The organism is Pseudolactococcus piscium, from assembly GCF_002441695.1.
Lineage (GTDB): Bacteria > Bacillota > Bacilli > Lactobacillales > Streptococcaceae > Pseudolactococcus > Pseudolactococcus piscium.
The window spans coordinates 115,344-173,014 of record NZ_JXJW01000002.1 but is presented as its reverse complement, the minus strand read 5'-3'; the positions used below and the strand labels follow the sequence as shown (position 1 = coordinate 173,014).

Here is a 57,671-nt window from a genome sequence, read left to right as displayed (position 1 = left end):
ACTTTCATGCCTAGCGAAGGTCCAGATGATTTGCGCGCCAAAATCGACGCTGCAATCGCTACATTTGACGCTGATGATGAGATTTTGGTCCTTGCTGATTTATGGAGTGGCTCTCCATTTAACCAAGCAAGCGCTGTTTTAGGAGAAAATCCTGACAGAAACATCGCCATTATCACTGGTTTGAATTTACCTATGTTAATTCAAGCCTACACAGAACGGATGATGGATGCTGAAGCCGGCTTAGAAAAAGTCGTTGCAAACATCCTGAAAGAAGCAAAAGACGGCATTAGAATCTTGCCAGAAACGCTTCAACCAGAAGAACTAGCACCAGTAGCATCAGCAGCACCTGCTGCAGTTGCTGCTATCCCTGAAGGCACTGTTATCGGTGACGGCAAACTTAAAATTAATCTTGTCCGCATCGATACACGCTTACTTCATGGTCAAGTTGCAACAGCTTGGACACCTGACTCTAAAGCAGATCGCATCATCGTTGTATCTGATGCAGTTGCTAAAGATGAGATGCGTAAACAACTGATCGGTCAAGCTGCACCAAATGGTGTCAAAGCAAACGTTATTCCAATCGCTAAAATGATTGAAATTGCAAAAGACCCACGTTTTGGTAATACCCATGCATTTTTATTATTTGAAAATCCACAAGACGTGCTTGCCGTTGTTGAAGCTGGTGTCCCATTAGACACAGTTAACGTTGGTTCTATGGCGCACTCTACTGGTAAAGTAATGGTTAATAAAGTTTTATCTATGGATGAAAAAGATGTCGAAACTTTTGAAAAGCTTCGTGATCTTGGCGTTAAATTTGACGTCCGTAAAGTACCAAATGACTCAAAAGCTAATTTGTTCGATTTGATCAAAAAAGCTAACATTAAATAAATAGCAGTCGCTTTTCTATTTTATAGGTAAGCGGATTAGCTAAATATCCTATCGAAAGGAACTATATATGTCAATTATATCTATTATTTTGGTTCTCATCATTGCTTTCTTTGCAGGTCTTGAAGGCATCTTGGACCAATTCCAATTTCACCAACCTATTATTTCTTGTACATTGATTGGTCTTGTGACTGGTCATTTGACAGCTGGTATTATTCTTGGTGGTACAATTCAAATGATGGCACTTGGTTGGGCAAACATCGGAGCTGCTGTTGCGCCTGATGCTGCACTTGCTGGTGTTGCTGCTGCTATTATTATGGTTCAGTCTGGTAACTTTGATACAAAAGGCATTACTGTTGCATTTTCAACAGCGATCCCACTTTCAGTTGCTGGTCTCTTCCTTACAATGATCGTTCGTACAATCTCTGTTGGTCTCGTTCATGGTGCCGATGCTGAAGCTGCTAAAGGTAACTTCGCTGGTCTTGAACGCTTCCACTTCATCGCCTTGTTCCTACAAGGTATTCGTATTGTCGTGCCTGCATTGGCTTTGATTTTAGTACCAACACAATCAGTACAAGATGCGCTTAACGCAATGCCTGCCTGGTTAACAGATGGTATGGCTATCGGTGGTGGTATGGTTGTTGCCGTAGGGTATGCCCTCGTTATCAACATGATGGCATCACGTGAAGTTTGGCCTTTCTTTGCTATTGGTTTCGCACTTGCTGCAGTGACTAACTTGACACTTATCGCACTTGGTGCAGTTGGACTTGCCCTTGCCCTCATTTACCTCAATCTTTCAAAAATGGGCGGTAATGGAAACGGATCTGGCGGAAATTCTGGCAGTACCGATCCTATCGGCGACATCTTAAACGAATACTAGAAAGGACGACAAGATTATTATGAGTGAAAAAATTAAACTTTCAAAAAATGACCGTTTAGCCGTTGCTTGGCGTTCTACTTTCCTTCAAGGTTCTTGGAACTACGAACGTATGCAAAACTTAGGTTGGGCATTCTCGTTAATCCCAGCAATTAAAAAACTTTATACTACAAAAGAAGACCGTGCTGCTGCGTTGACACGTCACATGGAATTCTTTAATACCCATCCTTACGTAGCAAGCCCGATTATCGGTGTAACACTTGCTCTTGAAGAAGAACGCGCTAATGGTGCTGCTATCGATGACGTTGCAATTCAAGGCGTTAAAGTTGGTATGATGGGACCTCTTGCTGGTATCGGTGATCCAGTATTCTGGTTTACAGTTCGTCCTATCCTTGGTGCTATCGGGGCTTCACTTGCCTTGACTGGTAACATCGTAGGTCCAATCTTATTCTTTGTTCTTTGGAACGTGATTCGTTGGGCATTCATCTGGTATACACAAGAATTTGGTTACAAAGCTGGTTCTTCTATCACAGCTGACTTATCTGGTGGTGTCCTACAAGATATTACTAAAGGTGCTTCTATCCTTGGTATGTTTATCCTAGCCGTTCTTGTTGAACGTTGGGTATCTATTAAGTTTGTCGTTGAAGTGTCTAAAGTAAAATTATCTCAAGGTGCTTACATCGAGTGGGATAAACTTGCTAGTGGTTCTAAAGGTATCAAAGAAGCCTTTGCACAAGTAGGTTCAGGCCTTTCTCAAACACCTGAAAAAGTAACAACACTACAAAACAACTTAGATAGTTTGATTCCAGGTCTTTCTGGCTTGCTCTTAACTTTCCTTTGCATGTGGTTACTTAAGAAAAAAGTTTCTCCAATCATTATCATCCTTGGATTATTTATCTTTGGTGTTGTGATGCACGTCTTACACATTATGTAAGCCTTGCTATTCTAGAAAAGCTTGTCGTTTTGACAGGCTTTTTTAATGGAAAATTGGTATAATAAAGTCATGGTACAATCACTTAATACAAAAACGTCTACACCTTTTGCTGCCATTGCCTATGTTGGGCTTGGTAGTGTTTATGGTAAACTGCTGATCGGTGACAAAGCATTTGAGTTTTTTAATGATGCAAATGTTGAGGATGCGATTCAAATTCCGTGGGACACCATCTATCATGTGGAGGGTGTCGTTTCGAGAAGCAACAAAATCGGGCGTCAGATTGTCGTCGTTCTAAACCGCCAAGGTAATAGTAAGCGTCAAAATCATCTGCGTTTCTCTTCCAAAGAATCTGGTAAAATTCTGAAATTGGTTCGTGAACAACTTGGCAACGATAAGGTTGTCAAGGCACCAACCATCATCAGGACACTCATTAATAAATTTACCCGCAGAAAAGGTTGATTATTCTTGCTAGGCTTGCTATAATTAAGCTATCGGATAAGTAAAACGACTCACTGTTTAGAGAGATTGCGGGTATTGCAAGCAATTCTTTGAGTCGTTCGAAATTCTACCGTGTTTAAAATTCGTAAAATAAATGAGATACCGTCAGGTAAAGTAGGTGGAACCGTGCGTCATGCGCCCTACTACTACTTTGACGGTATTTTTTGGAGGAAAAATATGTTAGATATCAAACAAATTCGCAATCACTTTGACACCATTGAAGCTAAGCTCAAGACACGTGGTGTGGCCCCTGAAAAACTGTATGAGCTACGTGATTTTGATGCCAAAAGACGCGAGTTAATTATCGAGACTGAAGCGCTTAAAAAACAACGTAACGAGGCTTCTGAGGCGATTGGGTTAGCTAAGCGACAAAAAGAAGATGCGACGACTGCTATTGCAAACATGCAAGCAGTTTCTAGTCAAATTAAAGCGCTTGATTCTGAACTTGCTGTCTTTGATGAGAAAGTCACTGCCATCATTGAACTGTTACCAAATATCCCCGCTGATGGTGTGCCTGTAGGTACTGATGAAGCTGATAATGTCGAAGTCAAACGTGTAGGTGATGTACCAACCTTTGATTTTGAGCCACAAGCGCACTGGGATTTAGGCGAAAAGCTAGGCATCTTAGATTGGGAGCGTGGCGCTAAGGTCACTGGCTCAAGATTTTTGTTCTATAAAGGCTTAGGCGCACGCTTAGAACGTGCCCTCTATAACTTTATGCTCGATGAACATGCTAAAGAAGGCTACACTGAAATGATTACCCCTTATATGGTCAATCATGAGTCTATGTACGGAACTGGTCAGTATCCAAAATTCAAAGAAGATACCTTTGAGTTAGCTGATAGTGATTTCGTCTTGATTCCAACAGCTGAAGTGCCACTGACTAACTACTACCGTGATGAAATTATCGATGGCAAGGACTTGCCCATTTACTTCACAGCCATGAGTCCGTCTTTCCGTTCAGAAGCTGGTTCTGCTGGGCGTGATACGCGTGGTCTCATCCGCCTTCATCAATTCCATAAGGTAGAGATGGTTAAATTTACTAAACCAGAAGACTCATACCAAGAACTGGATAAGATGGTGGCAGATGCTGGTAATATTCTTGAAAAACTAGGCTTAGCTTATCGTGTATTGGCGCTATCAACTGGTGACATGGGCTTCTCAGCAGCTAAGACCTTTGATTTGGAAGTTTGGATTCCAGCTCAAAACACCTATCGTGAAATTTCTAGTTGTTCAAATACGGAAGACTTCCAAGCACGTCGTGCGCAAATCCGTTACCGTGATGCATCAGGTAAAACACAACTGCTTCATACTTTAAATGGGTCTGGACTAGCTGTTGGCCGTACAGTTGCTGCTATTCTTGAAAACTACCAAAATGCTGATGGCTCTGTTACAGTTCCTGAAGTGCTTCGCCCTTATCTCGGTGGTATCAGTGTGATCAAATAATGACTAATCCTTTTGAATATAATAGACTCACTTTAACTTTTCCTGATCAGTTAGGCCGGCTAGTCATTAGCGACTTGCTTGATATCCCCGATGATAGCAGCACAGTTGCCCACCTTTACTGTCAAGGTGCTTGCTTGGTAAGGTCCAAAAGTGAGGCTGACCGACGCTTATCTTTTATCTTACCTGATGATATTGATCCAGCTTATTTCACAGCATATCTGCTTGGTGAAACCTTACCTGCTAATCAAGGTAAAATTATCAAAGCTTACCTTGATCAGATTAGCCCCTTTCTTGATAGATTAGGCTATACCTTAACCAGTCTATCTGATAGCACCCAAAAACCGAGTAAACCAAAGGCAGCTGCCAAAGCACAGCATCGCTTTTCAAAAACACTAGTAGATAGTCCCTTTTATGTCGATTATGATGGGGCAAAAGCTGAGGTTTATTGGGTAAAACGCCAGGAATTGGTTATCAAAAAAGGTGCATCTCTCAAGCAAGAAACACCACTAAATAAAGATGGATCCGTCGGATTTTCTCAAAAATTTGCCTTAACCTTACGTCAAGAACATGCAGATGCGATAGGACCTGATTTTAAGACGACTGCTGATATTCAACTCAAATCAGTTAATGAAGTTGGTCATCTCTTGTTTTTTGCGGGTACGAATTCATGGCTTGTTTTAAAGGACAGTACTGGCAGAACCTTAGATAGTCATACCATCGTTAAATGATAAAAGCCACAATTCAGATGAATTGTGGCTTTATTTTTTCAAACCTTAGACGACAGCTGTTTTTCCATCCGATAATCGGTTAGCATGAAATCACCAAAAGGGGTATCAATTTCTGCTGTACTCTCAAATCCCATATGCTTATAAACAGAGATTGCACGTGCATTAAATCGATTCACATTCAGCATGAGTTTATCTTTATGGTTAGCAAGCGCTGTATTTTCTAACCAAGCCAACATACTTCGCGATAGGCCTTTTCCCCGCACGCTATTTAGCAAATAGAGTTTACTGATATACATATGATCTGCTTTTAGGTCATAGGCTAAATAACCGACGATTTCTTCTTCAGCTTCAACGAAATAATAGACTACTCCAGCATCTATCTCTGATTTTATTTTCTCAGGAGACTGATAGTTGTCTAGCATATAGGCAACATGTGCTTCACCAAGTAGTGTCGTAAATACTTCTGGCCAGATGATTTTGATCAGTTCATATAAGTGATCAATTTCTTCACTCGTTTTAATTGGGTTAACTGTTATTGCTGTCACAAATACTCCTTTATTTTCTGTTATGACTAGCTAGTCCGGTCAAGCTAGCTGATGTGATAAAAAAATAACTCGAAGTATTGATCATTATCAATAGTTTGAGTATATTTTTAAAGTTATGAAGATTTCTTTGTGTTATGCTTATACTTTTAGGAAACGTCGCATCGAAATAATCGATCCGATAGAACCAATGACCATACCAACCAGCACCATTAGGATGATAAGTTGTGGCACAAAGGTATTAGGATTTAGCAAGTATAAATCTTGTTGTGCAAGTGATTTCTGTAAGCCAACATAACCGATTCGATAAACAAATCCGATAAGTATACTTGGCAAAATCGCACCAAGTATACCTACCCATGCGCCTTCAAGAAAGAAAGGCCAACGAATATAACCATTTTTAGCACCAACAAGTCGCATGATTTGAATTTCTCGTTGACGAGACAAAATAGTCATCCGAATCGTGTTTGAAATCAAGAAGATGGCAACAAATAGTAACAGTGCAGCAGCAGCAAGACCCCAAGTTCTGATTACTTTAGATAAGCCAAAAATCTTTTTAGTATTAGTTCCACCGTAATCTGCACGGTCAACACCCGCAACTTTGCTAATATTTTCAGCAACTTTTGTCACATTTTCAGGTTTATTTGCTTCCACGATATACACATCATGGAGTGGATTACTATCTCCTTTAAACATATTCCAAGTCTTACCAAGTGATTTAGTTAATTTTTCTAGTTCATTTTCTTTACTAGAATAGGTCACTTTTGACACATTTGGTACTGCCTTAATAGCTTGTTCTATCTTATGGTAGTCAGGATTTGTTACTTTTTTTGATTGATCGTTTGCATCCACAATTTCTTTGCTGTCGTCATGTACACCGAGCTTCAAAAAGGTTGAGACACGGACATTGTTTTCTAAGTCAGATGCTAATTTTGTTGTATTTAAAATAACTGCTAAGAAAACCCCTACTAATACGAGGGTAATGGTAACAGATGAAACGGCAGCAACGGTCATCCAGCCATTTCTTCGGAGGTTCTTTATTGATTGCCACAGGTGTTTAAAGAATGTTCTAATCATCGTAGCCGTATTCTCCTTCTATTTGATCTCGGACAATACGACCATTTTCAATCGCAATGACACGATGGCGTAATGTATTCACAATCTGTGAGTTATGTGTGGCCATTAAGATGGTTGTCCCCTGGATATTTATTTTTTCTAGTAAATTCATGATTTCCCATGAATTTTCTGGATCCAAGTTCCCTGTTGGTTCATCGGCAATCAGCACTTTGGGCGAATTTGCTATCGAGCGAGCAATAGCAACACGCTGTTGCTCACCACCAGAAAGTTCATTTGGGAAAGATCTGACTTTATGCTTTAAGCCGACTAAGTCTAATACTTCCATCACGCGCTTTTTAATTTCACGTGGGCGTTTGCCAATTACTTCCATGGCATAGGCAATATTTTCATAGACTGTCTTATGCTGTAATAATTTATAATCTTGGAAAACAACGCCAATCGACCGACGTAGCATGGGCACATCGCGCTTTCTGATTTTACCGAGGTTATAACCTGCAACTACACCGTCACCTTTATCCAATTTTGCTTCTCGATAAAGCAAGCGGATAAAGGTTGATTTACCTGCGCCAGACGGTCCTACAACATAGGCAAACTCCCCAGCTTCAATATCGACAGATATATTACGTAGGGCAGTCGTGCCATTATTATATTTTTTTGTTGCATTACTTAGTTTAATAATACTACTCATATTTATATTCTTTCTGTTTTTTTTATTATTAATATCATTATAACAAAAAAATAACTCGTTTTTTATTACAGGCTTACAACATCTTCCATTTCAAATAAGCATCAATGAACCCATCCAGGTCACCATCCATAACATTATCGATTTGGCTAGTCTCATAATTTGAGCGTGTATCCTTGACTAATTGATAAGGCATAAAGACATATGAGCGGATTTGTGACCCCCAGGAAATATCTGCTTGATCTCCTTTGAGCTCATTTACTTCTGCTTGTTTTTTATCAACCTCTAACTGATATAGTTTTGATTTTAGCATCTTCATCGCTAAATCTTTATTACCATATTGGGTTCTATCCATAGTAGATGAGACAACAATCCCTGTCGGTGTATGCGTTAATCTGACACCTGTCGATACCTTATTGACATTCTGTCCACCAGCGCCGCCAGAGCGGAAGGTGTCCATTTTTACGTCAGCATCCTTGACATCTACTTCAATCGAATCATCTAGTTCAGGCATCACATCCACTGATGTAAACGAGGTATGTCTGCGGTTTTGAGAGTCAAAAGGAGAGACACGTACTAGGCGATGCACCCCTTTTTCAGACCGTAAAAAGCCATAGGCGTTATTACCCGTAAATTTGAGTGTTGCAGACTTAAGACCAGCGACATCACCATCTTGGTAATCCACGACTTCCACTTTAAAGTTATGGGCGTTGCCCCAACGCTCATACATCCGCATTAGCATGCTACCCCAGTCTTGCGACTCAGTACCACCTGAACCCGGATGAATCTCTAAAAGGGCATTAAAATGGTCATAAGGCTGATTAAGGAGCATCTCAAGTTCATAAGCTTGCATCTTAGCACTTAGTTTGCCAAGTTCCTGACTCAATTCCTCACGCATGTCAAGATCATCTTCTTCTTCGATCATTTCAAGCATGACTTCTTGGTCATCTAACATAGCTTGCATGTCCATGAACGTTTCATATTTGGCCTTTAGTTGATTGGATTGCTCAACTATTTTTTGGGCAGCGATATTATCATCCCAAAAACTAGGTGCAGACATATCATTATCAAGCAGGGCAATTTCTTCTTCTAGGCGATCCAGATCCAGATTATCACGAAATGATGCCATTTTTTCTGTATTTTGCGCAATTTGATTGCGAATTTCACTAATTTCCATATTACTTAATTTTACCACGTTCTACGTTTTTTTTCAAAGGGCGATTATGTTTACTTGTCCGCTTGAGCTTGTCAAGTGCCCATTGGGCAGCCTCTTGATGTACTGCATTTTGGGGATTTGCTGCAATCTCTTCCAATAAGGGAATCGCTGTCTTATCATTAAGATTAGCCAATACAAAGATGGCATTGCGCTGTAAGACATTTTTACCGCGCCATGAGCCTGCAATCTCACCAAATTTTTCTTTAAATTCTTTATTTGTCAGCTTGATAAAGGGCTGTAATTCTGGATAAGAAAGCTCAGGGTCGATAGGGGTCTGTGGTTCACTATTTATCCCTTTGTTATAGGGGCAAACAATCTGACAGATATCACAGCCATAAAGAACAGACTTGGTTTTAATCCGAAATTCTTCATCGATATACCCTGTTTTTTGCGTCTGAAAGCTTAGACAACGTTTGGCATTCATGGTCGTATCGCCATTTAAGGCATCTGTCGGACAAAACGTGACACACCGCTCGCAATCACCACACCCATAGTCAACTGGACTATCTGGTTCGATATCAAGATTTGTAATCAGCTCACCTAAAAACATATAGGAGCCAAATTCTTTAGAAATCACTAAGCCACTTTTACCGATAAAGCCGATACCTGCACGCCTTGCGACAGCCGTATCTACCAAAGCACCTGTATCAACCATAGCTTTATGGTCAAATTCATCTGTTAATTCTGAAATACGTTCGGCAAGTAGGGACATTTTCCCTGCTAGGATGTCATGATAATCTATTCCCCAACTGGATGGTGAAAACTTCCCCCGCTTGTAAGCCGATTTTTCTGGCATTTGAGGTAATTTATTTGGGTAGGCGACCGCGATTGCGATAATCGTTTTGGCATTAGCAAGTAATAGCTTGGGATCAACACGCTCCGCAATATTCTTATGTTCAAAGCCTGAGTTTGTCCCGGCTTCTTGTGCACGCGTCAGTGTTTTTTTTAAGTAATCAAAGTTATCAGCTGTCGTGAAGCCAATTTTAGAGATCCCTATTTCTTTTGCTATCGCAATAATTTGTTGTTTTAAGTCAGTCATCTTATTCTGTTCTCTTTATGATTGTTTAGTGCTATTCTTTTTTGCCAAGTCCTTCATACGATCCCCAAAAATCAAGTATCATTTTGACGACTTGTCTCCTGTTTATATTATACCTTATTTTGCTCTTTTGTTTTGCACTTATCATATGTTTAAGTTACTCGTTAAAAATAGAGGTACATGCAAACAAAAGTGTTGACAGTGTAAACACTTTGGTATAAAATAGCAACAAAGGAGAGAAATATGAAAAAAGACTTAGGCAAAAAAATAACCTATCTTAATGATTTGTTGATTGCTGATCAACATAAATGGGGACAAACGATTGGGATTAGTAGTAAAGACTACAATATTTTCTTAACGATAGCGGAAAATCCTGGGTGTACACAACTTTTTTTAGCAAAAAAAAGACGTGTTGAGCGAAGCTTATTGACTAGAATTATCAATAAATATAGCAAAATGGGATATATCGTAAGACAGGAAAATGAGCACAATAAAAGTGCCTACTCACTCTATCTAACAGATCAAGGTCAACTGATCGCGCAAAAAATTAGACAACGCATCACTGAGTTAAATCACGATCTATTTGAAGCCTATACTGAAACCCAATACAAAACACTACTTGACTTGTTAGATATTGCGATTAAGCAGGTGGAGGACTAACATGAAAAAAATATCGATTTTATGGCTATCATTTTTCCCATTACTAGCTGGGGCAGCACTTTCCCCTTCACTATCAGAGATCTCACAGACTTTTCCTACCGTATCAAACCTATGGCTTAAATCTCTTATCACAATACCATCAATCTGTGTCGTTTTAGGGCAACTTGTTCAGCCCAAACTATCTCGAAAGGTAACAACAAAAACACAAGTACTAGGTGGCCTATTTTTATATGCTTTAGGGGCCTTGCCTTATATTTGGCCAACCTTTCCTATCATTATTTTATCAAGAATTCTTTTAGGTATCGGCTTGAGTTTACTTGTCCCCCACACCATCGGCCTAATTCAAGCAAACTTTGAAGGAAAAATACAGAAAAAATTATTGGGTTATGCCAGTGCATTAAATAATTTTGGTACAGTCGTTGCCGTTATTTATGCTGGACTTGTTTCAAATAAGGACTGGAAACTTGTTTTCTTAATTTATCTCTTAGCAATCATTAGTCTTGTGACAATCTATTTATTTTTACCAAATGACCAACATGAAGTCAACTCACCTAAACAGACGACTAAAGAAAAGGTGTCTTACAATGTGGTGCGTATTTGGCTTAAAATGTTCTTATTAACCGTCATTTATTTTACCATTCCAACTAATTTAGCTTTTTATATGCATGATCACTTCCAACAACAAGGGACTCTGATAATCGGTATTTTGATGGCGATCACGTCATTATTCGGCGTGATCTCGGGTATGATTTTCTCTTACTTTCCTGGCAGAAAAAATAGTCAAATACAAGAACTTATTTTAATTGGGCTTTTTCTCATATCTATGTGTTTACTCAGCTTGACACAAACCTTACCTTTATTTATTCTTGGCCTACTGTTTAGCGGCTGGGGATTGGGCTGGGGGCTTCCTTGCTTTAACCACCAACTCATCTCCACACTAACGCATCCATCTTCTTCTACTTTAGGTATCGGACAAGCGATGATTTTTCTAGGCCAATTCGTCTCGCCATTTTTGATTGCATTTATGAGCAGCTTATCCCATCAAGATAATCCCTTTCTCATGTCAATCATCTTATTAGGTATTTTACTAGGTATTGCCATGCTTGATTTCTCAAAAAAAACAGCCAGCAACGGATAGATAGTAGCTAATTCATACTACTTTTACAAAACCTCTAGCATCAGGCTAAACGATAAATTATGCTATACTTATGTCATGAAAAAACTAGCCATACTGTCTGATTTACATATTGATGTCAATCAGTTTGATGCGCAATATGAGGCCATTTTAAGGCAAACTTTGCTATCTGAAAACATCACTGATATCCACCTAGCTGGTGATATTTCAAACGACTTTGATGCAATATCAAAGCCGTTTTTAGTACGTCTGGCCAAGGAATTCACAGTATCTTATAATCTGGGTAACCATGATATGTTAGCGATGTCTGAATCAGAAATAGATAGTCACGATTTTCAAATTCGGAAAATTGGCAACAAACACTTACTCAGTTTTGCTGGTTGGTATGATTATTCTTTTTGTCCTGATGTCAGCTACGAGCAAAACTTGCGTACTAAAAATACGTTTTGGTTTGACCGCAAGATAAAGCGAGAGGCAGATGATATCACAGTTACTAAGCGTGACCTATCACGGCTTGATGAGCTGCTGGGTACGTTGACCCCCAGCCAAAAAGCCAATCTCATCGTTGCCATGCACTTTGTCCCTGAACAGTCTTTTGTCATGACCCATCCCAAATTTGTCAAATTTAATGCTTTTTTAGGGGCGCAGTCCTTTCACCACTTATTTCTCAAGCATGGGATAAAGGAGGTCGTTTTCGGCCACAACCATCGCTCTTATGACAGGACAGTTGATGGTATCCATTACCAATCCCACCCATTGGGCTATAAACGTGAGTGGCTCTTAACGCATCACTATTTTTCTGATTTTCCACAATATAAACACCTGAATAGCTATAATCTGCACAAGCGCTATAATTTAGCCAAAAAAACGGCAGAATTTGATAGCTATCTACGCGAACACTTCGCTGATGAACTACGCGCCTCATTCACGATTTTCCATCTTTAAATCTGACATTTCTCAAATAAAATGGTATAATTTTTAATGAGATCTTTGAATGTTAGAAAGTTGGTAGGATGATGAAAATCCCCAAAGAAGGCGACTTTATTACGATTCAAAGCTATAAACACGACGGAAGCTTGCATCGTACTTGGCGCGATACGATGGTGCTGAAGACTAACGAAAACTCGATTATTGGCGTAAATGACCACACGCTTGTGACAGAAAGTGATGGGAGACGTTGGGTAACCCGCGAACCTGCTATTGTTTATTTTCACAAGAAATTCTGGTTTAATATTATCGCTATGATTCGCGAAAATGGTGTGAGTTACTACTGTAACCTGGCTAGTCCTTACACACTTGACAATGAAGCCCTTAAGTATATCGACTATGATCTTGATGTCAAAGTGTTTGCTGATGGTGAAAAAAAATTGTTAGATGTCGAGGAATATGAGCGACATAAACGTCAGATGAATTATCCAGACGATATTGACTTTATCTTAAAAGAAAATGTTAAGATTTTAGTAGATTGGATAAATGAAGGCAAAGGACCATTTTCTAAAGAATACGTTTCTATTTGGTACGACCGTTATCGGCAATTAAAATAGACCTCAACTATGGTGTCTATTTTTTTATTTTTGGATAATACGATAGCAATAACCCCAGTCAGAAGGCATCTTCTGACTGGGGTTATTGCGTTTAGTTAGCCTTGTCATATTCTCGCTTGGCAAGTGCAAAATTACCGACAGTTGCCGACGCATTATTGGCAATAGCAGGAACTTGCAGATACTCAGTTAAGTCAGGAACAGGGACGTAATCATTTAGTAGCGCAGCAAATTCTGTTCTAACACGCGTCATCATATGCTCTTGGGCCATGACACCACCACCAAAGATGATCTTCTCAGGTCGTAAAGTCAAGGTCGCAGATACAGCTGCTTGGGCGATATAGTAAGCCTGAATATCCCATACAGTCGAATTTAGACTAATGGCTTCACCGCGCACGCCAGTTCTCGCTTCTAAAGACGGACCAGCTGCCACCCCTTCTAAACAGTCACCATGATAAGGACAAACACCTGCAAAATCTAGATCTTCGGGATGACGTTTAACAAACATATGCCCCATCTCAGCATGAGAAATACCGCCGATAAAATCCTCACCTTGAATTGCACCAGCACCAATGCCAGTCCCAATCGTGAAGTAAACTAGGCTATTAAGAGACTGATCTAGTATCTTTTCCCCATAGGCCGATGAGTTAACGTCGGTCGTAAAGAACATCGGTAAATCCAGTTGTGCTTGCAAGAACCCAATCATGTCAAAATTTCCCCAATTCGGTTTGGGTGTCGTCGTCACAAATCCGTAAGTCTTAGACTTTTTATCGATATCAATCGGCCCAAAACTACCGACAGAAATCGCCACAAGCGTCCCTTCAAATTTTTTGAAGAAATCAATTACTTTTTGCAGTGTCTCCTCAGGTTTATCTGTGGGAAAAGTTGCACTCTCAAGAATCATCAAGGCGTCATTTCCGACTGCGCAGACAAACTTTGTGCCTCCTGCTTCGATACTACCATATAAATTGCTCATTTTTTGTCTATTGAGTTGTCGGACAACTCATCCTTTCTATTTGAAAACGGTTTCCTTTATTTTATCATATCTTGAAAAAAATAACCGCACTTACTTGTCTTTTTTTTGAGTTAACTTGTGTCACTTACGCATCTATCAAGACGACAAAAAAAGCTGTCATAAAGCTAGGCTACCTTATAAGTCATTCAACATCAGTTATGCCTATGGCACAATGACTTTGACGCAATACTTATATGTAACTGTACTTTATCATACAACCCTTTTCTTCATGATCTACATCCTAAAATTTAGATTGATTCATGATCACTTAGTCGTCTCTGTTAAGGCAATAATCTTTTGACCAACCGTAACAGTCTGCTCATCAATTGCTTCTACTTCAGCATAACTTAAGGTGTTTGTAATAATCACCATAACTGTCGTCGCGTATCCTGCAGCCTTAATTTTGTCAATATCAAAGGTACCGAGTAACTCACCTTTTTTAACAATCTGTCCTTGTTTAACAGCAGTTGTGAAGCCTTCACCATTCATTTGAACAGTATCAATACCGATATGAAGTAGCACTTCGGCACCGGCATCGGTTTGAATGCCATAGGCATGCTTAGACTCATTTGTAAAGGTTAAGACCCCTGTGACTGGTGCATAAAGTTCACCTACTGTTGGTTCGATCGCAGTCCCTTTACCCATCAATCCACTTGAGAATACCGGATCTTTGGTATCTGAAAGTTTCACTAATTGACCTTGAACTGGTGAATAAATTTCTTCATTCGCAACACCAGCTGGTGTTGGTGTTTCATTTATTTCTTGCGCAGTTGTGTTTGTTACAGGTGCATCTGCAGCAAATTCCAGTTGTTTTCGGCCATAAAAGAAGGTTGCTGTAAAGGCGATCGCAATACTGATCACTAAACCGATCATAAACATAGGGATAGATTTAGGATTAATTGCGATGAACCCAATGATACCAGCAGGTCCAAGGGATGCACTCCGAACGCCCATGAAGCCCATAAATGCGGCACCAACACCAGATGCTGCGAGTCCAATAAAGAATGGGAATTTCAATTTAAGGTTAACCCCAAACATAGCTGGTTCTGTAATCCCTAGCATAGCAGAGAAAGCTGATGAAGAAGCTAATGCTTTTTGTTTTTGGTTTTTAGTAATCAAGAAGATTGCAAAACATGCTGCACCTTGTGCCACATTTGCTGCAGACGCAATTGGGAAGATGAAACTACCACCCGTTTTTGCTATATCTGCTAATAAAGTCGTCTCGATAGCTGGAAATGATTGGTGTAAACCAGTCAATACAATGGCAGAATAGATTGCACCAAAGATACCATAACCAAACCCACCAAGTGAATTGACTAACCATACTAAACCATCTGTCATACCGTTTGATACAGCTCTTAGGGCTGGACCAACGATAGCGAATGTCACAAATCCAGTGATGATAACTGCTAACATCGGTGTGAAAGTAAAATCAACCGCATTTTTCAAATGTTTATGGAAGAATTTTTCAAGTGTTGCTAAGATATAAGCGACACCGATAACTGGCAACACTTGACCTTGATAACCTGCTTGTGCAATTTGGAAACCAAAGACATCCCAGTAAGGCATTTTATTTGTTGCCAATGCTTCTGCAACACCATAACCGTTTACTAGACTAGGCATCACTAGCATCATACCTGCTGCAGCCCCTAGATATGGGTTACCACCAAAACGTTTTGTCGCAGAGAAACCAATCAAGATTGGTAGGAAGGCAAATGGTGCTGAGGCCATTAGATTGACAATTTCAGCAAAGCCTTTGATACCTGGAAACATTTCAACAACTGATTGGGGACCAAATAATCCAGCACCAGTCAAGACATTATTCAAGGCCATTAATAGACCACCTGCTACTAAGGCAGGAATCAAGGGAACAAAAATATCTGATAAGACTTTGATCAGTTTCATGACCGGATTTGTTTCAGTATTGGCAACTTCTTTCAACTCATCTTTTGAGACTTCACCAACACCAGTAATGGCAACAAGTTCTTTGTAGACCGTGTTCACATCTCCAGGACCAACAATGATTTGATATTGACCATTGGCTTCAAAAGTGCCTTTAAGATCATCATCATCATCCAGTGCAGCTTGATTAATTTTAGACGTGTCTTTTAATACTAAACGCAGACGAGTGGCACAATGTGCTGCTGCTACCAGGTTGTCTGGACCAAGTGCTGCAGCGATTCTTTTTGCTACTTCCTTATGTTTCATGAGATCTCCTTTAAACTGTGAGTGATCACGCTTGTCTATCTATACAAAGGTTTAGTTGTACAAGCATGAGACTAGGCTGAAATAATTGCGTCTTATGAATAATTATCAAACGTTTGATACCGTTTACATTTTTAATTATAAACCGTTTTCAAAAGTATGTCAAGCGTTTGACATAAAAAACTTTTTAGCCTATAATTTGGATATGACTAATAAAACAGATTACACCCTACCTTGGACGTCTCCTGAACGCTATCGCTCGTATGCTAGCTATGATAAAGCCTATACGGATGAGATTACGGCTAGTGTCGCTGCATCTACTTATAAGACGACCTACCATATTCAACCTAAAACTGGTTTATTAAATGATCCAAATGGCTTCTCATTCTTTAATGGCAAATACCACCTCTTCTATCAAGTCTTTCCCTATGGTCCTGTACATGGCCTCAAATCTTGGGGTCTTATGACCTCGACTGACTTGATACATTGGCAAGATGAGGGGCTAAAACTCTTCCCTGATACTGTTTATGATTCACACGGGGCTTATTCTGGATCAGCACTGCCACTTTCTGATGACCAATTATTTCTTTTCTACACAGGGAATACGCGGGGCGCTGATAAATCTAGAGCAGCCTATCAAAATGGTGCCACTTATTCAGCCTCTGGTGAGATTAAGAAATTTGTTAGCCCACTATTGACCACACCAAAAGGCTACACTGATCATTTCAGAGATCCGATGATTTTTGATTATCAGGGTGACAAATATGCCATCATCGGTGCACAGACTGCTGAGCTACAAGGTGCAGTAGTTTTAGCACATGCTAATGATGCCAGCCTCACTTCTTGGGAGTATAGTAAGCAACTTGCCTTCACTAAACAGGATATGGGCTATATGATAGAATGCCCTAATCTTGTCTTCATCGAGCAAACACCTGTCCTTTTATTCTGTCCACAAGGACTTGATCAAGCAGTCTGTGCCTATGATAATATCTTTCCAAATATGTATGTCATCGCTGATGGATTTGATCCAGAAGCAAGCAGTTTGACCAACACAAGTGCGCTTCATAATCTAGATGATGGCTTTGAAGTCTATGCCACACAGGCTTTCAACGCACCTGATGGTCGTGTTTTAGCAAGTTCTTGGTTAGGCCTTCCTGATCTCGATGATCCGTCACTAGCAGATGGCTGGCAAGGTATCCTAAGTCTGGTCAAGGAACTGACCTTGAAAAATGGCAAACTCTACCAGTACCCCGTAGCTGAAACCCTCTCGTTACGCCAAAACCAAGAGCAGATTACCCTTTTGGATATGCCAATAGCTAGTCCGACAAATAGTTATGAGCTTGAGCTTGAGATAACATCAGATAATGAACTTTACCTCTTTGCTAATGCTGATAAAACAAGCTATGTTAGCTTAACAGTTGATATGCTAAATGGCACGCTCACGCTAAACAGAGAGCACCTACCAATTAATTGGGCTGAAAGTTACGGTAATACGCGTTCAACAACTTTTGATAATACGACAGGTACTGTCAAACTGAATCTATTTGCTGATACGTCATCACTTGAGATTTTTGTAAATGATGGTGAAAAAGTCATGTCTAGTCGGATTTTCACAGCACCTGAAAATACCTATCTAGCCGCTAAATCTGATATCACAGCAACTCTCTGGCAGTTGAAAAAATAAATGCACTAATTACTTAGTAAGTTAAAAATAACCCCCTCATTTTCTAGAAAAAATGAGGGGGTTATTTTTGACCGTTCAGTTTATGGCAAACTTATCTTACTAGTTTAAAAAAATCAAGTAGTCTCGATAAATCCAGTCAAGTAATAAGTCAAGTGCGACATAGGACTTATGTGTAAAATGGTGGGTTGCCACATAAAACGGAGTTAGGTAGTAATGATAAGCATATTCTGCCATTGTCGACATATAGTTTGCACTGAATGCTGTTATGGCACATATCGGCACTTTTTGGGCCTTGAGCCAAGCAAAATTTTCTCGTAAATTTTCTGTCTCACCACTCAAGGATGCAATCAGAAATAAATCTTTTTTTGTCATGGTTAACATCACATAATCCAGTTCTGCCTTGGTCGGTACAAAGACGACACGTTTACCAACTAGTGATAAGGACTTGCAGAATTCCTGAAGTTGCCGTTGTGGCGCATAACCTGTCCCAAAAAAGAAGATGGCCTCTGCTTCACCTATTTTCTGACAGATCGGTGTAAAATTAGTTACCTTAAGATATTGATAGGTACTTTCTATATCTTTTTCTTGTAACTCGATCAAGTCTGTGGTCTGCGCAACTTTGTCATCATTATCCGATTGCTTTAAAAAATACTTGAACTCTGTATACCCTGAAAAACCCAATTTCTTGGTCATTCGTAAAACAGAAGATTTGCTGACATGAACAGCCTTTGATAGGTCAATAATATTTGCATTTTGAACTTGTTTTTGATGTTTAACAACATAGGCTAAAATCTCTAAATCCATGTCGCTAAGGTTTTTTTGTGATTGTGTAATAAGGATTTCAAGATTCATAGTTCTAGTATAACACATACCGCTAAGTCATATAAGCAGTTAAAGGGATGCGTCAGTGTGACACATCCCTTTATGATATGATGACGATCTATATCGACTTAAGACAGCAAGACTTGCCTAAAGCTTAGCAATAAATGCTTCGTAAGGTTTCAATTGGCCTGAAAGATCTTGTCTGTCCGAGTTGGTCAAGATGATTTCTGAACATGCAGTAGCTAATGGAAAAGAGTGCATTTCCTCAGAAAAATTAGCGACAATTAACCAGGTCTCACCCTGCCAACTCCTTTTATAAATGAATAAATTATCATCATCAGGTAGGAGTAACTCATAAGATCCCTCTAACAATAAGTCACTTGATTTTCTGAGCTGAATGAGCTTTTGGTAATAAGCAAAAATAGACTGCTTACTTGCTAGATCCTTGGCAACATTTATCTCAGGGAAACGTAGATTAACTTTCAGCCAAGGGTGTCCGTCAGAAAAACCAGCATGTTTGTCATCCGACCACTGCATCGGTGTCCTAGCATGATCACGACTGACCTTATAGGCTGCTTGCATGAAGGCATCATGAGAAATCGTCTGCTGTTGTACCACATACTGCTCATAGTTTCCGTGAAGCTCTATATCATCATATTCCGACAACTCGTAGTCAGCATTCACCATACCGATTTCTTCACCCTGGTAAATATAAGGTGTCCCTTGCAGACCATGTAAGATCGTTGCAAAGGCAGTTGCTGAGGCATATCGATAAGTGGTATCATTTCCCCACCTCGAAATCACACGTGCCCGATCATGATTCTCAAAATACAGGGCATTCCAGCCATTATCTCTAAGCGCCAGCTGCCAATCAGATAGGATGCGCTTAAGTGAGACTAAATCTCTTTTTTGAAGCGCCCAACGCCCATTAACATCGCCTGGTTTCCGATCAATATGCATGTGCTCAAAGGTAAAAATCATATCCAGTTCCTGTCGACTAGGACTAACTAAGCTTGGTGCATCTGAGGCTTTAGCCGCAGGAGATTCTCCGACAGACATCATCTCACAAGGTGCTAGAACTTGGCGATTCATTTCATGGATAAATTCATGCATCCGTGGCCCATTCTGCTGATTTGAGGTGGTAAGATTTTTGACGTTATCAGGAAAGGATAGATCTTTTGAAATAGAGGTGATGACATCCATTCGCCACCCATCTACACCCTTTGACTTCCAAAAACGCATCATGTCGTAGATGTATTCACGAACAATCTCATTTTCCCAATTCAAATCTGGTTGTTCTGCCGCATAATAATGCAAGTAGTATTGCTGTCTCATTTCATCAAATGTCCAAGCAGATCCACCAAAGTTTGAGCCCCAATTATTGGGTTCTGACCCATCTGGTTTGGCATCTTGCCAGATATAAAAATCCGAGAAAAAATTGTTTTTACTCTTGCGTGACTCTTGAAACCAGAAAGCTTGGTCTGAGGTATGATTCGCGACAAAATCCATAATGATTTTGATACCTGCTGCATGTGCTAACTTAATCAAGTCATACATGTCCTCATTTGTCCCAAACATGGGATCAATGACCCGATAATCCGTGATATCATAGCCATTATCCACTTGTGGACTCAGGTATAAGGGGCTGATCCACAACCCATCTACACCTAATGTTTTTAGATAGGGTATTTTTTCGATGATCCCCGCAATATCACCAATCCCATCTCCATTTGTGTCATTAAAACTCTTGGGATATATTTGATAAATAACTGCATTTTTCCACCATTTTTCGGCTATTTTTTCTTGCCTTTTAGTCATACTATTCGCTTTCTTTTTGTCCTTTTCTTGCTGTCACGCGCAGTGCTATCACGACTGCCTATTTGTCAATCACCTGCATCTGTCAAGCAATCCCTAATACCGACAAAAGAATCCCTAGTCCGATAATGCTGAAGATTAAAATATTGATTGACATATTCTTTTTCTTTAGAAGCCAGAAACAGATCAAGGTGATTGATAGCGGAATTAACCCAACAAAAATTTGATTCAACATCTCTTGGGATTTCATGATTGTCTTCCCATCAAGTACCATGTTCCACTTAAGTTGCAGTGATACCATATTTGATGTCATGGCACCAACCATTGCCAGACCGACTATAGTAGCACCCTTGGTCAAGACATTGATCATACCCGATTCATATAGATCTGAAATATAACTTGCGCCCAAAGTATAGCCTAATTTTGCACCCTGCCAGCGAACAAGTTGTACTGGTAAATTAAATAAAAGGAGAAAAATAATTGGTGCCATAAAATTATTTGCTTGCGCCAGTGATACACCAATTCCTGCTGCTATCACGCGCAGTACTCCCCAAAATACGGAGTCACCGATACCTGCAAGTGGGCCAATCAGAGATGTCTTGATGGCATTAATTGATTCTGGGTTAAAGTCATCTTTTTCAGCATTTTCTTTTTCCATAGATGCCGTGATCCCCATGATAAACGGAAACATAGCGACATTGGTATTAAAATAGGACATGTGACGTACCATGGCAGCTTTTCTATCTGCTTCACGGTTTTTATAAAATCGATCAATGAAGGGTTGCATCGTATAGGATACACCAGATGCACCTTGCTTGGCAGGCGTCACTGCGCTATAGAGCGTAAATGAGCGCCAATACATTGATTTGATTAATTTTTTTTCTGCTTTTGGCAGTGATTTATATGTGATTGCCATGTGATTTCCTTTCTTAACTAAAGAATGCTTCATTTTCAAGTTCACTAGCAGTCATCCCTGAGCTATCTACAGCACCAGAACCTGATAGTTTTTTAGCAATTTCCTTTTCGAGTTTCATTTTTGAGATATCCCCTTGTGCTACAACGATTGCGATAATCACAGCCATCACTGCTACTGCAATAAGTGGTACCTTGAAATATGCGATAATCAGAAAACCAAGGAAATAATAGACAGAGACATTGTTATCCCAAAGAATTTTCATCAACATCGCCATCCCAACTGCTGGCAGTAAACCACCGGCTATAGATAGACCATGTAAGATAACATCAGGAATCATTTCTAATACTTTTTGAGTTGCCTTTGAGCCAACTAATAAGGCAAAAAATGGAATCAAGGCGTATAGGAACCATTGTAAGCCCCAAAGACCAAAGTGAAGTTTTTTGATACCAGTAGCATCTCCTGCTGCTGCGAGTCTATCAAATCTTGCAGCAAATGGTCCAACAACTAGCACATATAGAATCGTCTTGATTTGGAGACCAATAATTCCTAGCGGTACCGCCAAAGCGATGGCAACCTCAACGCGCCCACCCATTTGAATGGCGAAGGCTGTTGCAAGGGCTGCAGCAAGACCAGGCTCAGCACTTGAGGCACCACCGATGTTAACCACACCCATAAAGACTGTTTCTAGTGCAGCACCAACGAGTAAGCCCGTCGTTATATCTCCCAGTAATAACCCAATCAATGGGGCAATAACAATCGGTCTCCCTATCATGGTAAAGCCTAAAAGTTCCTGGCCACCTACAGTTAAAAATACAACTAACGCAACAATAATTGCTTGAAACATAACACGCCTCTTTTCTTATATATACTTGCTGGCAAGTTCTTTGACATCACTAGGTAAGTTTTGCAACGCCGTTTCAGGATAGACTGTGACTAATTCCTTAAGATTTGTCAGCTCATCTGTCGTCAGCATGACAAACTTAGTAAGTGTCTGTTTATCACCTTGAACTGACTTTCCAACATTACCAATATTAAGGTAGCCGATATTATCTAGTTGCTTAGCTAGAAATAAGGCATCCCCAATCGTTCTGACAAGTACGAGCAACTTCATATCGCTAGCTCGCTTGTCTTTTAATAAGCTCACCCCATCATCCAGTGTCTTAATGATTACTTTGATGCCATTTGGCACTGCCATCTTCAAGGCTTTTTGCTGTAACTCATTTTCTGCAGCCTCATCATTGGCAACAACGATACCATCTAGGTTTAGCGCACGACTCCAAACCATGGCAATCTGCCCATGAATGAGACGCTCATCTACACGTAGTGCATCAATGATACCAGTGTTTTGATTCACTTGGCTAGCTTGACCTTGCTGAACAGCTGGGACAGTTTCTTTTGGTCTTGCTTCTTGTCCAGTTTCCTCATCGATCAAATAGACTTGTTGCATAGCCGTTCGACCATTAGCAATTAAGTTATCAATCACGTCACGGCTAAAGTTATCCGGACTGAGTATAATTTCCAAAATCACTGGCAAGTTCATACCAGCTACGACAAAAATATTTGTCTTATTTTGTGCTGCAATCACAAACTTTTGATTAACCGAGCCACCAAACAAATCTGTAAAAATCACTGCTTGATCATCGTCAGATATACTAGAGATAAAGGTAGTGACCTCTTGATCTAGATCAACCTCATCGACATAGGCACTGACATAGGTGATCTGATGATCACTACCAGCAAATAAGTCAATCGTTGATTGATAACCTGTAGCAAGCCTTGCATGACTTGCAACCATAAATTTTTTCATTATTCTTACCTTTTCTTATTATTTTGTAAGCCTTTACACAGATGATTATACTAACATTTGCAAACCCTTACAATAGATTTTGGATATCTTGTTCTCCTATCCCCTTAATGAACCTAGGTCTCTGACTAAGGGAAATTTCCCACATACTTACCATAACTAAAATAACTTAGCTAATTGGGATAAGTCCTGATTAGTTGGTGCTGTCTAATCACTGGTAAAAATGGTAAAATAGGGACAAGTATAAAAGTGTCAACTTACTTAACGCATCAAGTTTTCCTGACTAGTTTATTATTAGGATGACGCTTTACTAACGCGTTATGGAATAGGCATACCAGTAAATTATGTTGCTAACAAAGGCCACTAATCATACCGTACACTAAAAATATAAGGATAAATTGTGTCATAAGATGACGCGATTAATTAACTCATGGCAAATTTAAAAGATGTTGCAAAGATTGCTGGTGTCACACCAACAACTGTTTCCCGAGTCATTAACATGCGAGGCTCCCTTTCCCAAAAAACGATAGACCGCGTTCATAGTGCAATGCGGGAACTACACTACCAACCCAATGCAATGGCTAGATCGTTACAAGGCAAAAAATCACAATTGATTGGCCTTATTTTCCCAACAATCGCGACACCTTTCTATGGTGAGATTACACATGCCATCGAATCAAAGCTATTCTCTCTAGGCTATAAGGTCATTCTCTGCGACAGTGAAAATAATCCCATCAAAGAGCGTGAGTACTTGACCATGCTCATGGCAAACCAAGTTGATGGCATCATCACTAGTTCGCACAACAAACAAGTTGAAGAATATGAGAACAGTCATCTGGCGATCGTCGCATTTGACCGTTATCTAGCTGACGGCATCCCAATCATTTCTTCTGATAATTTGACTGGTGGCAAACTTGCCGTTGCGTATCTCCACGAACAAGGCTGCCGTAAAATTGCATTAATCGCCGGTTCTTCAGATACCAAAAGTCCAACACAAAATCGTTTATTAGGCTATCAAAATAAAATGCTTGAACTCAATCTGACACCGCTGATTCACTATTTAATTAGAGAAAATGCCTTAGAAGATAAAAGAGAGAGTATTGTGCAGTTGCTTAAGTCTACAACAATCGATGGTATTTTTTGTACCGATGATCTGACAGCCATTATGGTGAAAGATGTTGCTGCTGAGCTTAACCTTTCTGAAATTAAGGTAATTGGCTATGATGGCACACAAATGATTCAAAATTATTTTCCTAGTCTGCCAACAATCGTCCAACCAATAGAAGCCTTAGCAGATTTGATTGTTGCTATTTTGATTAAAAAAATTGAGGATGATACCTTTCAACCAGATGATACCTATGTGTTACCTGTTACGCTGAAACCATAAAAAAAACGCTTGTCCAATCTTATTTGGAAAAGCGATTTTTTGTATCCGCATCTTTTCTTAAACAAAAGACTTTTGGATATGGGTAACATCGCTGGCTACTAGCTATCTTCTTACTTATTCAGATAAGCAGACAGAATTGTTCAAGACGTTTCGGTGTTAATCCAAGTAGACTTGACCACCTGCTTTATAACGCTTCATCAGTATCTCTAGTTGTTGTCGTGTAATCCGTTTTGTAGACAAGTCAGGTAACTGATCTATGGCAAAATAAGCAACCTCTGTGATTTCGGTATTAGGTTCAAATTCAGTCGCTAGGGCTGTACATAAAAAGCACAGCTTAAAGAATTGAGTCGCTTGTAATTGGTGCTTATTACTATCAAAAACAGCAAGCAACCGGTCAACTTTAGCCTCGACACCAGCCTCCTCTTTTAGTTCTTTTAAGATATTTTCTTTTACTGATATCCCAACTTCGCCAAAGCCTCCTGGTAGCGCCCAAGTCGCATCATGGCGGTCTTTAACCAGTAGTATTTCATCAGCAGAATTGACTACTAAAGCACGAGTATCTATCAAGGGCGTCGCATAATGCCCTACAGGACGTAGCAAGTCTGTCACTTCAGATCGATCTAGCAGGGCAGTTTGTTCAATCAATCCTGCTAATAAATCCCGTAATTCAGCATAGCGCGCTTTATCAAATGCGTCAGACCCAAATACAAGTCCTGTATCCGTAATCGCGAGCATGCGCTGTAAAGTCAGTACCACTTCTTCTGTCATCAGCTGCTCCTTATCTTGTCCGTATTTTAAGTATCTACCCAGTTAATAAACCCATATCCACTAGTTTCCACATCCATTGTCTCATCTTATTTTGGGATATACAAGAAAAGGATCCGTTCAGATCCTTTTCTTAGTTAGCTTATAAGCCAATGCGTGTGAATACCTCATCAACACGACTTGCATAGTAGGTCGGATCAAACAACTCATCGATTTCAGCCTCAGTCAGTACTGACATCACTTTTTCATCTGATAATAGTTGCGGTTTAAAGTCAACTTGATTATCCCAAGAATAAGCTGTTTTTGGTTGTACCAAGTCATAAGCTGCTTCTCTAGTCATCCCTTTTTCAATTAGGTTAAGCATAACACGTTGGCTGTAAATCAGGCCAAATGTGCTGTTCATATTGCGAACCATATTTTCAGGGAAGACCGTCAAGTTTTTGACGATATTACCAAAACGGTTTAACATATAATTCAGTAAAATCGTTGTATCTGGTGTGATAATGCGCTCAGCAGAACTATGTGAGATGTCACGTTCATGCCACAAGGCGATATTTTCAAATGCTGTGACAGCATGTCCACGTACCACGCGTGCCAGACCAGTCATATTTTCAGAACCGATTGGATTACGTTTATGCGGCATAGCTGAACTCCCTTTTTGCCCCTTGGCAAAAAATTCTTCAACTTCCCGTTGCTCTGACTTTTGTAAGCCACGAATTTCTGTCGCCATACGTTCGATAGACGTCGCAATAATCGCTAAAGTAGAGAAGTATTCAGCGTGTAAATCACGAGGCAGGACTTGCGTCGAAATTTCTTGTGCTGTGATACCAAGTTTTTCAGTAACATAAGCCTCAACAAATGGTGGGATATTGGCAAAGTTACCAACAGCACCAGAAATTTTCCCAGCTTCAACGCCTTTAGCAGCATGCTCAAAACGTTCAATATTACGTTTCATTTCTGAGTACCAAGTCGCAAGTTTTAACCCAAAGGTCGTCGGTTCAGCATGAACACCATGTGTACGTCCCATCATAATTGTGAATTTATGTTCACGTGCTTTATCCGCAATAATTGCTGTAAAGCGATCTAAATCTGCACGCAAAATATCATTAGCCTGTTTAAATAGATAGCCGTAAGCTGTATCTACGACATCCGTAGAGGTTAAACCATAGTGTACCCACTTACGTTCTTCTCCAAGACTCTCAGAGACAGAACGGGTAAAGGCCACAACATCATGACGCGTTTCTTTTTCAATTTCTAGAATACGTGCGACATCAAAGGTCGCATTTTCTCGAATTTTAGCAACATCTGCTTTAGGAATTTCACCAAGTTCTGCCCAAGCTTCATCGGCTAAAATCTCTACTTCTAACCAGGCTTGATATTTGTTTTCTTCAGTCCAAATAGCAGTCATTTCAGGGCGAGAATAACGTTCTAACATGTTTTATTGTTCCTTTTCTTTTTTTTTGCACACTTAGCTACTAAAAAAGTAGGCAAGTGTACCCCATATAAGTCATTTTCAGGTTTCATCTTAGGATAGGACAACTGTCATCTATTAGATGACCTAGCCAAACAAGCTGATTTCCCCTTACAAGTGAACCGTATAATCATCAGTCAATACCGTGATATGACCCATCTTACGATTTTCCTTTGCTTCAATTTTACCATATAAATGCAAGTGTGTGCTAGGATTTTCTTGTGCAAATTCCCTTGCAGCTGACATATCTTGTCCTAATACTTGTAACATGACTGCTTGTGACTGTAAGACAACTTGAGGTAATTTTAGTCCTAGAACCCCTCTGATATGCAAGTCGAACTGAGAAAAATCACAGGCTTCAATGGTTGCATGACCTGAGTTATGAGGACGGGGTGCGATTTCATTCACCAAAATATCATGTTGTGTGACAAACATCTCTACACACATGGTACCCGATAATTTTAAGGATTTGGCTATTTTCAAAGCGATTTGTCGCGCTTCTTTTTCCAAATAGGCTGATATCCTAGCTGGCATGATCGTCTTATCAAGGATATTTTGACGATGCTCATTTTCACAGACTGGAAAGACAGAAAATGACGTCCCATTACCAGAAATAATGACCGATATTTCCTTTAAATAGTCTACAAACTCCTCAGATACACAAGGCTGATGGCTAGCAAGTACCTCTGCGCGTGCCAAATCTTCAACGCCCTCGACAACAACTTGTCCATGCCCATCATAACCGCCTGTTGCTGTTTTGACAACATGTTTAAACGATAAATCAAGATTAGCTAAATCTGCTGGCGAATTAATGACAGTATAAGGCGCCACTTTTACCCCTACCTGTGTTAGAAATGCCTTTTCTAAAATTCGGTTTTGTGAGATGCGTAGTAAGTCTAATCCTTGTGGCAGTTTAGCTTCATAAGGTGCTAATGCATCTGCTGAGACATTTTCAAATTCATAGGTTAAGACATCCGAACGCTCAGCTAGTTCAGCAATCGCTGCGGCATCATCATAAGGCGCAACAATCTGTTGGGCCACCTGAGATGCTGGACAAGTGGGATCGGGATCTAAGGTGATCACTTTATAGCCCATGTAAATAGCTGATATGACCATCATCTGTCCCAACTGTCCACCGCCAATAATCCCTATTGTTTTGATTTCAGGCTTAGTCTCAGTCAAGTTGGTCACTACTTTCTATAACAGTCTGCATCTGATCTTCTCGGAACTTGGCCATACGGTTAGCTAAATCATCATCTGCGAGTGTGAGGATTTGGAGCGCATATAAGCCAGCATTTTGTGCACCAGCGTCACCTATGGACATGGTTGCAACTGGTACACCACCTGGCATCTGGACAATCGACAAAAGTGAATCTACACCATTTAAAGTACGCGATTTAACTGGCACACCAATGACAGGAAGTGTCGTTTTGGCTGCAACCATACCTGGCAAGTGCGCGGCACCGCCTGCACCAGCAATGATCACTTGAATGCCACGACCACGTGCTTTTTCAGAAAAGTCAAACATCAAGTCAGGTGTTCTGTGTGCAGAAATGACTTTTTTTTCATAAGGCATCCCAAATAAATCAAGTACATCTGCGGCCTTTTTCATCGTTTCCCAGTCGGATTTACTGCCCATTATAATAGCTACTTTAGGTTGATTAAACATGTGCCTTGTCTCCTATATCAGTTCTGTAAAATAGTCCTGTTGTATCTTGCACTGCTAATGTCTGATAAATGATATCTTGTGCACTTGCAACTGTGTCAGCTGTCGTCTCAAGTAGATAGACACGACCACCATTTGTCACAAGGGTCGACGCATCATTTTCAGCTACACCAGCATAATAAGTCGTGATCTCGCCTGTCGTCTTTTCAGGTAATGCCACACCTTTTTCATAGTCTCCTGGATAGCCTTTAGCTGCAACAACAACTCCCAGCGTTACGCCGCTAGTCAGCCAAGAAAAGCTAGGGACTTTATCAGATAACAAATCCAGCATATTAACAGCAAAGTCAGATGTCAATCTTGGTAAAATGACCTGCGCTTCTGGATCACCAAATCTTGCATTAAACTCGATGACTTTAGGCCCAGCAGCTGTGATGATTAAGCCAACATAAAGAATACCAGTATAAGATCTATCTTCTTTGACCATACCTGAAACTACTGGTCTGATAATCATCTCAATGGCCGTATCAACAACTGACTGTGCAATATGTGGTACAGGGGAATAAGCACCCATACCGCCTGTATTCGGGCCTTTATCGTTATCATAGGCACGTTTATGATCCTGGGCAGTCGGCATCATATAGAAACGATCACCTTTTACAAAAGCGAACAGTGAAAATTCTTCGCCAACAAGAAAATCTTCAACAATCACACGAGACTTGCCAAATTTATCGTTTGTCAATACATCACGCGTAAAGTCAATCGCATCAGAAACTGTTTCAGCAACAACAACACCCTTACCTAAGGCCAGTCCATCAGCTTTGATAACGATAGGTGCACCTTTTGACTCGATATATGAGACAGCAGCATCAAAATCGCTAAATGTCTTGTGGTCAGCTGTCGGGATATCATACTTGTTCATGATATATTTAGCATAGTCTTTTGACCACTCCAACTCTGCTGCAGCCTGAGTCGGTCCAAATACAGTCAAGCCAGCATGCTCAAACGCATCAACTATCCCTGCAGCCAAGGCATCATCTGGACCAACAAATGTATAGGTGATCGCATTTGATTTTGCAAAGTGAATCAGCTCATCATGCTGACTTATCGCGATTGAAACGGTGTCAATCCCATCACGCTTCATACCAGCATTCCCTGGCGCCGCATATACTGTTGTCACCTCAGGACTATCAAGTAATTTCTTAGCAATCGCATGCTCACGTCCACCCGAGCCTATTACAAGTAATTTCAATGTTGTTATCCCCTTTACCCTATTTGGTCTTATTCTATCACTATTCCCAAAAAATATGAGATAATCACAGACAAATTACTTGATTTACACGGATAACGTTCGGATTTAGATGTCTGACAAGAACTTAACGTGTGCCAATCATAACTGCAAAATCGATCAGAAAAGTCAAGATTAAATAAATTTTAGCTCATCTTCTATAAGGGGTTTAGATACATGCTACAGCAGTGAAGTAACTGAGTTTAATAGGTGTATTCGGATAAAATATCCTTACCTTGATAGACCAACTTAGCACCTTCTTGAATTAACCGATGACATCCATCTGACAAGCCATCAGAAATATTTCCAGGTATGGCAAAAACATCACGTCCTGACTCCATAGCCCTCTCACAGGTAATCAAACTGCCTGAGCGGCATTTAGCCTCGGTCACGACAACACCCCTAGAGAGACCTGCTATAATCCGATTTCTGTCTGGAAAATGATATTTTAATGCTTTCTCACCTGGCCCATACTCTGTGATAATCAGATGATTTTTGGCGATAAATGACTGAAGCTGCCAATTTTCTCTAGGATAAGAGACATCCAAACCGGTCCCAATCACTGAAATCGTCCTGCCCCCATTTTTGATAGCAGCAAGGTGACAGGCAGTATCAATTCCCCGTGCCAATCCACTGATCACAACAAACTGATTCCCCAATTCCCTAATGACTTTTCGAACACTTGTCATGCCTTGCGAACTGCAGTCACGACTACCTACAAAACCAAGTTTTTCATGTACCAATAAATTAATCTCTCCTTGATAGAAGAGTAATACTGGTGGATTATGTATCTCTCTAAGATACTCAGGATAGACCTTGTCTAAGATAGAGAATGATGGGAACCTTAAAAATTCTTGTCGTAAAGCTTTTATATCTAACTGCTTGAACCTTTCCCAAAATAACCCTTTATGTTTCATAGTAGCTTGTCGGATAAATTTTGGTAAAAGTAAAAGCATCGGATGCTGCCTATCATCTGACGCGACACTGCTGATAAAGTCTAAAAACTGATTTAGCACTAAATTACTCATCCCTGCTTTTTTTAAACGATACATATCAAAATTAGTCATAAGCCCTACCCTCTCTCTATTTTATACGAAAAAAAACTGCAATTGCTTGCAGCTTTTATATTGATTATGACAAGTTTTTAAAATGATAGGGAAGGAGGTCGCCAACCGTCGTTTTCTTGACATCACCATTTTTTGAGAATAACCAAACAGGCATGTCATCTGAGCAAAATTCGGTCAAAACTTGACGACAAGCACCACAAGGTGATATTGGCTCATCTGTTTCACCATAAATACCGATCATATCAAAATCGCAAACACCACTCGAAACAGCCTTAAAAATAGCTGTACGTTCTGCACAATTGGTCAAACCAAAACTAGCATTTTCGATATTACATCCTTGAAAAACAAGGCCGTTTTTAGCCACTAGTGCTGCACCCACTGGGAAGTTTGAGTAAGGCACATAAGCAACACTTGCTGCCTCTCTTGCCTGCTTAAATAGCTCAGTATGATCCGGCATCAGCTATGTTTCCTTTCATAATGTCTACCCCATTTGACGTCCCTAATCTTGTCGCACCAGCTGCAATCATCACTTCTGCATCAGCAATCGAGCGAACACCGCCAGAGGCTTTGACACCCATATCAGGGCCAACAGTTTGACGCATTAAGGCAATATCAGTAGCCGTTGCACCTGCTGTAGAAAAACCAGTCGATGTTTTGACAAAATCAGCACCCGCTTTAACAGCTGCTTGACACGCATTTACTTTTTCATCATCTGTTAGCAAAGCTGTCTCGATAATCACTTTAGTTGTGACAGCTTTTGAAACTGCGACAACAGCTGCAATATCCGATGTCACCAAGTCCCAGTCGCCAGCTTTAGCAGCGCCGATGTTAATCACCATATCGACTTCATCAGCACCATTTTTGATCGCTTCACTTGCTTCAAATGCCTTAACAACAGAGGTATTGGCCCCCAAAGGAAAGCCAATTACTGTACAAACTTTAACATCTGTATCTGCCAATTTTTCAGCTGCATAAGCCACCCATGTTGGATTTAAACAGACACTCATAAAGTCATATTTAATGGCTTCATCGATAATTTTTTGTACAGTTTCTTTAGTTGTATCAGCTTTTAAGACTGTATGATCAATATATTTATTTAAGTTCATTTTATAATCTCCACTATTTCTTTTATCTCAATTTTTTCATCCGCAATCACAATCGCATCCAGCATCACTTGACTTTCCAGCTCAGCATCAAAGTCGGATTTGTTATAAACGATTTCAAAAAGCGGGTCACCTGCAACAACCTGATCCCCAATCTTCTTAAAGATACGAAGACCAGCATCCATATCTAGTCGGTCTGACTTGACAGCACGACCAGCACCAGATCTCATGGCGAGATGACCAGCTACCAGCGCGTCAAAGTCCGTAATATAGCCTGATTTAGGACTCAAAACAACTTTTGAAAAAACTGTCTCATATGTTGGCGCGTTAAGTAAATCATCAAAATCACCGTTTTGTGCTTCGATCATTTGCTTAAACTTATCAAGGGCAGCACCATTTGATAGATGCGTTAGAATCTCATCGATAGATTTCGTCACACCACCCAATGACAACATGATCTGTGCTAATTCAGCGATAAAGTGTCTCAGATCAGGTCTACCACCGCCCTGTAAGACTGTCATACTTTCAGCAATCTCAAGACGATTACCAATGGTCGTCCCAAGTGGTTGTCTCATATCTGTTACGACAGCGACTGTTTTTCTGCCGACTGCATTACCTAAATCGACCATCGTTTTTGCCAGAATACGTGCATCATCTAAGTTTTTCATGAATGCACCACTACCAACCGTCACATCTAGTAAAATCGCCCCACTACCTGCAGCTATTTTTTTCGACATAATCGAGCTTGCAATCAAGGGAATGATGTCGACTGTTGCCGTCACATCTCGTAAAGCATAGAGCAGTTTATCTGCTTTTACTAAATCATCTGACTGGCCAATAACAGAAATACCGATGTCCTTGACTTGTTGGACGAAGGCCTCTTGGGTCCGCTCTACTTGGTAGCCATGAATACTTTCAAGTTTATCGATTGTGCCACCAGTATGCCCTAAGCCACGACCACTCATCTTAGCTACTGGTACACCAAAACTTGCCACCAAGGGGGCTAAGATAAGGGTAACCTTATCACCAACGCCACCTGTCGAATGCTTATCAACCTTAATACCCGGAATCGTCGACAGATCAATCTGATGACCTGTTTCTACCATTGCCATCGTTAAATCAGCAATTTCTGTCATAGCCATCCCTTGAAAGTAAACCGCCATGGCCCAAGCAGCCATCTGATAGTCTGGAATCTCGCCCTTAGCATAGTTATCTATCATCCACGTTGTTTCCGCTTTAGATACTACTTTACCATCACGTTTGTTCTGAATGATATCTACCATTCTCATTAGTTTTTCCCCCAATACGATGCGTATTAATTTTGAAATAAACGTTATTTTTTATTGCCTTTAATAGCAAGAAGCAGTGATACGCCACCTAGTCCCAGCTACTTTTGAAACACAGCTGGTAAGGCTAAAGACTTGCTATTTTTCCTCGTCGGATTACCAAACTGTTCTGTCTCTATTATAACAAAAAAAGACACAAATCATCAGATAATGTCATGGACAATATCGGCTAATCTTTGTGTCTCTCATCTTCATTATTCTGTATCAAACCCGTTCTCTATCTTCGCTTCATCGTTCTCAACAAAGCCAAAAGCGCTAATCGGGGCATACTTAAATTTCAGTTCACCTAAAATATCTTTTTGTTTAATGGCACCAAATGTTCTGCTATCTGCTTTAACATCCCTGGCATCATTTAGGATCCAGTAGGTTTTAGCAGCCAACTTATCTTGCCGAAAATCTGTGGTAAAATCGTCATCATGGGTCTTGAGATAGGTTGCTTGATTTTGCTTAATGTAAGGCTCTGTCAAGATGATTTGATTCAAATAAACCACATTATCCATAGCCACGACGCTTTGTCCTGGTGTGCCAATAATCCGACCCACATATTTTTTACCATGGTGTCGATAAGCCACCAAATCCAAATTTTCAAGTTTTGTGCGTTTCATGGCAAAAACCTGTGTTTTGTTAGGTAAGATCGGCGACATATTATTATTATGAATCCTGATTGGTTCAAATACAAAGAACCGAATGATAAGCAGGATACCGATGACAATCAAGCCAATCAAAATGTTGCGATATAAGTCTCTTTTTACCATTTGCTAAAACTTTCTAAAATAAAAGCGAACCCTGTCGCTTTATCTATACGGATATATTGTTACCAATTTCACTGATATATCAAACAATCGATAACCCCAAACTTAACCTCTTGCACTTACCAAGCTAGCTGCTTTATAAGGCAAGATTATACATTTTAATTGCTTCTTCCAAGGCCTCAGGATACGCTTTTAGTGTCTTAGTCAATTTACCATTAACAAAGACATCATAGGCATCATCAGCATTATTTTTGATTTCAGCAACTGTTTTTTTACCAACTGTTAAAACCACGCCATCTTGACTATCAGAAATTTGAATTTCCGTTTCTTTTTTCTTACTCATAGACCTATTATATCTGAAAAAAACGTTTTTTTCAAGACTAGAGATTAGATCAAAAAAAGTCTAGATGATGGTTACATCACTTAGACTTTGTCATAATCAGGCATTTAATTCTGCTAAAATACCTTTAATTTGATCTTTTGTATGGACTCCAGCAACTTGTTTCACTACTTCACCATCTTTTTTGAAGAGTAGTGTTGGGATGCTCATGACACCAAATGTTTGTGGTGTCGCAGGATTTTCATCTACGTCCATCTTGACGATTTTAAGTTCGCTTTCATCAAGTTCTTCAGAAAGTTGATCCAAAATAGGACCTTGCATTCTACAAGGGCCACACCATGTTGCCCAAAAGTCAACAAGCACGATGCCATCTTTTGTTTCTTCTTGGAAAGTTGCATCCGTTACTTCTACAGTCATATTAACCACCTCTATTTGTTTTACTAGCTCTATTCTACCTTAAAGTTTTAGGTTTGTCTCATAATTTGCACACGAAATACCACGTCCTGATTTCCACTATAAATCAGTGAGTTTTGGCAAGATTCTTTGTACCTATAAGATCAGATTATCCGCTATATTTAATCGTCTATAACAGCTTGATACCTAGACGCTAGCCTACCTTTTCAGTTGACAACTCTCATCTGTTTTGAGATAATAAAGATGTTGAAGGCATTCAATTCAACACAGCGAGTTAAAATAAGCGGAACCTTCACCTTTGGGTTTGAGGGTCAGTGCGTATCCACCTCTTTTGAGGACGTCCTGTCATCGGGACTTTTTTTTTACAAAAAAATAAGCCCATCGGCTTATGTTTTCATACAACTTTTGTTGTCCAACTTTCGCAATCAATCGTTTCAGTCACGATATCTTGATAGAACTCAGGTTCATGACTCACCATCAGGATCGTCCCTTTATAGGCCTGTAGCGCACGTTTCAATTCATCCTTAGCATCTACATCGAGGTGATTGGTCGGTTCATCCATGACTAGAATATTTGATTCATGGTTCATGATTTTACCTAGACGGAGTTTAGATTGCTCACCACCAGATAGGACATAGACACGACTTTCGATCTGTTTCGTCCCTAAGCCACATCTTGCTAATGCCGCTCTTACCTCTGCTTGGTTTAGCGTAGAGAACGTATCCCAGTATTCCTCTAAAACCGTTTTTTGACTGGGATTTTTATCTTCTTGTGCAAAATAACCGATTTCTTGGAATTCACCTTGAAGCACAGTTCCTGATAAAGGCTTCAATTCACCTAGTAAAGATTTAAGCAGGGTTGATTTACCGATACCATTTGATCCCGTAAAGGCAACTTTTTGCCCGCGTTCGACAGTCAAGTTAATCGGACTAGATAGCGGTTCAGAAGCATCATAGCCAATCACCAAATCAGTCGCTTCAAAAATCAGCTTGCTAGCTGTTCTAGCAAGTTTGAAGTCAAAACTCGGCTTAGCTTTTTCTTGAATCGTCTCGACAAACGTCATCTTGTCTAGCTTCTTCTGGCGTGCTTTTGCTTGACCAGATGTCGCGACATTTGCCTTTTTCTTAGCGATAAAGTCTTTTAATTTAGCTGCTTCCGCCTGCTGTGCTCCAGCAAGTGAGGCTAGCTGTTTTTTCTTTTCTTCAAATAAACGCTCAAAGTTATGGTAATCCCCAACATAACGATCGATTTTCTGTTGGTTAACATGATAGATAATGTTGATGACATCATTCATAAAGTCAACATCATGCGAAATCAAAACAAAGGCATTCTCATAAGCTTGTAGATAACTTCTCAACCAGTTGATATGTTCTTCATCTAAGTAGTTAGTCGGTTCATCCAAAAGTAAAATATCTGGTTTCTCTAACAACAATTTACCCAGTAAAATCTTAGTGCGTTGGCCACCTGATAAATCGGCGACATCTTTTTCCAGGAAGTCACCCAGACCTAGACCCCGCGCGATTTCATCTACCTTAGCATCTATCAAGTAAAAGTCAGAATTATCCAGTGTATCTTGTAGGCTGGCTGCTTGTTCTAGTGCGACTGTCATCTCATCATCCAGCATCTCGCCCATGCGCCCGTAGATGTCATTCATCTCAGTTTCGGCATCTAGTAGATACTGGAAAGCTTCAGATAGCGATTGGCGAGTTGTCTTGCCTTTACCTAGCGCAGCATGCTGATCCATATAGCCCACACGATGCTTGGTCGACCAAGTGATTTTACCTTCATCAGGCTGTAAAGCACCCGTGATAATATTCATGAAGGTCGATTTCCCTTCGCCATTTGCTCCCACAAAGCCTATATGTTCACCTTTAAGCAAGCGGAAATTGACATCATCAAAAATCGCACGATCGCCGAAGCCATGACTTAGTTTTTGTACTGTTAAAATACTCATTAATTATTTTTTCTCCGTTATTTTTTCATCACTTTCTATAGTTTAACAGAATTTTGGGGAATAAAAAAGGACTGATAGGCTTGGTGGGGGCTATCACTCATCTTAAATCAGCTACTATAATATGTTCAATATGGTGATTTTAATAAAAATATCTAATAGGCGCTTTCCTAACAAGTCGCTTATGTATTTGTACGCAGAAGCAAGAAGACTCGAAAATCACTCTTATACGCTATAGTGTAAAAGTCTTTTTAGTAACGATATATGACGATGCTGACAGAATCAATCCCCGCAGGTGCGGGTAAAAGAGTGGTTATATAATGAATTTGTAACCGAAATGGGGATCACCCCCGCAGGTGCGGGTAAAAGTTGCCGAAGAAAAAGAAATGTTAGGTAATATTAGGATCACCCCCGCAGGTGCGGGTAAAAGTCAATAGGAGTGGTCGCAGCAACAGGAATACTAGGATCACCCCCGCAGGTGCGGGTAAAAGTGCCATTTGCTTCAAGAATTGCAGGGGACATTAGGATCACCCCCGCAGGTGCGGGTAAAAGAAAATATCTGGTTTACATGGATAAAGCTCGCCAGGATCACCCCCGCAGGTGCGGGTAAAAGTTTAACGTCTGCAACTGCTAAAAAGACGAGATAGGATCACCCCCGCAGGTGCGGGTAAAAGTCTAATAATTTGACGATACTGTCAACCCGATTGGGATCACCCCCGCAGGTGCGGGTAAAAGGAAGACTTGATATAAGCGATTCTACATTTTTCAGGATCACCCCCGCAGGTGCGGGTAAAAGCATCTTTTTCCTCCTTACGCAAGAATGACGATAGGATCACCCCCGCAGGTGCGGGTAAAAGTTACTTATAAGTTGTTCGACATCATGCTAACTGGGATCACCCCCGCAGGTGCGGGTAAAAGTGGAACAGATGCGTGCCATGATGCGTGAAGAGAGGATCACCCCCGCAGGTGCGGGTAAAAGAGCAGGTAAATGAAACGTCATTATCTTCGTAAGGGATCACCCCCGCAGGTGCGGGTAAAAGATAAGTACGAAAAAGAGTTTAACTCACTGGGCAGGATCACCCCCGCAGGTGCGGGTAAAAGCATTTTAACTTAGTACATACTGATGACGTGGTGGGATCACCCCCGCAGGTGCGGGTAAAAGAAAGGTAATGGCGTAGATATTGGCCAACGTAGGGGATCACCCCCGCAGGTGCGGGTAAAAGTATGCCAATCAATGTAAGCACCAAAGCATTTGGGGATCACCCCCGCAGGTGCGGGTAAAAGAGCAGGTAAATGAAACGTCATTATCTTCGTAAGGGATCACCCCCGCAGGTGCGGGTAAAAGAGATTTTGAATATATACTACCGCAAGGCAATTTAGGATCACCCCCGCAGGTGCGGGTAAAAGTGGCGATGACGTTGTCAAAACTTGGGGAAGTAAGGATCACCCCCGCAGGTGCGGGTAAAAGAACTTTTGCCTTTACTATCTGTATGCGTCACTGGGATCACCCCCGCAGGTGCGGGTAAAAGCAGTTCTTTTATAAGACCAATTTATGATAGTTAGGATCACCCCCGCAGGTGCGGGTAAAAGTTAGTATTTCCGATATAGCTCTAGCCCATCCAGGGATCACCCCCGCAGGTGCGGGTAAAAGTCCGTACCGTAAATCCATCGTTTGTCTTTTTTAGGATCACCCCCGCAGGTGCGGGTAAAAGTGTCGCATACATAGCCGGATTAGACTGTAAATAGGATCACCCCCGCAGGTGCGGGTAAAAGCTAAAACAGGTAATGGTAAACAAAAGGTTGCTAGGATCACCCCCGCAGGTGCGGGTAAAAGGAAAAAAAGAAAAAAGGTGAAATAATGATTTTAGGATCACCCCCGCAGGTGCGGGTAAAAGCAAATGGCTGCAAGTTATTATGCGCATCTGCCGGGATCACCCCCGCAGGTGCGGGTAAAAGAACATTTTTCATCGCAAATATAAAAATAATTGAGGATCACCCCCGCAGGTGCGGGTAAAAGCCCTCATTAACTAAAATAATATATTTAACAAGGGGATCACCCCCGCAGGTGCGGGTAAAAGGAACCATAGATAATTTATCATACAATTCAAACAGGATCACCCCCGCAGGTGCGGGTAAAAGGATGAACACGTAAGTGAAGCATATATAAGAAATAGGATCACCCCCGCAGGTGCGGGTAAAAGGAATCCAAGAGCAGATGATTTACTAAGAGAGGAGGATCACCCCCGCAGGTGCGGGTAAAAGTTTCATTAAGACTAGAACCTTTTGTAATTTCAAGGATCACCCCCGCAGGTGCGGGTAAAAGAAAACGAAAAGCTAATATTAATGATTTGCGAGAGGATCACCCCCGCAGGTGCGGGTAAAAGCACTTGACTTAAACAGAATCAGAGCTGAACGAAGGATCACCCCCGCAGGTGCGGGTAAAAGCCTTAAAATTTTGCAAATTACAGAATTAGCAGAGGATCACCCCCGCAGGTGCGGGTAAAAGTTCAACAGTGTAAGTAGTGCAGTGAGTGGCGTGGGATCACCCCCGCAGGTGCGGGTAAAAGCGATATATTCGTGATCACTAGAAAATAAGGTGAGGATCACCCCCGCAGGTGCGGGTAAAAGACAATTTTGAAATCTTTTAGATTCAGCTTGCCAGGATCACCCCCGCAGGTGCGGGTAAAAGTGTTCCATAAATTCCTCAGGTTTCATTGCATTAGGATCACCCCCGCAGGTGCGGGTAAAAGTGGGTAATATCAGTTTTATCAGTGTCAATCTCTAGGATCACCCCCGCAGGTGCGGGTAAAAGTAATATTTTTTAATCTGTTAGGGATTTTGGTAGGGATCACCCCCGCAGGTGCGGGTAAAAGGACTTGAATTTGAAGCACATTAATTTCAGGTCGGGATCACCCCCGCAGGTGCGGGTAAAAGTTAGTCCTAAACCAATGCCAGACCCATATTCAAGGATCACCCCCGCAGGTGCGGGTAAAAGGACTTGAATTTGAAGCACATTAATTTCAGGTCGGGATCACCCCCGCAGGTGCGGGTAAAAGTTAGTCCTAAACCAATGCCAGACCCATATTCAAGGATCACCCCCGCAGGTGCGGGTAAAAGTCCTTGCGAAGTGTATCGTAAGTATTGCCAAGCGGGATCACCCCCGCAGGTGCGGGTAAAAGAAACTAGAAGGTAATGCTAAAAATAATGACCTGGGATCACCCCCGCAGGTGCGGGTAAAAGTACAATAAGTAATCTTTATGATTTAGAGTTGGAGGATCACCCCCGCAGGTGCGGGTAAAAGCTGCTATATACTACGACACCCCTCAAGGTGTTAGGATCACCCCCGCAGGTGCGGGTAAAAGTACAATAAGTAATCTTTATGATTTAGAGTTGGAGGATCACCCCCGCAGGTGCGGGTAAAAGCTGCTATATACTACGACACCCCTCAAGGTGTTAGGATCACCCCCGCAGGTGCGGGTAAAAGCTATTCCCAAGCGTTGGAAAGTCACCAAATTCAGGATCACCCCCGCAGGTGCGGGTAAAAGTATTTAACCCTAGTTGGAAAAAATATATTCAAAGGATCACCCCCGCAGGTGCGGGTAAAAGATTTCGTAATTTCCAGACACAGCGAACGCCATAGGATCACCCCCGCAGGTGCGGGTAAAAGAAGAGAGGTATGCAAGTGGCACGTAAGAATCAGGGATCACCCCCGCAGGTGCGGGTAAAAGTTAATTTAACTATTATATTAGTTAAGTTGTTTGGGATCACCCCCGCAGGTGCGGGTAAAAGGTTTAGTTGTCAAACATTAATTACTTATTTTCGGGATCACCCCCGCAGGTGCGGGTAAAAGAAATGAAAATCTCAAACTAATTTACCAAACTCAGGATCACCCCCGCAGGTGCGGGTAAAAGCATGGATATAACATCATTTATTTGATATTGATAGGATCACCCCCGCAGGTGCGGGTAAAAGCACATAACGCTAATAAATATGATAATCATTTTAGGATCACCCCCGCAGGTGCGGGTAAAAGTTGGGAAAACCGTTTCCAATCAGTTGTTTACCCAGGATCACCCCCGCAGGTGCGGGTAAAAGTTTCAGACGGAGAGTGGCAAGAAGCTATCAGAAGGATCACCCCCGCAGGTGCGGGTAAAAGCAAAATCATCGCTTACCGATTCAGATAAATTCAGGATCACCCCCGCAGGTGCGGGTAAAAGTCATCTTTTGCCTCTCTACCAAATGGATTTTCAGGATCACCCCCGCAGGTGCGGGTAAAAGGGCCTAAAGCTGTATAAGTCTTACCAGTTCCCAGGATCACCCCCGCAGGTGCGGGTAAAAGTAAAAGGGTCTTGATTGGTTGGTGAATTTGCAAGGATCACCCCCGCAGGTGCGGGTAAAAGATTGTAAAATCTGGTGGTATTCGAGGTTCAGCAGGATCACCCCCGCAGGTGCGGGTAAAAGGACAATGAACTGATGGGGTTAAATTACAAGAAAGGATCACCCCCGCAGGTGCGGGTAAAAGACCAGTCTAAACTTTGACCAGCGTTATCGTTTAGGATCACCCCCGCAGGTGCGGGTAAAAGTTTAGAACTAATGAGAGGTGATGAAGATGCCGAGGATCACCCCCGCAGGTGCGGGTAAAAGCAGGTAATGACGCTATGACCACTGCTGTATTCGGGATCACCCCCGCAGGTGCGGGTAAAAGTCAACTTTGAACGTGCCATAAGCCGTGAACTCAGGATCACCCCCGCAGGTGCGGGTAAAAGAAAGCATTCTGCGATGCTAATTATGGTTACTCAGGATCACCCCCGCAGGTGCGGGTAAAAGTGGATTTATGCCAGCAGAGGTAGCAGTTAAAGAGGATCACCCCCGCAGGTGCGGGTAAAAGGTATTGTTTGGGATGATGGTCGCGCATTTATCAGGATCACCCCCGCAGGTGCGGGTAAAAGCTAATCGCTGGACCGTCTAAGGCTGGTAAATCAGGATCACCCCCGCAGGTGCGGGTAAAAGGATTAGATAGCCACCCAGCAGTGATTGGAAATAGGATCACCCCCGCAGGTGCGGGTAAAAGGCAAGTCTAAATTTGAGGTTGGCGACTATGTAGGGATCACCCCCGCAGGTGCGGGTAAAAGTGGTAAAAAAACTATAACACATCAACAAGAATAGGATCACCCCCGCAGGTGCGGGTAAAAGTTCATTTTCACCACTTTTTCTACATCAGATGAAGGATCACCCCCGCAGGTGCGGGTAAAAGTTCCGTATTGATTCAGTATATCCGCATCATACAGGATCACCCCCGCAGGTGCGGGTAAAAGAGCGTTCAAAATATAATTTTTTGAATGTTTATAGGATCACCCCCGCAGGTGCGGGTAAAAGTCAGTTATTGATAGAATTAAATCACAATAACCAGGATCACCCCCGCAGGTGCGGGTAAAAGAACACCGCTTCCGATGATGATTGGATCTAATGGGGATCACCCCCGCAGGTGCGGGTAAAAGGCCTGACATTATCGCTTGTGACGATATTGGTAAGGATCACCCCCGCAGGTGCGGGTAAAAGGGCAAACAGGTTATAAGTATACTAGTTCAGCTGGGATCACCCCCGCAGGTGCGGGTAAAAGTTTTATAGTAATGTCCTTTTAATTTATATTTCAGGATCACCCCCGCAGGTGCGGGTAAAAGCTTATGCAATTTCAAGAAAATTTCACTTACATAGGATCACCCCCGCAGGTGCGGGTAAAAGGAACCTGGTCGAGACAAGTCATATCGACAAGGAGGATCACCCCCGCAGGTGCGGGTAAAAGGTCAAGAAAGCGCTAAAAAAATAGAGGCTTACAGGATCACCCCCGCAGGTGCGGGTAAAAGGCAGATAAGACAAGACCTTATCTTGTGATGTTGGGATCACCCCCGCAGGTGCGGGTAAAAGATAGTGTGCTTGCCATACTTTAAACTCGCCATAGGATCACCCCCGCAGGTGCGGGTAAAAGCAAGATAAAGTAGATGCTAAAAATTTGAGTTTGGGATCACCCCCGCAGGTGCGGGTAAAAGTTCAAAATTTACAAAAGCTGATGCGTACACCCAGGATCACCCCCGCAGGTGCGGGTAAAAGTACCATACAGCGATAAAAAGCCGTGTGAGGTCAGGATCACCCCCGCAGGTGCGGGTAAAAGCCTGTGAACAGAGAAACAGGAGAGTGTTTAGAAGGATCACCCCCGCAGGTGCGGGTAAAAGTTCAAAATTTACAAAAGCTGATGCGTACACCCAGGATCACCCCCGCAGGTGCGGGTAAAAGTGTGAGTTATGCGCGATATATGACTAGAGGATAGGATCACCCCCGCAGGTGCGGGTAAAAGCCTGTGAACAGAGAAACAGGAGAGTGTTTAGAAGGATCACCCCCGCAGGTGCGGGTAAAAGTTACTTCCCACTCACGGCATACAGGCTGGATCAGGATCACCCCCGCAGGTGCGGGTAAAAGCAAAAATAGTTTTTTAAGGTTGCTTTGTTAGCAGGATCACCCCCGCAGGTGCGGGTAAAAGTTTGGACTGCTGTTACTACAACTGTTCAAAGTGGGATCACCCCCGCAGGTGCGGGTAAAAGTCCGGATTTTCGTATATATTTCCGATGACTACAGGATCACCCCCGCAGGTGCGGGTAAAAGTATACTGTAGTATCATAGCTTGACATCGTGTTAGGATCACCCCCGCAGGTGCGGGTAAAAGTTTGGACTGCTGTTACTACAACTGTTCAAANTCACCCCCGCAGGTGCGGGTAAAAGTATACTGTAGTATCATAGCTTGACATCGTGTTAGGATCACCCCCGCAGGTGCGGGTAAAAGTGGACCGTTCCTAGATTCCTGTCATTTATGATAGGATCACCCCCGCAGGTGCGGGTAAAAGACACTTCTACGACATCGCCAATTTCTGCTTTGAGGATCACCCCCGCAGGTGCGGGTAAAAGTTAAATAATATCGGCGATTATGAATTTAAGATAGGATCACCCCCGCAGGTGCGGGTAAAAGTGGACCGTTCCTAGATTCCTGTCATTTATGATAGGATCACCCCCGCAGGTGCGGGTAAAAGGAATCAAAAAAAACTTTGCAAAAATCACTGTCAGGATCACCCCCGCAGGTGCGGGTAAAAGATAACACGGTTTCCCGTGTTAGTCAAGTATTTAGGATCACCCCCGCAGGTGCGGGTAAAAGGAATTTCTTGTACTTTGTTTACTAAATTTTCCAGGATCACCCCCGCAGGTGCGGGTAAAAGGAATCAAAAAAAACTTTGCAAAAATCACTGTCAGGATCACCCCCGCAGGTGCGGGTAAAAGGATGCCGTCGAAGACTGCAAGTGCAGTACTGAAGGATCACCCCCGCAGGTGCGGGTAAAAGGAATTTCTTGTACTTTGTTTACTAAATTTTCCAGGATCACCCCCGCAGGTGCGGGTAAAAGTTGTGGTCATTTTAATCCGTTGACCTTTTGTTAGGATCACCCCCGCAGGTGCGGGTAAAAGGATCCAGATAAATACTGATATAAATGACGAATAGGATCACCCCCGCAGGTGCGGGTAAAAGAATACGTAAGTTTCGCCTAGCTTACCAGCATAAGGATCACCCCCGCAGGTGCGGGTAAAAGTTGTGGTCATTTTAATCCGTTGACCTTTTGTTAGGATCACCCCCGCAGGTGCGGGTAAAAGTTGGTACATATTTATCAGTCCGTGGTTTTGTAGGGATCACCCCCGCAGGTGCGGGTAAAAGAATACGTAAGTTTCGCCTAGCTTACCAGCATAAGGATCACCCCCGCAGGTGCGGGTAAAAGGGCAAACAGGTTATAAGTATACTAGTTCAGCTGGGATCACCCCCGCAGGTGCGGGTAAAAGAGCAACGGAAAGGGTAAAAAGCCAACAATAACAGGATCACCCCCGCAGGTGCGGGTAAAAGAGACTAACAAAGTGAAGCGTGAGCAGATAAAGAGGATCACCCCCGCAGGTGCGGGTAAAAGGTAATCTTTTTCAACTTGCTTTTTATCAAATTAGGATCACCCCCGCAGGTGCGGGTAAAAGTTGCCTGTATAGCACTGCGATTTTCGATGCTGAGGATCACCCCCGCAGGTGCGGGTAAAAGAAGACGATGGACATGGATTGGGATGCGGTTAAGGGATCACCCCCGCAGGTGCGGGTAAAAGCTGCTTTTAAAACTAGCCCCAGCATTAAAAATAGGATCACCCCCGCAGGTGCGGGTAAAAGATCAATTCTTCGTATAGCGCACCTTTTTGGTCAGGATCACCCCCGCAGGTGCGGGTAAAAGACTCTTATCACTGGTCTGTCATAGTCTGGATTGGGATCACCCCCGCAGGTGCGGGTAAAAGTTGGAAATTGCAAGACAACGAGGTCTCAACCCAGGATCACCCCCGCAGGTGCGGGTAAAAGATCGAGTTTGAAAACGATAGAAAGCTATCACCTGGGATCACCCCCGCAGGTGCGGGTAAAAGGTAGCAAATGCAACAAACGGCTTTACTATGTCAGGATCACCCCCGCAGGTGCGGGTAAAAGATTTCATATAAGCAAAATTCTTTATATGTCAAAGGATCACCCCCGCAGGTGCGGGTAAAAGTTTCTTTTCCCTACCATCCACCCTATATAAATAGGATCACCCCCGCAGGTGCGGGTAAAAGAAGCGGAGTTACTAGATTCAATCTTGATTGAAAGGATCACCCCCGCAGGTGCGGGTAAAAGCAATCAACTGACCGATGCTAACACGGCACTAGGGGATCACCCCCGCAGGTGCGGGTAAAAGTATTCTTCTTGCTCACGTTGACTTGCTTCTTCAGGATCACCCCCGCAGGTGCGGGTAAAAGGCATCTAATGCTTGGAGCGGTATTACAGGTGTAGGATCACCCCCGCAGGTGCGGGTAAAAGTGGAAATTACTTGATTTGGGAAATAGGTAGACGGGATCACCCCCGCAGGTGCGGGTAAAAGTTGACAACGTACGTGAAGCTTTAGAACAACTAAGGATCACCCCCGCAGGTGCGGGTAAAAGCTTTCTGAAATGAATTTTTCTGTCTTGTATTTAGGATCACCCCCGCAGGTGCGGGTAAAAGGGTAATACCCGCTTGTCTTTAATGCCTTTGAAAGGATCACCCCCGCAGGTGCGGGTAAAAGACGGTATCTAATGTTTATTTTAACCAAAATGAAGGATCACCCCCGCAGGTGCGGGTAAAAGATTATTTAAAATAATTGGAGAAAACACTTGACAGGATCACCCCCGCAGGTGCGGGTAAAAGGTTTGTTTCTTTAGAAACCTTTATGACTGTATGGGATCACCCCCGCAGGTGCGGGTAAAAGATAGAATCTCTTTCATCTCGCAAGCTGTCTATAGGATCACCCCCGCAGGTGCGGGTAAAAGCTACAGCGTGCAAATGAGAGCCTACAGCGTGAAGGGATCACCCCCGCAGGTGCGGGTAAAAGAATAATTTAACTCATGGAAATTTTTCAATCTGGGGATCACCCCCGCAGGTGCGGGTAAAAGGTCGTAATTTAGGTTTTCAAAATCTATACGCTAGGATCACCCCCGCAGGTGCGGGTAAAAGCTAAAGCTTCACGTACGTTATCAAATTCAATCAGGATCACCCCCGCAGGTGCGGGTAAAAGTCAAGTAATTTCCAGCTTCTTCATAAGATTTTAGGATCACCCCCGCAGGTGCGGGTAAAAGTTACGACTTGAGTCGTATTTTCCGTCAAGTTCAGGATCACCCCCGCAGGTGCGGGTAAAAGGTATAGGTTTTCCGAAGGGTATACGCTTGATGAGGATCACCCCCGCAGGTGCGGGTAAAAGCTCTGGTGTACGTTTGTCGGACGTTTGTCTGGAGGATCACCCCCGCAGGTGCGGGTAAAAGATAGAACAGGCTGAGTCTGAAATAAAAAGGCTAGGATCACCCCCGCAGGTGCGGGTAAAAGCAAGTCCGATCGAGTAAATTTCTATGTCATCTAGGATCACCCCCGCAGGTGCGGGTAAAAGCCGCAGGCTTTACTTGATGCTTTCGGGCATGAAGGATCACCCCCGCAGGTGCGGGTAAAAGTAAAGTTCGGATGACCGAATAGAAAGGAAACGAGGATCACCCCCGCAGGTGCGGGTAAAAGATGTGGTTCAATACGGTGAAAACTTAAGTGGCAGGATCACCCCCGCAGGTGCGGGTAAAAGCACGATAGCCGTCTGGCTTTTCAAGTGGATAAGGGATCACCCCCGCAGGTGCGGGTAAAAGGCTCAATGTATGCTTGCTTATCGAAGTCAGCGAGGATCACCCCCGCAGGTGCGGGTAAAAGGCTCAATGTATGCTTGCTTATCGAAGTCAGCGAGGATCACCCCCGCAGGTGCGGGTAAAAGAAAACAGCCGATGAGCGAGTTAATGAAGCGGTAGGATCACCCCCGCAGGTGCGGGTAAAAGGTATCCTGACTATAATGTCACGCCAGTTCCGAAGGATCACCCCCGCAGGTGCGGGTAAAAGTTTGGGGGTTGAATTGGCAGACGATAAAAAGTAGGATCACCCCCGCAGGTGCGGGTAAAAGTGATGATCAAATACTTCTTGCCGATATCGGTTAGGATCACCCCCGCAGGTGCGGGTAAAAGTTGATAATTTTCGTAAGCAGTTTTAATTAACTAGGATCACCCCCGCAGGTGCGGGTAAAAGCTGAAATTGTAAAGTTTTCTGGATTGCTGAATAGGATCACCCCCGCAGGTGCGGGTAAAAGTCATGAGGCGGAAGAATGAATAAAAGTAAAACAGGATCACCCCCGCAGGTGCGGGTAAAAGTTTAGTTCAATCACTAAAATTGATAGAAACACCGGATCACCCCCGCAGGTGCGGGTAAAAGGAAAAGCCAGACGGCTATCGTGATGTTTGGGGGGGATCACCCCCGCAGGTGCGGGTAAAAGCAATTATCCAAGTTTGAAAAATACATGTAGCCAGGATCACCCCCGCAGGTGCGGGTAAAAGTCTCTTCCGTTTTAAGGAGATAATTCATGGATAGGATCACCCCCGCAGGTGCGGGTAAAAGGATAAAAATAAAGCAGTTTTGCAGTAGGAGACAGGATCACCCCCGCAGGTGCGGGTAAAAGGTTCACGTTTACGGTGTGTTCTTTTGATATCAAGGATCACCCCCGCAGGTGCGGGTAAAAGAACTTACCTTCCATGGAAATGAAGTCCTGTATAGGATCACCCCCGCAGGTGCGGGTAAAAGTCGCCAATGGATTTGAATGATGATTCTCTTCCGGGATCACCCCCGCAGGTGCGGGTAAAAGTGTGAGTTATGCGCGATATATGACTAGAGGGTAGGATCACCCCCGCAGGTGCGGGTAAAAGCATCAGACTGTAACACTTTAGACCCGTCAAGAAGGATCACCCCCGCAGGTGCGGGTAAAAGCTACTGATAAGAAGATTATCAGTGGCTATTTTAGGATCACCCCCGCAGGTGCGGGTAAAAGAAAATCAACCTCTGTGAATGTTGGGTTTGCTAAGGATCACCCCCGCAGGTGCGGGTAAAAGTTAGTAGCGACTGTGATCTGCATACCATAGCGAGGATCACCCCCGCAGGTGCGGGTAAAAGGCGACTCCGTTTTTGAAGAATATCGCATCTGTAGGATCACCCCCGCAGGTGCGGGTAAAAGATAAAACGATTCCTAAAATTGTGATTTTTTTCAGGATCACCCCCGCAGGTGCGGGTAAAAGGTATCGGAATTGCAATTGGTGCGATTATCTTAAGGATCACCCCCGCAGGTGCGGGTAAAAGGCCCCATTGTAATAGCCAATCGGGTCTATTCCAGGATCACCCCCGCAGGTGCGGGTAAAAGGCAAACGCAGACAGCGAGAGAGGTTAGCTCCTGGGATCACCCCCGCAGGTGCGGGTAAAAGTTTTATTCTCGATATCTAAACCTATTGAATATAGGATCACCCCCGCAGGTGCGGGTAAAAGCATAAAGTTCGATAGCAAAGCAGAAGCGCTTTAGGATCACCCCCGCAGGTGCGGGTAAAAGCAAACTGGGTTAAAAAGGGTGCTTTGATTGGTAGGATCACCCCCGCAGGTGCGGGTAAAAGTGAGGTAAGTTAAACACAATTGCGCTGTATTCGGGATCACCCCCGCAGGTGCGGGTAAAAGTTATCTAAGTTGCATGATTTAACGGCCGCTGCAGGATCACCCCCGCAGGTGCGGGTAAAAGTGGTGTTTGGGGGTGTAAATGGCCGATAAACGGGGATCACCCCCGCAGGTGCGGGTAAAAGTAGAGAAACTAGAAGCTTTTGAAAAATGGCTGAGGATCACCCCCGCAGGTGCGGGTAAAAGATAGTTACTCTTATCATAGCAGTTGTTTCAGCAGGATCACCCCCGCAGGTGCGGGTAAAAGGTATGGTTATATTGTGACAAGCGGGTAATGCCGGGATCACCCCCGCAGGTGCGGGTAAAAGGTCAACAAAAGTTTCTTAAATTATCTAAGGCTAGGATCACCCCCGCAGGTGCGGGTAAAAGGTTTGATGCGACTATTGCAGAACAAAAGATTTAGGATCACCCCCGCAGGTGCGGGTAAAAGCTTCAATTATTTCAATTGCTTCTTCAAATGTCAGGATCACCCCCGCAGGTGCGGGTAAAAGTCTGAAACTTCTTCCAGTTTTTTCGTTAAGATAGGATCACCCCCGCAGGTGCGGGTAAAAGACTTGACGTATCAACCCTTGAAACACCTTGCGAGGATCACCCCCGCAGGTGCGGGTAAAAGATACCTGTGCTAGTGTCTGCTATATCTTCAAAGGGATCACCCCCGCAGGTGCGGGTAAAAGTGATATTGTTCTGCGTGTAGACGCTGTCACGATTAGGATCACCCCCGCAGGTGCGGGTAAAAGTAAAGAATTCAACGGAACACCAGCTGAGACTTAGGATCACCCCCGCAGGTGCGGGTAAAAGTCACGATAACAGATTTAGGGAATCGACACCTGAGGATCACCCCCGCAGGTGCGGGTAAAAGCATTTTTATACCGCCCTTTCAATTTTTCCTCAAGGATCACCCCCGCAGGTGCGGGTAAAAGTGAGCTTGTTCCAGTTGAGGATAACGAGTGAAAGGATCACCCCCGCAGGTGCGGGTAAAAGAGCGATTAGGTAGTAAAGCTTGTAAAAAGTGTGGGATCACCCCCGCAGGTGCGGGTAAAAGATGTCAGTGTTTATCTGAATGAAATCCGCTTCAGGATCACCCCCGCAGGTGCGGGTAAAAGGGAATATGTCAAATGGGAGAGAGTAAATAGCTAGGATCACCCCCGCAGGTGCGGGTAAAAGGTAATGAGTCTGAACTAGCTAGAACGGGAGTTGGGATCACCCCCGCAGGTGCGGGTAAAAGTACGTACCAGTTAACTAAGTCCCAGCATTTATAGGATCACCCCCGCAGGTGCGGGTAAAAGTACCTCTACAGAACTTACCTCCCACTTGATAGGGGATCACCCCCGCAGGTGCGGGTAAAAGCATTTTCATATTCCCCATTTATAGCGTTGGAAAGGATCACCCCCGCAGGTGCGGGTAAAAGTAATATCGTACCGTTGCGAACTCGCCAACTTCAGGATCACCCCCGCAGGTGCGGGTAAAAGATCTGTGGAGAAATAGCTGTTGAGCTGTTGATAGGATCACCCCCGCAGGTGCGGGTAAAAGGAAAACTTAGCAAATTGGGTTAAAAAAGGTCAGGGATCACCCCCGCAGGTGCGGGTAAAAGCTAAGACTGCTACTGATTTTTTGAGTTTTTTCAGGATCACCCCCGCAGGTGCGGGTAAAAGTGTAAAAAATTAGCGCTGACATTCGAAAAACTGGGATCACCCCCGCAGGTGCGGGTAAAAGTGTAGGCGGTCAATCAGTAGCTACATCAGGCTAGGATCACCCCCGCAGGTGCGGGTAAAAGTAATGACCTTGAGTAAGCGAACAGGAACTGATGGGATCACCCCCGCAGGTGCGGGTAAAAGCTTCTGGCGAGTAGTCGCCTAAATTGTCCACTAGGATCACCCCCGCAGGTGCGGGTAAAAGTCAACTTTACTTGTGTAATCGCCATCCATTTTAGGATCACCCCCGCAGGTGCGGGTAAAAGGTTTGTTGTTGGGGTATTTGTTCGTCAACAACGGGATCACCCCCGCAGGTGCGGGTAAAAGACTTTTTACATCATCATAAAATTTAGTATCTAGGGATCACCCCCGCAGGTGCGGGTAAAAGCCAACAATCGTTGGCCCTCATCGTCTTTTTCTGGGATCACCCCCGCAGGTGCGGGTAAAAGTGGAAACACGAGAAACTGTTAAACAGATTGAAAGGATCACCCCCGCAGGTGCGGGTAAAAGTTAATAAAACGGATAAACGGAGAACTATGTGTGGGATCACCCCCGCAGGTGCGGGTAAAAGCTGAGAATAGTCCGTATCATCAAGATACTTATGGGATCACCCCCGCAGGTGCGGGTAAAAGGAAAGATTGCATTAGTCCTTTGAAGTCATTGAAGGATCACCCCCGCAGGTGCGGGTAAAAGTAGGTACATGGTTTAGCGAATTATGGACAGGAAGGATCACCCCCGCAGGTGCGGGTAAAAGAAGAATTTTGCTTGTATGAAATTAGAAATTTAAGGATCACCCCCGCAGGTGCGGGTAAAAGCTTCAATAATATCGATTGCTTCTTCAAACGTCAGGATCACCCCCGCAGGTGCGGGTAAAAGTATACAATCATCATAGTACTATTTTACCGCTTAGGATCACCCCCGCAGGTGCGGGTAAAAGGCCGAGAGGTTGCGCATGATAGTTTGGGCGCTAGGATCACCCCCGCAGGTGCGGGTAAAAGCTAAAGTTACTATTGATTGCCCAGATTGGTTCAGGATCACCCCCGCAGGTGCGGGTAAAAGTTTGGACTGCTGTTACTACAACTGTTCAAAGTGGGATCACCCCCGCAGGTGCGGGTAAAAGACTTAAAAATCCCAAGTATTTCAGCATTAGTTTGATATGCTTTCTAAAAATCCATTCACTTTTGTAGCTAACTCAGCCGTTAATTTCGAATCTTCCAAAGCTCTATGTGGTACTAAATCTAATATACCATAAGCTTTTAAAACTGTTTGTAATTTATAATTTACTAAAAACATTTTTTCTTTTTTGACAAATCTCATCAAATCTATAAATTTATTTTCAAACGGAGAGATACCTACTTCCTTAGCCATATTCTGAATAAAATTTCTATCAAAATCAACGTTATAGCCAACCAAAGAGCTATCCTTTACAAAGTTCATAAACTCTTCAATAGCAGTCTTTGCTTCTTGACCATTTTCTAATAGAAGTCTATCAGTTATACCTGTCAGATTTATAATAGACGCAGGCAAAGTTTTATCAATTTTTATAAGTATCTGAAACTCCGATACCTTATCCCCATTAACTTTCACAGCACCAATTTCAATTATTTTATCCATTTTCAGGTCAAGACCTGTTGTTTCAATATCAAATACGACATACGTTTTTGCTTCTGCTACATCCATATTCTTATTTTGAGAGAATTTTTTTATCTTGTGAAACTTCGAAGCATCACTAAAACCATTTTTCAAGTGCTGGTTATCATCAATAATTTTAGGAAGTAAAACAAGTGGTATACCATCATAATCAATACTTCTACGGCTTGTATACAATGTTTCAAAGTCATACCCAATCTCATTTCGGCTCGAATAACTCATTGTTGCCTGACCATTTCCAATACAATCTGACACTCTATCCCACAATTTTTCTCTGATACGTGAATTAAAATTACCCACATAGACACCCGTAGCTATTTCCTGCATCCATTTTGTTAGATCACCTCGTAACTTCGCAGGTGCTTTGGTTATCGTAATAACTGTCATTGGCATAGTCTATTGTTCCTCACTGTAATTAATACCGTATTTTACATGTTCTGCTTTATCATCCCAGAGATTAATGACATCAGCATCAAACGTCTCTGATTCTGGAATATCTAGTAAATACTGTAAATCTTTGACAATTTGTTGTATTAATTTACCATCTACAAATGCATCTCTCACACGTCGTCTTGTGATTGCACCAATGTCGTCTTCGCTATTGAACTCTTGAGCAACCTCAAATGCGATTGGAATAGTTGTTTGCACCTTATACAAATCGGCAACATCATAAATAAAGGACAAATCATGACCAACATGGACAAAACCAAGACCTGGAGAAATACCCAATGCAGCTACTACACTAAAGCATAAGCCATATAACGCAACATGACCCGCACTAAGTGCTTGATTAATAACTGTGCCATCTTTAAAATTTTCTGGATCATAGTCCCGACCAGACCAGGCTACATGATATTTTTTAGAATTTTCTCGATAAACACTTCTTATACGGGCACCTTCTCTACCACGTAACTGTTGCAACGTTAAGCTAGAAACTTCTTCATTTGGAAAACGCATTTGGTACATTTTTTTAGCGACTTTTAGCTTAGTCCGAGTATTGCTAACTAATTTCGCTTGTTTCTCTAAGAAACGGCTTGAATGAGATAAAGCTCGACCATGTGCATACTGACGAACCCCACGTTCACCTACCCAAACGACACTTGTACCCGTATCTCCGATTAATTCCATCGCACGGTGTGTAATATCCGTTCCAGGTCCGAATAATAACACACTAGTCATTGCAGCTGGTATTCTGACGACACCTCTCGAATCTAAAACAGTTATGGCAGAATCTTGCTTATTTACCTTAGCATGCTCAATATATATAAAACTAACGCGGTCTCTGACACGTGGTAATTCCTGTAAGACTGTTTTCTTTGCACCAATCTGTTTTTCCATTTATTCTCCAATCGGAATAACTGTCATCATACCAAAGCCATACGCTTTTTTCTTACCCATTCCGCCAACTAGTAATGCTTTAAACTTTTTACTATCAGTAATTGTTAGATTGCCTTCATAAGTTGTCTTACTGAGTCTAGGCATTTTACCACTTTTATGTTTGAAAGTGACATATTCATGTTCTGTGATTGCAAAATCATCTGAATTAAGTTTAAAGCCATGCTTCTCTGAGCGATCCAGTAAAAATTTCTCTTGCCATGCCATTGTGACATGGGGCATCACTTGTCCACGTCCACCTGAAACTTTTTTCGAAATGACTGGATTTGCGACTAATTTAAATCGAACATAATCCCCTGACTTTAAGCTATCAATATACGGTTGATAATCTTTTATTTGACCTGTATCTTGGACGCCATACTTTTCCAGTTTCTTTATGTCAGGTTTTTCTTCACTAATTAAAAGTAAATATTTATTTTGATTCAGTTTATCAATTCGCCAGAGTTTACGGGGAAAGAGGCCTTGTGAATCGCGTACTTGATTAGGAAAACTATTCTCAACCCACCCATGATAGGCCCCTACATGTGTTAAATCTTTCATTTTTTGACGATTTTTAGTATCAATTACTACTCGAGATAAATACATCACGATCTCCCTTCTATAGCAGAAAATATATCGTGTGATAGCAACAAATCTTCTTTTCTCACTGTAATACTAGTGTGTTTAACAGGCCGAAATCCATATTGTCTCTTCTGTTGTGAAAATGACACAACATGCTCTCTAGTCATTAAACTACTGCCAGTACTTAGCAAATCAGCATCTGCATAAATATCTAGTTTTGATAGGTTCGCGTTCTTTTTTTGATACCATTTTGCAGCTTGCCATACTAGATTTGTTAATGCTAAAATCGGTTTTTCTTCAACCTCTTCAATAAAGAAATCGCTTGTCAAAGGTAAGGCACGACGACCCATAAATGTTTGAAAATAAGGTGATTTGATTGCTCTAGACACTTCTTGCATTAAAGATTCACTACCACTAATTGCAACAACGAATACCGCATCTTCTAAATAGTAGCGATTAGTCACATAAGTTCGATTGACTTTGCCATCTTTTTTAAGAGAATGGGCTGTATGAAAATCACGTAAAATTTCCCCAGGCTGATCTACTCTCACTGCAAAATCTAATTGATTTAAGGATTGAATTTCTTTATCTTGATCTCGCTTCAACCCCATACTGGCTGAAATCATGCCAATTACAGCACTTTTAGATGGATAGCGCCCAGTTTGTCGTGTCTCAAAGTGTGAATCCGTACCATATGACTGCAAGGGGCCAGCCAACTTTAATAATAGAGTTGTCATACTTATCCCCCACTTACAAATTATCTGTTAAATCACTATCTAACTGTGCTAACAAAGTATCAAAATTAAGTTGATTATTATCTTTCAAACCAATTGTCAGCATGGATAAGGGCTTAGCCACAAAACAATCCGCATCCTGTAACCCTTTTTCCAATTGTTGAATAGATTTGTCAACATAACCACCATTTGCTTTGATAGGATTTTCAAATGTATTGACAATATTAACAGGTCTATCACTGCGAAGTACGACTACAACAGCACTTGGTAAGGTTTGGTTAGCAAATGTATTAATCTTCCCAGTTGGCATCGATTTAACAAAAGCGTCAACAAATAATTTTAGGGCATTTATTGTTGCAGTTTTATCATCAAGTTGCTTAAGGAGTTCATGTGCAGCTACATTTGCATAGCGATAAAGTGTTGATGCATTATATTCTATAGTACCTAACATGCCAGCACCTGCATTATCTTCTGCTGCCAAATCATCAGTCGCAGTGAAAAAATCAAATTCTGTTTGGACTGCATGAGTAGAGATGGCATGGGCTACCTGAGCCGATGCATCTTCGTTAAGAGATGGATCATCTGCAACCATTCTACCAAATAAAGCGATATCAACTGCTGGATTATCTACTAAAATCTCTTGTAAGGCTTTTTTGTCTTTTACGCCATCAATCGCAGCTTGTGCTAGTTTCTCAACTTGAGCAGATCCTAAGAAGAATAGGGCTTTTAAACGATTATCTTTTGTTGATATTTTAGCATTGTTAAGCGTATCGTTCGCTACTTTTAGTGCGTCATCATCATTTATAGTATTATCTTTTTCTTGAATTTTATCAGCTAAATATTTTACAATCTCTAATGACCTAATCCCAACATTACTGTCAGTACCATTGGCATTAAAATAATCTCTCATCGCTTTTTTCCAGCTTTGAGAACTGACACGCGCTCTTGTTACACCACCATATTGGGCTGTCTTGGGACTTCCTGTATCATCGCGGTTGATATTTGCGGGTGGTACAGCTTGAATCACATGGATATCTAAAAATAAGTTAGTGTTTGTCATAATATGCTCCTCTATTTATCTACAGTTTCTTTAGGTTTTGGTGTATACGAATAGTAACTTTGTCCCCAACGTAATTTTACGCTATCCGAAAACCCATTTTGATACCAAAATAAATCATCAGCAAGTTGTGCATAGGAAACTTTAGTCGTATTTTTTCTTAATAGCTTAATTAGATGTCTGAGATGAACTGCTAATTCCTCAAAAGTAGTTGCGGTAATCATCGCGTTAAATCGACGATCTATCGCCTTTGAATCCCCTTCTTTACGAAGGGATTTTAATGCTTGTCCAATGTTATCTTTCCTATCAAACGTGGCAACAGGTTCACCTTTCCCTTGTTGGTGTAGCGCAAATAACTGTAGGCTTGTGAAAATAGCTAGCTCTTCCTTGGTTGGTTCACCAGTCCTACTTAAAAAATTTTCTGGTAATTCTGAAAAGACGTCTGGCCAGACCTCAGCTGTCTGATCTAAACTCCTACCTAGCGAGTTCCTTAGTCGAGCTAAAGTGGCCTTCCCACTACTTGTCTGGTTGATAGTTGAAAGTCGCTTAACTAGCCTACCAGCGACTTGAAAAACTGTGATTGTCATGTTTACTCCTCCTTTTCTTTTGGTAGCATCTCTTCAAGTTTATATTTAAAACGATTATACGCTGTAAAAATATTTTTTATATATGTGCCATCTTCTACACCTAGAATATCGCGATTACCCATTGATTCAACTAAATTCTGGGCTTCAGATTCAATAATTTTACGTAATTTACGTCGCCATTCTTTCTGCTTCACTTCTTTTTCATCACTTGGCTGAATGCTTGCTAACCAGTCACGAAAAGGTAAGTCAACCTGATAATAAGCCGTTTGCTTAACACGATTTACGAATTCACTAGAACTTAAGTTTCTAATTGTTTTTATATCATTTGCAAATGACCAGAGTACACGATCAATTACTATTTTTATCATATCAACTTGGTCAGAAATCGATGCAATCCAACTATCATCTTGATCCGATAAAATATTCTCAAAGTTTAGATGATCAAATATCTCATTAATCGGATTCCATGATGTTGCGTTCCCATCATCTTCCATACTTATCGCATTGAATTGCACATTACCTAAACCTATATTTACATCTTCTAGAGAAATAATCCAATCCACAATCCCTGGTCTACGTTGCGTAGCCTGATTTGGTATGAAAGTGGCGCCGAATGATCGCCAGAATTGCTCAGTTAAACTATGTTTTTTGGGTGTAAAGGTATCTTTATTATCCCCAACTTTATTGAATCGCCATTCTGTCATCAACTCTAAAAAGTTGTTTTGATGGGAAATCTCTGGAAGTTTTATAACCGATATACTGAACTCATCATTTTCATTATAATCAT

Annotated in this window: 44 protein-coding genes, 1 pseudogene and 2 CRISPR repeat arrays (2 of these 47 cut by a window edge); of the genes and pseudogenes, 12 read left to right on the top strand and 33 right to left on the bottom strand. The window is 42.0% G+C overall.

Going from position 1 to position 57,671, the window contains the following annotated elements; all coding sequences use genetic code 11:
* The 6 genes from RU86_RS01715 to RU86_RS01690 all read left to right on the top strand — a co-directional run.
* Positions 1–888: the 3' portion of a PTS sugar transporter subunit IIB gene (locus RU86_RS01715; RefSeq protein WP_096813742.1), read on the top strand. It extends 102 nt beyond the left edge of the window; the window shows 888 of its 990 coding nt (coding positions 103–990); its start codon lies off the left edge, out of view; the stop codon is at positions 886–888.
* A 67-nt stretch (positions 889–955) separates the two neighbouring features.
* Positions 956–1,765: a PTS mannose/fructose/sorbose transporter subunit IIC gene (locus tag RU86_RS01710; protein ID WP_079506593.1), complete on the top strand. Its 810-nt coding sequence runs from the start codon at positions 956–958 to the stop codon at positions 1,763–1,765.
* Positions 1,766–1,784: 19 nt separating this feature from the next.
* The gene (locus RU86_RS01705; RefSeq protein ID WP_096813741.1) at positions 1,785–2,696 is read left to right on the top strand and encodes a PTS system mannose/fructose/sorbose family transporter subunit IID; all 912 of its coding nucleotides are present in this window, start codon (positions 1,785–1,787) and stop codon (positions 2,694–2,696) included.
* Between the two features lie 45 nt (positions 2,697–2,741).
* Positions 2,742–3,155 carry a DUF956 family protein gene (locus tag RU86_RS01700; RefSeq protein ID WP_243989982.1) on the top strand — a complete coding sequence of 138 codons (414 nt, stop codon included), beginning with the start codon at positions 2,742–2,744 and terminating at the stop codon, positions 3,153–3,155.
* A 216-nt stretch (positions 3,156–3,371) separates the two neighbouring features.
* On the top strand, positions 3,372–4,640 hold the full coding sequence (serS, locus tag RU86_RS01695) for a serine--tRNA ligase (RefSeq protein ID WP_096813739.1): 1,269 nt from the start codon (positions 3,372–3,374) through the stop codon (positions 4,638–4,640).
* Complete coding sequence (locus RU86_RS01690) at positions 4,640–5,368, top strand: hypothetical protein (protein WP_096813738.1); 729 nt, start codon at positions 4,640–4,642, stop codon at positions 5,366–5,368. The genes serS and RU86_RS01690 overlap by 1 nt, the downstream gene beginning before the upstream one ends.
* Before the next feature lie 38 nt (positions 5,369–5,406).
* On the opposite strand, the gene RU86_RS01685 is transcribed toward RU86_RS01690, so the two are convergent.
* From RU86_RS01685 to queG, 5 genes are all read right to left on the bottom strand, one after another.
* A complete protein-coding gene (locus RU86_RS01685; RefSeq protein WP_096813737.1) occupies positions 5,407–5,913 on the bottom strand; it encodes a GNAT family N-acetyltransferase in 507 nt (168 codons plus the stop codon).
* A gap of 138 nt (positions 5,914–6,051) precedes the next feature.
* Positions 6,052–6,987, bottom strand: a complete 936-nt coding sequence (gene ftsX / locus RU86_RS01680; RefSeq protein ID WP_096813736.1) for a permease-like cell division protein FtsX — start codon at positions 6,985–6,987, stop codon at positions 6,052–6,054.
* On the bottom strand, positions 6,980–7,675 hold the full coding sequence (ftsE, locus tag RU86_RS01675; RefSeq protein WP_096813735.1) for a cell division ATP-binding protein FtsE: 696 nt from the start codon (positions 7,673–7,675) through the stop codon (positions 6,980–6,982). The genes ftsX and ftsE overlap by 8 nt, the downstream gene beginning before the upstream one ends.
* Positions 7,676–7,748: 73 nt before the next feature.
* Positions 7,749–8,849, bottom strand: a complete 1,101-nt coding sequence (gene prfB / locus RU86_RS01670) for a peptide chain release factor 2 (RefSeq protein WP_096813734.1) — start codon at positions 8,847–8,849, stop codon at positions 7,749–7,751.
* 1 nt (position 8,850) lies between these two features.
* Positions 8,851–9,927 carry a tRNA epoxyqueuosine(34) reductase QueG gene (gene queG / locus RU86_RS01665; protein WP_096813733.1) on the bottom strand — a complete coding sequence of 359 codons (1,077 nt, stop codon included), beginning with the start codon at positions 9,925–9,927 and terminating at the stop codon, positions 8,851–8,853.
* Positions 9,928–10,167: 240 nt separating this feature from the next.
* Here queG and RU86_RS01660 point away from each other — a divergent pair, with 240 nt between their 5' ends.
* The 4 genes from RU86_RS01660 (at position 10,168) to ntdP (ending at position 13,263) form a co-directional block, all read left to right on the top strand.
* Positions 10,168–10,584 (top strand): MarR family winged helix-turn-helix transcriptional regulator, encoded by a 417-nt coding sequence (locus RU86_RS01660; RefSeq protein WP_096813732.1) that lies wholly within the window; start codon positions 10,168–10,170, stop codon positions 10,582–10,584.
* Position 10,585: 1 nt separating this feature from the next.
* On the top strand, positions 10,586–11,722 hold the full coding sequence (locus tag RU86_RS01655; protein ID WP_096813731.1) for an MFS transporter: 1,137 nt from the start codon (positions 10,586–10,588) through the stop codon (positions 11,720–11,722).
* 75 nt (positions 11,723–11,797) lie between these two features.
* Complete coding sequence (locus RU86_RS01650) at positions 11,798–12,664, top strand: metallophosphoesterase family protein (protein ID WP_096813730.1); 867 nt, start codon at positions 11,798–11,800, stop codon at positions 12,662–12,664.
* Positions 12,665–12,735: 71 nt separating this feature from the next.
* Positions 12,736–13,263 carry a nucleoside tri-diphosphate phosphatase gene (gene ntdP, locus RU86_RS01645; protein ID WP_079506625.1) on the top strand — a complete coding sequence of 176 codons (528 nt, stop codon included), beginning with the start codon at positions 12,736–12,738 and terminating at the stop codon, positions 13,261–13,263.
* Between the two features lie 91 nt (positions 13,264–13,354).
* Here the strand turns inward: ntdP and scrK are convergent, their stop codons facing one another.
* A complete protein-coding gene (gene scrK, locus RU86_RS01640; RefSeq protein ID WP_096813729.1) occupies positions 13,355–14,236 on the bottom strand; it encodes a fructokinase ScrK in 882 nt (293 codons plus the stop codon).
* 303 nt (positions 14,237–14,539) lie between these two features.
* Complete coding sequence (locus tag RU86_RS01635) at positions 14,540–16,483, bottom strand: sucrose-specific PTS transporter subunit IIBC (protein WP_096813728.1); 1,944 nt, start codon at positions 16,481–16,483, stop codon at positions 14,540–14,542.
* A gap of 94 nt (positions 16,484–16,577) precedes the next feature.
* On the opposite strand from RU86_RS01635, the gene RU86_RS01630 reads away from it, so the two are divergent.
* The gene (locus tag RU86_RS01630) at positions 16,578–18,164 is read left to right on the top strand and encodes a sucrose-6-phosphate hydrolase (protein WP_096813727.1); all 1,587 of its coding nucleotides are present in this window, start codon (positions 16,578–16,580) and stop codon (positions 18,162–18,164) included.
* A 99-nt stretch (positions 18,165–18,263) separates the two neighbouring features.
* Here the strand turns inward: RU86_RS01630 and RU86_RS01625 are convergent, their stop codons facing one another.
* The 6 genes and pseudogenes from RU86_RS01625 to RU86_RS12460 all read right to left on the bottom strand — a co-directional run.
* Complete coding sequence (locus RU86_RS01625; protein ID WP_179296171.1) at positions 18,264–19,016, bottom strand: MurR/RpiR family transcriptional regulator; 753 nt, start codon at positions 19,014–19,016, stop codon at positions 18,264–18,266.
* A 117-nt stretch (positions 19,017–19,133) separates the two neighbouring features.
* Positions 19,134–20,804 carry a glycoside hydrolase family 13 protein gene (locus tag RU86_RS01620; protein WP_179296170.1) on the bottom strand — a complete coding sequence of 557 codons (1,671 nt, stop codon included), beginning with the start codon at positions 20,802–20,804 and terminating at the stop codon, positions 19,134–19,136.
* 82 nt (positions 20,805–20,886) lie between these two features.
* Positions 20,887–21,717, bottom strand: a complete 831-nt coding sequence (locus tag RU86_RS01615; RefSeq protein ID WP_096813725.1) for a PTS system mannose/fructose/sorbose family transporter subunit IID — start codon at positions 21,715–21,717, stop codon at positions 20,887–20,889.
* Between the two features lie 13 nt (positions 21,718–21,730).
* A complete protein-coding gene (locus RU86_RS01610; protein ID WP_096813724.1) occupies positions 21,731–22,561 on the bottom strand; it encodes a PTS mannose/fructose/sorbose/N-acetylgalactosamine transporter subunit IIC in 831 nt (276 codons plus the stop codon).
* Between the two features lie 15 nt (positions 22,562–22,576).
* On the bottom strand, positions 22,577–23,053 hold the full coding sequence (locus RU86_RS12465; protein ID WP_425435887.1) for a PTS sugar transporter subunit IIB: 477 nt from the start codon (positions 23,051–23,053) through the stop codon (positions 22,577–22,579).
* 183 nt (positions 23,054–23,236) lie between these two features.
* Positions 23,237–23,512: pseudogene (locus RU86_RS12460) on the bottom strand (PTS sugar transporter subunit IIA); the annotation flags it as partial.
* A gap of 439 nt (positions 23,513–23,951) precedes the next feature.
* On the opposite strand from RU86_RS12460, the gene RU86_RS01600 reads away from it, so the two are divergent.
* Positions 23,952–24,908, top strand: a complete 957-nt coding sequence (locus tag RU86_RS01600) for a LacI family DNA-binding transcriptional regulator (protein WP_096813722.1) — start codon at positions 23,952–23,954, stop codon at positions 24,906–24,908.
* A gap of 156 nt (positions 24,909–25,064) precedes the next feature.
* Here RU86_RS01600 and RU86_RS01595 read toward each other — a convergent pair whose 3' ends face one another.
* From RU86_RS01595 to RU86_RS01500, 20 genes are all read right to left on the bottom strand, one after another.
* Positions 25,065–25,679, bottom strand: coding sequence for an NUDIX hydrolase N-terminal domain-containing protein (locus RU86_RS01595; protein WP_425435886.1), 615 nt, complete (start codon positions 25,677–25,679; stop codon positions 25,065–25,067).
* A 136-nt stretch (positions 25,680–25,815) separates the two neighbouring features.
* Entirely contained in the window at positions 25,816–27,108 is a 1,293-nt protein-coding gene (gene purB, locus RU86_RS01590; protein ID WP_096813720.1) for an adenylosuccinate lyase, read from the bottom strand.
* 147 nt (positions 27,109–27,255) lie between these two features.
* Positions 27,256–28,326 (bottom strand): 5-(carboxyamino)imidazole ribonucleotide synthase, encoded by a 1,071-nt coding sequence (purK, locus tag RU86_RS01585; RefSeq protein ID WP_281252115.1) that lies wholly within the window; start codon positions 28,324–28,326, stop codon positions 27,256–27,258.
* Positions 28,319–28,813 (bottom strand): 5-(carboxyamino)imidazole ribonucleotide mutase, encoded by a 495-nt coding sequence (gene purE / locus RU86_RS01580; RefSeq protein WP_096813719.1) that lies wholly within the window; start codon positions 28,811–28,813, stop codon positions 28,319–28,321. The genes purK and purE overlap by 8 nt, the downstream gene beginning before the upstream one ends.
* Complete coding sequence (gene purD / locus RU86_RS01575) at positions 28,806–30,059, bottom strand: phosphoribosylamine--glycine ligase (protein ID WP_096813718.1); 1,254 nt, start codon at positions 30,057–30,059, stop codon at positions 28,806–28,808. The genes purE and purD overlap by 8 nt, the downstream gene beginning before the upstream one ends.
* 239 nt (positions 30,060–30,298) lie before the next feature.
* Positions 30,299–31,162: a DNA-processing protein DprA gene (gene dprA / locus RU86_RS01570; RefSeq protein WP_096813717.1), complete on the bottom strand. Its 864-nt coding sequence runs from the start codon at positions 31,160–31,162 to the stop codon at positions 30,299–30,301.
* A gap of 64 nt (positions 31,163–31,226) precedes the next feature.
* Positions 31,227–31,619 carry a cytidine deaminase gene (locus RU86_RS01565; protein ID WP_096813716.1) on the bottom strand — a complete coding sequence of 131 codons (393 nt, stop codon included), beginning with the start codon at positions 31,617–31,619 and terminating at the stop codon, positions 31,227–31,229.
* On the bottom strand, positions 31,603–32,268 hold the full coding sequence (deoC, locus tag RU86_RS01560) for a deoxyribose-phosphate aldolase (RefSeq protein ID WP_096813715.1): 666 nt from the start codon (positions 32,266–32,268) through the stop codon (positions 31,603–31,605). Before deoC ends, RU86_RS01565 begins: the two co-directional genes overlap by 17 nt.
* Positions 32,265–33,554: a pyrimidine-nucleoside phosphorylase gene (locus RU86_RS01555; protein WP_096813714.1), complete on the bottom strand. Its 1,290-nt coding sequence runs from the start codon at positions 33,552–33,554 to the stop codon at positions 32,265–32,267. The genes deoC and RU86_RS01555 overlap by 4 nt, the downstream gene beginning before the upstream one ends.
* A gap of 251 nt (positions 33,555–33,805) precedes the next feature.
* Positions 33,806–34,366 (bottom strand): signal peptidase I, encoded by a 561-nt coding sequence (gene lepB, locus RU86_RS01550; RefSeq protein WP_096813713.1) that lies wholly within the window; start codon positions 34,364–34,366, stop codon positions 33,806–33,808.
* Between the two features lie 133 nt (positions 34,367–34,499).
* Positions 34,500–34,706 carry a DUF2969 family protein gene (locus RU86_RS01545; protein WP_047915782.1) on the bottom strand — a complete coding sequence of 69 codons (207 nt, stop codon included), beginning with the start codon at positions 34,704–34,706 and terminating at the stop codon, positions 34,500–34,502.
* Positions 34,707–34,802: 96 nt separating this feature from the next.
* The gene (gene trxA, locus RU86_RS01540; protein ID WP_047915783.1) at positions 34,803–35,120 is read right to left on the bottom strand and encodes a thioredoxin; all 318 of its coding nucleotides are present in this window, start codon (positions 35,118–35,120) and stop codon (positions 34,803–34,805) included.
* A gap of 391 nt (positions 35,121–35,511) precedes the next feature.
* A complete protein-coding gene (locus tag RU86_RS01535) occupies positions 35,512–37,071 on the bottom strand; it encodes an ABC-F family ATP-binding cassette domain-containing protein (protein WP_096813712.1) in 1,560 nt (519 codons plus the stop codon).
* 338 nt (positions 37,072–37,409) lie between these two features.
* Positions 37,410–43,786: a CRISPR direct-repeat array (repeat unit 28 nt; unit sequence GGATCACCCCCGCAGGTGCGGGTAAAAG).
* A gap of 88 nt (positions 43,787–43,874) precedes the next feature.
* Positions 43,875–52,020: a CRISPR direct-repeat array (repeat unit 29 nt; unit sequence AGGATCACCCCCGCAGGTGCGGGTAAAAG).
* Positions 52,021–52,046: 26 nt separating this feature from the next.
* The gene (gene cas2e, locus RU86_RS01530; RefSeq protein ID WP_096813711.1) at positions 52,047–52,943 is read right to left on the bottom strand and encodes a type I-E CRISPR-associated endoribonuclease Cas2e; all 897 of its coding nucleotides are present in this window, start codon (positions 52,941–52,943) and stop codon (positions 52,047–52,049) included.
* A gap of 3 nt (positions 52,944–52,946) precedes the next feature.
* Positions 52,947–53,888 carry a type I-E CRISPR-associated endonuclease Cas1e gene (gene cas1e / locus RU86_RS01525; protein WP_096813710.1) on the bottom strand — a complete coding sequence of 314 codons (942 nt, stop codon included), beginning with the start codon at positions 53,886–53,888 and terminating at the stop codon, positions 52,947–52,949.
* On the bottom strand, positions 53,889–54,530 hold the full coding sequence (gene cas6e / locus RU86_RS01520; RefSeq protein ID WP_096813709.1) for a type I-E CRISPR-associated protein Cas6/Cse3/CasE: 642 nt from the start codon (positions 54,528–54,530) through the stop codon (positions 53,889–53,891).
* Positions 54,530–55,243, bottom strand: coding sequence for a type I-E CRISPR-associated protein Cas5/CasD (cas5e, locus tag RU86_RS01515; protein WP_096813708.1), 714 nt, complete (start codon positions 55,241–55,243; stop codon positions 54,530–54,532). Before cas5e ends, cas6e begins: the two co-directional genes overlap by 1 nt.
* Before the next feature lie 13 nt (positions 55,244–55,256).
* The gene (cas7e, locus tag RU86_RS01510; protein ID WP_425435885.1) at positions 55,257–56,303 is read right to left on the bottom strand and encodes a type I-E CRISPR-associated protein Cas7/Cse4/CasC; all 1,047 of its coding nucleotides are present in this window, start codon (positions 56,301–56,303) and stop codon (positions 55,257–55,259) included.
* Positions 56,304–56,311: 8 nt separating this feature from the next.
* The gene (gene casB / locus RU86_RS01505; protein WP_096813706.1) at positions 56,312–56,884 is read right to left on the bottom strand and encodes a type I-E CRISPR-associated protein Cse2/CasB; all 573 of its coding nucleotides are present in this window, start codon (positions 56,882–56,884) and stop codon (positions 56,312–56,314) included.
* Between the two features lie 2 nt (positions 56,885–56,886).
* Positions 56,887–57,671 carry the 3' end of a type I-E CRISPR-associated protein Cse1/CasA gene (locus RU86_RS01500; protein WP_179296169.1) on the bottom strand. It continues 907 nt past the right edge of the window, so only the last 785 of its 1,692 coding nucleotides appear in the window; its start codon lies beyond the right edge, outside the window; it ends in the stop codon at positions 56,887–56,889.

Excerpts from the sequence above, each read along its gene's own strand:
- RU86_RS01710 (WP_079506593.1), top strand. The coding sequence starts at position 956 with ATGTCAATTATATCTATTATTTTGGTTCTCATCATTGCTTTCTTTGCA.
- RU86_RS01705 (WP_096813741.1), top strand. The coding sequence starts at position 1,785 with ATGAGTGAAAAAATTAAACTTTCAAAAAATGACCGTTTAGCCGTTGCT.
- RU86_RS01700 (WP_243989982.1), top strand. The coding sequence starts at position 2,742 with ATGGAAAATTGGTATAATAAAGTCATGGTACAATCACTTAATACAAAA.
- serS (WP_096813739.1), top strand. The coding sequence starts at position 3,372 with ATGTTAGATATCAAACAAATTCGCAATCACTTTGACACCATTGAAGCT.
- RU86_RS01690 (WP_096813738.1), top strand. The coding sequence starts at position 4,640 with ATGACTAATCCTTTTGAATATAATAGACTCACTTTAACTTTTCCTGAT.
- ftsX (WP_096813736.1), bottom strand. The coding sequence starts at position 6,987 with ATGATTAGAACATTCTTTAAACACCTGTGGCAATCAATAAAGAACCTC.
- ftsE (WP_096813735.1), bottom strand. The coding sequence starts at position 7,675 with ATGAGTAGTATTATTAAACTAAGTAATGCAACAAAAAAATATAATAAT.
- prfB (WP_096813734.1), bottom strand. The coding sequence starts at position 8,849 with ATGGAAATTAGTGAAATTCGCAATCAAATTGCGCAAAATACAGAAAAA.
- queG (WP_096813733.1), bottom strand. The coding sequence starts at position 9,927 with ATGACTGACTTAAAACAACAAATTATTGCGATAGCAAAAGAAATAGGG.
- RU86_RS01660 (WP_096813732.1), top strand. The coding sequence starts at position 10,168 with ATGAAAAAAGACTTAGGCAAAAAAATAACCTATCTTAATGATTTGTTG.
- RU86_RS01655 (WP_096813731.1), top strand. The coding sequence starts at position 10,586 with ATGAAAAAAATATCGATTTTATGGCTATCATTTTTCCCATTACTAGCT.
- RU86_RS01650 (WP_096813730.1), top strand. The coding sequence starts at position 11,798 with ATGAAAAAACTAGCCATACTGTCTGATTTACATATTGATGTCAATCAG.
- ntdP (WP_079506625.1), top strand. The coding sequence starts at position 12,736 with ATGAAAATCCCCAAAGAAGGCGACTTTATTACGATTCAAAGCTATAAA.
- scrK (WP_096813729.1), bottom strand. The coding sequence starts at position 14,236 with ATGAGCAATTTATATGGTAGTATCGAAGCAGGAGGCACAAAGTTTGTC.
- RU86_RS01635 (WP_096813728.1), bottom strand. The coding sequence starts at position 16,483 with ATGAAACATAAGGAAGTAGCAAAAAGAATCGCTGCAGCACTTGGTCCA.
- RU86_RS01630 (WP_096813727.1), top strand. The coding sequence starts at position 16,578 with ATGAATAATTATCAAACGTTTGATACCGTTTACATTTTTAATTATAAA.
- RU86_RS01625 (WP_179296171.1), bottom strand. The coding sequence starts at position 19,016 with ATGAATCTTGAAATCCTTATTACACAATCACAAAAAAACCTTAGCGAC.
- RU86_RS01620 (WP_179296170.1), bottom strand. The coding sequence starts at position 20,804 with ATGACTAAAAGGCAAGAAAAAATAGCCGAAAAATGGTGGAAAAATGCA.
- RU86_RS01615 (WP_096813725.1), bottom strand. The coding sequence starts at position 21,717 with ATGGCAATCACATATAAATCACTGCCAAAAGCAGAAAAAAAATTAATC.
- RU86_RS01610 (WP_096813724.1), bottom strand. The coding sequence starts at position 22,561 with ATGTTTCAAGCAATTATTGTTGCGTTAGTTGTATTTTTAACTGTAGGT.
- RU86_RS01600 (WP_096813722.1), top strand. The coding sequence starts at position 23,952 with ATGGCAAATTTAAAAGATGTTGCAAAGATTGCTGGTGTCACACCAACA.
- purB (WP_096813720.1), bottom strand. The coding sequence starts at position 27,108 with ATGTTAGAACGTTATTCTCGCCCTGAAATGACTGCTATTTGGACTGAA.
- purE (WP_096813719.1), bottom strand. The coding sequence starts at position 28,813 with ATGTTTAATCAACCTAAAGTAGCTATTATAATGGGCAGTAAATCCGAC.
- dprA (WP_096813717.1), bottom strand. The coding sequence starts at position 31,162 with ATGACTAATTTTGATATGTATCGTTTAAAAAAAGCAGGGATGAGTAAT.
- RU86_RS01565 (WP_096813716.1), bottom strand. The coding sequence starts at position 31,619 with ATGCCGGATCATACTGAGCTATTTAAGCAGGCAAGAGAGGCAGCAAGT.
- deoC (WP_096813715.1), bottom strand. The coding sequence starts at position 32,268 with ATGAACTTAAATAAATATATTGATCATACAGTCTTAAAAGCTGATACA.
- RU86_RS01555 (WP_096813714.1), bottom strand. The coding sequence starts at position 33,554 with ATGAGAATGGTAGATATCATTCAGAACAAACGTGATGGTAAAGTAGTA.
- lepB (WP_096813713.1), bottom strand. The coding sequence starts at position 34,366 with ATGGTAAAAAGAGACTTATATCGCAACATTTTGATTGGCTTGATTGTC.
- RU86_RS01545 (WP_047915782.1), bottom strand. The coding sequence starts at position 34,706 with ATGAGTAAGAAAAAAGAAACGGAAATTCAAATTTCTGATAGTCAAGAT.
- trxA (WP_047915783.1), bottom strand. The coding sequence starts at position 35,120 with ATGACTGTAGAAGTAACGGATGCAACTTTCCAAGAAGAAACAAAAGAT.
- RU86_RS01535 (WP_096813712.1), bottom strand. The coding sequence starts at position 37,071 with ATGAGTATTTTAACAGTACAAAAACTAAGTCATGGCTTCGGCGATCGT.
- cas2e (WP_096813711.1), bottom strand. The coding sequence starts at position 52,943 with ATGCCAATGACAGTTATTACGATAACCAAAGCACCTGCGAAGTTACGA.
- cas1e (WP_096813710.1), bottom strand. The coding sequence starts at position 53,888 with ATGGAAAAACAGATTGGTGCAAAGAAAACAGTCTTACAGGAATTACCA.
- cas6e (WP_096813709.1), bottom strand. The coding sequence starts at position 54,530 with ATGTATTTATCTCGAGTAGTAATTGATACTAAAAATCGTCAAAAAATG.
- cas5e (WP_096813708.1), bottom strand. The coding sequence starts at position 55,243 with ATGACAACTCTATTATTAAAGTTGGCTGGCCCCTTGCAGTCATATGGT.
- casB (WP_096813706.1), bottom strand. The coding sequence starts at position 56,884 with ATGACAATCACAGTTTTTCAAGTCGCTGGTAGGCTAGTTAAGCGACTT.